Raw genomic sequence first — 55,414 nt, 5'->3', positions numbered from 1 at the left:
GGCATGTCGGCACCATAGAGGCGCCTTCCGGGCCGCCGCTAGAGGTTGTTACCGATCGGTATCCATCGGGGTTACCACCGGTTCGCGGCGGGCGCCGCGGACGGTCCGGACCGGCCTCCCGGGCGGCCTGCGGCGCGGAGCACGCGGGGGGCCGGGGGCTGACGGGGCGACAGGCCGGCGGCCGCGGAGGCGGACCGGGCGCCGCCGCGGGGGCGGGGGTGTCGGCGGGGGCCGATATCCTCTGTGACCATGCTCGACGACCGCACGACCGCAGAGACGACGTGGCCGGCCTCCTACCCCACCGGGTACGCGGTCGTCGACGTGGAGACGACCGGCCTCGCCCGCGACGACCGCATAGTCTCCGCAGCCGTCTACCGGCTCGACGCGCAGGGCGATGTGGAGGACCACTGGTACACGCTGGTCAACCCGCAGCGGGACCCGGGGCCGGTGTGGATCCACGGGCTGACCGGTGACATGCTCCGGGACGCGCCCCTCTTCGCGGACATCGCGGAGGAGTTCGCGAGCCGGCTCGACGGCCGGGTGCTCGTCGCGCACAACGCCATGTTCGACTGGCAGATGATCGCCCGCGAGTACGCGCGCGCCTCCGCGGCCGTCCCGGTCCGCCAGCGGCTGTGCACCATCGCCCTGTCGAAGGAGCTCGACCTCCCGCTGCCCAACCACAAGCTGGCCTCCCTCGCCGCGCACTTCGGGGTGGTCCAGGAGCACGCCCACCACGCCCTCGACGACGCCCGCGTCCTCGCCGAGGCGTTCCGCCCCTCGCTGCACGCGGCGGCCGCGGGAGGGGTGCGGCTGCCGCTGCTGGAGTGCCGCCCCCTGACGGAGTGGTCGGACTCCCCCGCCCCCGCGCGGATCGGCCGGCAGGCCTCGTACCGGGGCTCCTCCTGGCGGCCCGCACGCAAGCGGCCGGCCTGCCCGCACCCCAACCCGGGGCGCTTCGAGGACGGCAAGCCGCTCAAGCAGGGCATGCGGGTCGCCTTCTCGGGCGACACGTCCGTCGACCGCGAACTGCTGGAGGACCGCGCGGTGGAGGCCGGCCTGCACGTCGCGACGAGTGTGTCGCGGCTCACGAGCCTCCTCGTGACGAACGACCCCGACGCGGCGACCTCCAAGGTCGCCAAGGCGAGGGCGTACGGCACCCCCGTGGTCGACGAGGCGGCCTTCGCCCAGCTCCTGCGGGACGTGGCTGCGGCAGACGGGTGAGCCTCCGGCGACTCGCCCCGCGCCCGCTTCCGCGGCCCGCCCCGCGGACCCACCCTGTGGCGCATGGCACGTTGTGAGGTCTGCGGAAACGATTACGGCATGTCCTTCGAGGTCCATGCCCAGGGCGCGGTTCACGTCTTCGACTGCTTCGCCTGCGCCATCCACCGCATGGCGCCCATCTGCGAGCACTGCCGGGTCCAGATCATCGGGCAGGGCGTCGAGGTCGAGGGCCAGTGGTTCTGCGGGGCGCACTGCGCCCGCGCGGAGGGGAGGGTGGGCATCGTCGACCGCGTGTGACGTTCGCGGCACCGGTGCCCCGGACGGCCACCCGGCCGCCGGGGCCCCCTCCGCTGCGGGTACCGTCGGGGGCGTGTACCGCTTCGTCCTGACCCGGCAGTGGGTGTGCCTCACCCTCGTCGCCCTCGTCCTCATCCCCGTGATGGTCAAGCTCGGGTTCTGGCAGTACCACCGGCACGAGCGCCGGGTCGCGCAGAACGAGCTGATCGAGGCGAACCTGGCCGCCGAGCCGGTGCCCGTAGCCTCCGTCACCTCGCCCGGCCACCGCGTCCCGCGGGCCGACTGGTGGCGGGCCGTCACCGCCACCGGGACGTACGACACCGCGCACGAGGTCGTCGTCCGCATGCGGACCTCCAAGGACGACCGGATCGGCTTCCACGTGCTGACCCCCCTCCTGCTGGCCGACGGCCGGGCGGTGCTCGTCAACCGCGGCTGGGTGCCCGGCGGCGCGGACTCCCGCTCCCACCCGCAGGTTCCGCCGCCGCCGGCGGGCGAGGTGACCGTCACGGGCCGCCTCAAGGCCGACGAGACCAGCGGCCGCAGCGGCATCAAGGACCGCAAGGGGCTCCCGGACCGCCAGGTGATGCTCATCAACAGCGGGCAGCAGGCCGAGGCCCTGGGCCGGCCCGTGCTGGGCGGCTACCTCGAACTGACCGGCCCGCTGCCGGCCGGCGGCGCGCCGGAGGGCATCGGCGATCCCGACCACGACTCGATCGGCGCCCACATGGCGTACGCGGTGCAGTGGTGGCTGTTCGCGGCGGGGGTCCCCGTCGGCTGGGCCGTCCTGGTGCGGCGCGAGCGGCGCGACCGGGAGGCCGCCGCCCGGGCGGAGGCGGAGACCGCCGGGCGGGAGACGGCTCCGGCGGCGTAGGGTCTGCCGCATGGATCTTGGACTGAAGGACCGTGTCTACATCGTCACCGGAGCCACCCGCGGGCTCGGCCTCGCGGCGGCCCGCGAGCTGGCGGCCGACGGGGCGAAGGTGGTGCTGACGGGCCGGGACCCGGAGCGCGCCGCCGCGGCCGCGGCCGGCCTCGGAGCGAACGCGGTCGGAGTCGGCGCCGACAACGCCGATCCGCAGAGCGCCGCCCGGCTCGTCGCCGCGGCGAAGGCGCACTTCGGACGGCTCGACGGCATCCTGATCAGCGTCGGCGGCCCGGCGCCCGGCAGGACCGCGGACAACACCGACGAGCAGTGGACCGCCGCCTTCGAGACGGTGTTCCTCGGCGCCGTGCGGCTCGCGCGGACCGCCGCGGCCGAGCTCGGCGAGGGCGGCGTCATCGCGTTCGTCCTGTCCGGCTCCGTGCACGAGCCGATCCCCGGGCTGACCATCTCCAACGGGCTGCGGCCCGGCCTGGCGGGCTTCGCGAAGTCGCTGTCGGTCGAGCTCGGGCCGAAGGGCGTCCGGGTCCTCGGCCTGCTGCCCGCCCGGATCGACACCGACCGCGTCCGGGAGCTGGACGCCCTGTCGGGGGACGCGGCCGCGGCGCGCGCCGCGAACGAGGCCCGCATCCCGCTGGGGCGCTACGGCACCCCGGAGGAGTTCGGCCGGACCGCGGCGTTCATGCTCTCGCCCGCGGCCTCCTACCTGACGGGCGTCATGCTGCCGGTCGACGGCGGGTTCCGGCACGGCTTCTGACGGGCCGGCCGCGCGGCCCCCGGGCCCGTCCCGTCCGGCTGCGGCGGGCGTACCGCGTCAGGCGACCCTGCGGGCCCGGTGCGCCGGCACGCCGAAGCGGACGTCCGCCGCCAGGGAGGGCAGCCCCGACGAGGCGCGCGCCCGGCCGAGCACCGGCCCGGCCACTGCGGCCAGCACGTCCGCGGGCACGGCGTGCGGCTCCAGGTCCAGCAGGAGCCGCAGGCCGGGGGCGCCGCGGCGGCGCCGCAGGGAGACCCTGCACCGCGCGACCCCCTCCAGCGCGCCGGCCTCGGCGGCCACCGCCTCCTCCAGCGCCCGCCCGCGCAGCACCGCGAAGGCGCCGTCGCCGGTGTCGACGGCCACCGACGGCAGCCGCCGGCTCCGCAGCTGGGACAGCAGCCACCACAGCGCGAGCAGGACGCACACCGCGAGGCCCGCGTAGACCGCCCACTGCGTCCAGCCCTCGACCGGCCAGAGGCGGTTGCGCGTCGGCGCGGCCAGCAGCGGCCGGTACCGCCCGCCGAGCGGCGGCGCGGCCGCGAACACCACGGCCGCGGCGGCGAGGAGCAGCAGCCCGGCGAGGCCGAGCAGGATCCGGTTGACCGTCCCGAGCACCGGCTTCACCTCTTCCCGGCCGCGGCCCTCGCGACCCGGACCCGCGGGTGCGGCGGGTGCGCGAGGGCCAGTTCGCCGATGCCTGAAGCGAGGACCCGCTCCAGGTCGGCCCGTACGTCGTCCAGTTCGCGGAAGTGCGAGGTGGCGGCCACGGCGACGCGGCGCCGGCGGACCCGGACCTTCGCGGACCGCACGCCCGGCACCTCCATGACGCGGTCCCGGAGCACCCGGGCGGCGTCCCGGCGGCCGATCCCGGCCCGGACCGCGTCGGCGGGGGCCCCGCCGCTGTCACCGGCCGCCTCCGCCGCGGGCTTCTGCGCCGGCTCCTGCGCGGGCTCCGGCGCCGGGGGCAGCATCATCAGCACACGGCGCAGCCCGGGAGCGAGGGCCAGCAGCAGGAGCACGGCCCCGATCACGGCCAGGACACCGGCGGCCACGAGCACTTCGGGGTCGGCGGGTGCGTACCGTCCGAGGGCGTCCGCGAGGGCGCGGCGCCACTGCAGCGCGGACCGCCCGGCCTGTACGGCGGCCAGGTCGTACAGGAGCAGGCCGGCCGCGGCGAGCAGGGCGAGTGCGAGGAGCGCGGCGGGGAGCCGCCGCGCCGACCGGAACCGCCGGACCGGGCGCCGCGGGGCCGGCGAGGCGGGTGCCGTCACCGCGGCTTCCGTTGCAGGGCGGCGCCGGGCGTGCCCGGCGGGTGCAGTTGCTCGATGTCGATGTCGACCTCCGGGACGGACATGGCGGCGCACTCCTCGATGCGGCGGACGACCCGGCTTCGGACGGCGGCGCACTGGGCGCCGAGGTCGGAAGGGTAGCCGAGCTCCAGGCTGATGCGGACCCGCGCGACGTCGTGGTGGACGGTGACCGTGGCGTGCGGGGCGGCGGGCTGCCCCCGGCCCGCGATCCGCGGCTGCCCGCCGGAACCGCGGGCCAGCGCCTCGCGCGCGGCCTGGGCGGCGATCTTCGCGACGACCCGGTCGGCGATGTGGGTCGCCCCGCGCTCGGCGGGCGGGACCGGGGGCGGCGTCGGCCGCGGTGTGCTCACCGGGGCCCCCTGCCGTGGCCGCGCGGCCGGAACAGTTCGCCGGGGTCGAGGTCCCCGTCCAGGAAGCGGCCGGCGACGAAACCGACCGCGCCCAGGGCTGCGACCAGCAGAAACGCCCCGAAACCGCCGAAGTATCCGGCGAAGGCGAGGGCCATGCCGGCGAAGAGGCCGACGACAGCCATCCTCATGCGGCCTCCTTCCTACTGGATCCGGGGCTCCGGCTCGTCGTCGGGGTCGTCGGGCAGTTTGACGTCGCTGACGGCGATGTTGACCTCGACGACCTCCAGGCCCGTCATCCGCTCGACGGATGCGATGACGTTCTCCCGGACGGCGCCGGCGACGTCGCGGATGGCCACGCCGTACTCGACGACGATCTCCAGGTCGAGGGCGGTCTGCACTTCGCCGACCTCGGCCTTGACGCCCCGCGTGACGGACTGCTTGGACCCGCCGGGAACGCGTTCGCGGACGGCTCCGATAGTGCGGGACATACCGCTGCCGCTGCCCATGGCGTGGACGCCGTCGACCTCGCGGGCCGCCATTCCGGCGATCTTCTCGACCACGCCGTCGGCAATGCTCGTACGGCCGCGTTCCGCGGGAGCGCGGGCGGCGCCCCCGACTGAGGATTCACTCATCGCAGATCCCTTCGGGCGGATTGATCCCCTTTGCACCACCGTAAGCGCGGCGGCGCGAAGGCGCTCCGGGACTACGCCGGACGGCTGGATGCGTCCGGCGGCCTCAGTCGGCCTTGAGGTCGGAGCGTGATCCGCGACAGGGCCCGTGCGGCCGCGGCCGGTCCCGGCACGGGGGTGCGGGACCGGCGGGGCCGTTCGGGAGGCGAGGTCAGTCGGAGAGGCCGGCCAGGTCGCGCAGGCGGCGGGCCTGGGCGGCGCGCTCGGCGGCGCGCTGCTCGTCGTGGCTGCGGGACTGGGCCTCGCGCAGCAGGGCCTTGGTCTCGATGACGGCGTCGCGCGGCGGGGCGACGAGGGCCGTGGTGAGGTCCCTGACCGCGGCGTCGAGTTCGTCCGCGGGCACGACGAGGTTGGCGAGCCCGATCCGCTCGGCCTCCTCGGCGTGCACGAAGCGGCCCGTCGCGCAGATCTCCAGCGCGCGGGCGTAGCCGACGAGCGAGGTCAGGGGCTGTGTCCCGGCCAGGTCGGGCACGAGTCCGAGGCTGGTCTCGCGCATGGCGAACTGCACGTCGTCGGCGACGACGCGGAGGTCGCAGGCCAGCGCGAGCTGGAAGCCGGCGCCGATGGCGTGGCCCTGCACGGCGGCGATGGAGACGATGTCGTTGCGCCGCCACCAGGTGAACGCCTCCTGGTATGCGGCGATGGTGGAGTCGAGCACCTCGTCCGACCCGCGGGCGAGGTCGAGGAAGGACGGTTCGCCCTCGAAGCCCTCGGGGGTGAACGCCTGCCGGTCGAGCCCCGCGGAGAAGGACCTGCCCTCACCGCGCAGTACCACGACCCGGACGGTGCCGGGCAGCGACCGTCCGGCCTCCGTCAACGCCCGCCAGAGCGCAGGGGACTGGGCGTTCCGCTTGGCCGGATTGGTCAGTGTCACCGTGGCGACGGCGTCGTCCACGGTGAGCCGTACGCCGTCCTTGTCGAGCAGAGCCATCTGGGTGCCTCCGGTGTGCAGTCGGCCGCGGTGTCGGCCTAAGTGACTGCACAGTAACCACCCGGTCGGCCGTTCGACCGGCCGGGGGGTCACCGAAGGAACCGCGGTGCAGGCATGAAGGCGCCGCTGGTCCGGACCCCGGACCTGCGGCCGGGGTCACCGATTCAGGTCGAAGCCGCTTTCTTGCCGCGCGTCGCGCCACCGCGGCCGCGCAGCACGACTCCGGACTCGCTGAGCATCCGGTGGACGAACCCGTAGGACCGGCCGGTTTCCTCGGCCAGCGCCCGGATGCTCGCACCGGAGTCGTACTTCTTCTTCAGGTCTGCCGCGAGCTTGTCGCGCGCGGCGCCGGTCACCCGGCTGCCCTTCTTCAGAGTCTCGGCCACCCGTGCCTCCTCATGGGAAGTGCGCTCTGGACTTCTCATGATCACCCCTCCCCGGCTTCCTGGCCACCCATTCAGCAAGGTCGGTACGACGGCATTTCCCGGGGCGTGGACACCCAAGCGGAACGGAACTCCTGCTTCCGATGCATGACGTCCGTCACATCCGCCCGACGGCGCGAGGAATCTCCAGGTCAGGAGCGGCACACAGGAAAAACGAAGCCCCGGCGCGGCACCGCGTGCGGCGCGACCGGGGGCATCGTCCAGAGCACAGCGGTACGAAACCGTCTCACTCAGATGATGGAGAAAGACCTGGGCCGAATGATCGACAAGGAACTGGATCAGTCCGCGGCCGGGGGTCAGGCGAGGGCGACGAGGTCCCGGTAGTCCGGGCCCCACAGGTCCTCCACGCCGTCCGGGAGCAGGATGATCCGCTCCGGCTCCAGCGCGTCGACCGCCCCCTCGTCGTGCGTGACGAGGATGACGGCGCCCTTGTAGGTGCGCAGCGCGCCGAGGATCTCCTCACGGCTGGCCGGGTCGAGGTTGTTGGTGGGCTCGTCGAGGAGGAGCACGTTCGCCGAGGAGACGACCAGCGTCGCGAGCGCGAGGCGGGTCTTCTCACCGCCGGAGAGCACCCCGGCCGGCTTGTCCACGTCGTCGCCGGAGAACAGGAACGAGCCGAGCGTCTTGCGGACGTCGACCAGATCCAGGTCCGGCGCTGCGGAGCGCATGTTCTCCAACACCGTGCGGTCCGGGTCGAGGGTCTCGTGCTCCTGTGCGTAGTACCCGAGCTTGAGGCCGTGGCCGGGGGTGACGGCGCCGGTGTCGGGCTTCTCCGCGCCCGCCAGCAGGCGCAGCAGGGTCGTCTTGCCGGCGCCGTTGAGGCCGAGGATGACGACGCGGGAGCCCTTGTCGATGGCCAGGTCGACGTCGGTGAAGATCTCCAGCGAGCCGTATGACTTCGACAGGCCCTCGGCGGTCAGCGGGGTCTTGCCGCAGGGCGCCGGATCCGGGAAGCGCAGCTTGGCGACCTTGTCCTGGGCGCGCACGGCCTCCAGGCCGGACAGCAGGCGGTCGGCGCGCTTGGCCATGTTCTGCGCGGCGACGGTCTTGGTGGCCTTGGCGCGCATCTTGTCGGCCTGGGCGTTGAGGGCCGCGGCCTTCTTCTCGGCGTTCTGGCGCTCGCGCTTGCGGCGCTTCTCGTCGGCCTCGCGCTGCTGCTGGTAGAGCTTCCAGCCCATGTTGTAGACGTCGATGACCGAGCGGTTGGCGTCCAGGTAGAAGACCTTGTTGACGACCGTCTCGACGAGGTCGACGTCGTGGGAGATCACGATGAAGCCGCCGCGGTACGTCTTCAGGTAGTCCCGCAGCCAGATGATCGAGTCGGCGTCGAGGTGGTTGGTCGGCTCGTCGAGGAGCAGCGTGTCGGCGTCCGAGAAGAGGATCCGGGCGAGCTCGACGCGGCGGCGCTGACCGCCGGAGAGGGTGTGCAGGGGCTGCCCGAGGACGCGGTCGGGCAGGCCGAGGGCGGCCGAGATGGTCGCGGCCTCGGACTCGGCTGCGTACCCGCCCTTGGTGAGGAACTCGGTCTCCTGGCGCTCGTACTGGCGCAGGGCCTTCTCGCGGGTGGCGCCCGAGCCGGTGGCGATGCGGTCCTCGTTGGCGCGCATCTTCCTGATCAGCACGTCGAGGCCGCGGGCCGAGAGGATCCGGTCGCGGGCGAGGACGTCGAGGTCGCCGGTGCGCGGGTCCTGCGGCAGGTAGCCGACCTCGCCCGAGCGGGTGATGCTGCCCGCGGCGGGCTGCCCCTCCCCTGCGAGGCACTTGGTGAGGGTGGTCTTGCCGGCTCCGTTGCGGCCGACCAGGCCGATGCGGTCGCCCTTGGCGACGCGGAAGGAAGCGGACTCGATGAGGATGCGGGCGCCGGCGCGCAGCTCGATGCCGGTGGCGGTGATCACGGAAATACTCCAGGGCGGTGGGAACGGCGGAAGGGGGCGGGGGCGAGCTTCGACGCCGCTAATCCGCGAGGAGATTTGCCATGGAGGTCAGTCTACCGGGGGTGCGCAACCACTTTTCGGGCCGCCGGGCCCGGAGCGCGTGCCGGCGGGAACGGGGCCATACTCGTCGCAGGGGCGGCGGCCGGTGGACGCGAGGGCGGTGCTGCATGCAGTTCGACGACGACGCCAGGCTCGACACCTCCGGAGTCAAGGACCTGCGCGGGCGCCGCATCCCCGGAGGGCGGGCGACGGTCGGCGGCGGCATCGCCGGGATCCTCGCACTCGTGATCGGCCTGCTCTTCGGCGTCGGGCCCGACCAGCTCGGGCTGACCGGCGAACCCGAGCCGGGCGCTGGTGCCGCGACGGTCGGCGAGGTGCAGAGGTCCTGCCTGACCGGGCGGGACGCCAACACCCGCGAGGACTGCCGGACGGCCGCGGTCGTGCGGAGCGCGCAGGACTTCTGGGGCCAGGAGTTCGCCCGGCGCTCCGGACGCTACTCCCCCGCCTCGACGGTGCTCTTCACCGGCCGCGTGGACAGCGCGTGCGGGAGCGCCACGGCCGCGGTGGGCCCGTTCTACTGCCCGGCCGACCGGCAGGTCTACCTGGACATGGACTTCTTCGACGACCTGCGGACCAGGCTCGGCGCCACCGGCGGGCCCTTCGCGCAGGCGTACGTCGTCGCCCACGAGTACGGGCACCACGTGCAGAACCTGACGGGCACCCTCCGACGGGCCGAGGACGGCCGGCAGGGCGCGGGCAGCAACGCGGTGCGGACCGAGCTGCAGGCCGACTGCTACGCCGGGGTGTGGGCCCGCAACGCGGTCCGCACCCCCGACTCGGCCACGGGCCGGCCCCTGCTGCGCGCGGTGACCGGGCAGGACATCGCCGAGGCGCTCGACGCGGCGGCCGCGGTCGGCGACGACCGCATCCAGGCGCGCTACGAGGGCCGGGTCAACCCGGAATCCTGGACCCACGGGTCCGCCCGCGAGCGGCAGCAGTGGTTCTCCGAGGGCTACCGGACGGGCGACATGGCCCGCTGCGACACGTTCCGCTGACCCGGGGCGCCACGGCCGCCTCGGCGCGGCCCGAAGCCGCCGCCGGGGGACGGGGGCTTCGGGGCCGCTGCGCGGAGCCGGTTCCCCGGCCCGCCCGGGCGCTCACACGCCGCGCGGGCCTGACACCGCCCCGCCGGCGCTTCGGGCGCGGGGGCAGCCCGGGTCATTCGCCGCCCGTGTGGACCTGGAACGCGGCCCGGCGGACCGCCTTGGCCAGGGACGGGTCCGGGTGGGCGGCGGCCAGGGCGACGAGGACCTGCACCGTGCGGGGGTGGCCGACGGCGCGGACCTCCTCCAGGAGCCTCGGCACGGTGGTCCGCACCGCCGAGTCCAGGTGGCGGGCCAGCAGCTCCGCCTCCCCGTGGTCGGCGATGGCGGCGGCGGTGTCCACCCAGAGCCAGGTGGACTCCTCGGGGGTGAGCACGTCCTGGGCCTCGTCGGGGTCGACGCCGTCGTGCTCGGCTAGCCAGAGCAGCGCGTACGGCCGCAGGGCGGGCTCCCGGGAGGCGGCCCGGACCTCGGGTTCGGCGGGGGCGCCGACGACGCGGAGTGCCTCGAAGGCGAGGCCGCGCAGGAGGGCGTCGTCGCCGCGGGCGGCGTCCAGCAGTTCGGCGACGGCGTGGCCCACGGGCCGGGCGGCAAGCCAGGCCCGGTACTCGGCGCGGGCCGGGCCGGGGGTCAGTCCGGCGCAGCCGTGCAGCATGGCGGCGGCGGACTGCTCGATGTTGCCGGCGGGGCTCTGCGCGGCCACGCAGATCTGCTCCAGCTTGACCCAGACGGCCCAGCTGCCGAGCGGGGTCAGCGAGGCCCGGGCGGGGCCGAGGGCGACGGCGTCGACGGCGGCGAGGCCGCCCAGGGCCCAGCGCAGCAGCCGGGCGAGGGGCCCGGGGCCGGTCGCGGCGTCCCCGGCGGGGTCGGGAGCGGGGGCGGGGGCGGGCTGGGGGCCGTAGGGGACCTCGCACCGCTCGTCCCGGAGTTCCGTGACGCGCTGGCCGAGGAGGTCGAGCAGGTCGGGGACGGTGACGGGGCCGGCGGACAGCTGGAGCAGGGAGAGCAGCTGCGGCATCGCCTCGACGACTTCGGCGACGACCGAGGGTGCGATGTCGGCGGGGGCGGGGTGCACGAGCGACCAGGCGTCGAAGAGGGCGACCCAGCCGCGCAGCACGGCGGTGTCGTCGCGGTCCCAGGCGCGCAGCCGCCAGCCGGGCCGGGCGTGGCCGCCGTGGACCTCGACGAGTCCGGCGAGGCGGGCGCGGTCCCAGCCGGCCCGGATCTGCCCGTGCGTCAGCCGCAGGTCGGCGGCGGCCCGTTCGACGTCCGCGGCGGGCAGCGCGCCGGCCGGTGCGGGCCGGTTGCCGTCGCCCGCGCCGAGGTTGGCCTCGGCCCAGCGGGCGAGCCGCACCGCGTCGGCGAGGGACGCCCGCGCCCGGTGGGCGAGTTCGGCCGTGCCGGGGGTGCCCGCCGGGGGCCGGGAGGCCGGCCGGGTGCGCCGGTCGGTCACCGCCTTGCGGGCGGTCGCGACCGAGCGCGGGGAGACGAGTCGGAGTCTGGAGTCGCGAACCAACTGCTCATCAGGCTTTCGGGACGTCACGGAGGAAGTCTCGCCCGTCACCGGCCGAAAGCCCAAACGGAACCGGCTGCCATCGACAGTCGATACCGGGACAGAGCAGGCATATGCCCTGTCGTCGTGCCCGCGCGGCCCGGGTTCCGGTGCCCTTCACCTCATGGCGGTGAGTCGTTCACATCAGGGGGGTGAGGAAGCGCCGCAGGGCCTCCTCGTACCGCTCGGGGCCGGCGTTCCACATGGCGCCGTGCGGGGCGCCGGGAACCGTCTGGAGGGTGACGAGGTCGGGGCGGGCCGCGGCGAGCCGGCGCGAGGGCTCCCAGGGGGCGATCGTGTCGTCGGGGCCGTGGAAGAGGAGGACGGGGACGCGCAGGGCGCGGGGGTCCTCTCCGGGGGCCCGGTGTCCGGCGCGGAGTCCGGCCCTCCCCTCGGCGGCGCGCACGGCGAGCGGGAGCAGGGGGGCCGGGGTGTGGCGGGCGGCGGCCAGCGCGCGGAGGGTGGCGTGCCAGTCGAGGACGGGCGAGTCGAGGACGAGTCCGCTGATGCGGTCGGCGAGGGCGGAGCGCTCGGCGGTGTGGAGGGCCATGGCGGCGCCGGTGGACCAGCCGTGCAGGATGACGCGGCGGGCGCCGTAGCGCAGGGCGTAGCGGATGGCGGCGTCCACGTCGCGCCACTCGGATTCGCCGAGGTGGCCGAGGCCGTCCGGGGAGGCGGGGGCGCCGAGGTCGCCGCGGTAGGCGAGGGCGAGGACGGGCAGGCCCAGCCGGTGCAGGAGGGGCATGACGACCATGGGGTGCTCGCGTCCGGCGCCGAGGCCGTGGATGGCGATCACCCAGGTGGCGCGGGCGCCGGGGACGAACCAGGCGGGCATGCCGCCGAGCTCGCCGGGGACGTCGACGTCGGCGAATTCGAGTCCGAGCGCGCTGCCCGGGTCGCCGAGGTGGACCTGGGGGGTGAGGGCGACGCGGATGCCGGGGTCGAGGCTGCCGTGGCTGACGGCGAGGAGCCGCCGCACGACGGTGTCGGGGTCGCGGTCGGCCCGGTCGAGGACCTCGCCGACGACGGCGTGGACGCCGGGGGCGGCGAGCCCGTAGGTGCCGGGGCGCAGGGAGGCGAGCGAACGGGTGAGGGCCACCGAGCCAGGGGCGGTGGAGTGGACGGTCAGCCGGGGGCTGCCCGGCAGCGGGCGGCCGGGGGCGGGCCGCAGGGCGGCGTCGGCGGCGAGCCGGCCCGCCGCTGCCGCGGCCGCGCCGGCTCCGAGGAGGGTGGTCGCGACGGCCGCTGCCGTCACCGTGGCGGTACGCACCGCTCCAGTGTCGGACCGGGTGCGCGGACGGGCCACCGGAGGTTCCGTGAGGGGCCGGAAGCGGAACGTGATCGGGGAGGGCTCGGCGTCCGGGCGCGGCCCCGGCGACGAGGGGGCCTGCCGGGTGATGTGGATCACTTCGGGCCGGGTTTCGGAACCTGCGGAGCGACTGCGCGGGGTGTCCGGAGGGGCTCGTTAACCCCGCTTTGACGTGCATTAATCGGGATACATCCCGCTAATGAGGCAGGAACGGGCCGCTCCGGGGGCGGGCCAGTCCACCGCGCCGTCCGCGTCAGTTCATCTTCCGTTCACCCACGTTGCCTACGGTCGCCGAGCCACTGACGCCAAACAGAAGCCTGGGTAAATGGAGCACATAACGCTTCTCCTCGGGATCGTGATCATCACCGCTCTCGTGTTCGACTTCACGAACGGTTTCCACGACACAGCCAACGCGATGGCGACCACCATCTCGACCGGCGCCCTCAAGCCCAAGACGGCGGTGGCCATGTCCGCCGTGCTCAACCTCGTCGGCGCGTTCCTGTCCGTGGAGGTCGCGAAGACGATCTCCAAGGGCCTCGTCAACGAAGAGGGCATCCAGCCGGAAGTGATATACGCCGCGCTCGTCGGCGCGATCCTCTGGAACCTTCTGACCTGGCTGGTCGGACTTCCCTCCAGCTCCTCCCACGCACTGATGGGCGGTCTCATCGGTGCCGCGGTCGCCTCCGCCGGCATCGGCGCCGTCAACGGCGGCACGCTCGTCACGAAGGTCCTCCTCCCCGCGATCGCCGCGCCGATCGTCGCCGGCGTCGCCGCGATGCTGGCCGCCAAGATCACGTACAGGCTCGGCGCGAACGTCGGCGAGAAGACCTCCGCCAAGGGCTACCGGGCCGGCCAGATCGCCTCCGCGGGCCTGGTCTCCCTGGCGCACGGCACCAACGACGCGCAGAAGACGATGGGCATCATCACCCTGGCGCTCATCGCCGGCGGCGCCCTCGCGCCCGACGCCGACCCGCCGGTCTGGGTCATCGTCTCCGCCGGTGTGGCCATCGCGCTCGGCACCTACCTGGGCGGCTGGCGCATCATCCGCACCATGGGCAAGGGCCTGACCGACCTCCAGCCGCAGCAGGGCTTCGCCGCCCAGACCTCGGCCGCGGCCGTGATCCTGTCGTCCTCGAACCTCGGCTTCTCGCTGTCGACGACCCACTCGTGCTCCGGTGCGGTCATGGGCGCCGGCCTCGGCCGCAAGGGCGGCGTGGTCCGCTGGTCCACCGCCACCCGCATGTTCGTCGCGTGGGGCCTGACCCTGCCGGCCGCCGCGCTGGTCTCGGCGCTCGCCGAGCTCGCCATGCGCACCGGTGACGTCGGCATCGCCGCCGTGACGGTCTTCCTCGTCGGCTCCTGCGTGGCCATCTGGCTGGTCTCCCGCCGCCAGGTCGTCGACCACACCAACGTCAACGACCACGGCGACGAGGAGCCCGGTGTGGTCACCACCGCCATCGCGGCCGTCGCAGTGCCGCCGGCCGGTGTCGCGGCCGACGCGGACGCCGACCTGAAGGCCACCATCCCCGCCCCTGCCGCCCACGCGGCCGGCGAGACCCCCGCGGCGCCCGCCGCCGCGGTCTGACGAGCAGAGAAGGTTCAGCCAGCATGAAGATCGACTGGGCAGCCCTGGGCTCCGTCTTCGGAGTCAGCCTCTTCGCCACCGTCGCCCTCGTCGCCCTGTTCACCCTGGGCATGGTGGGCCTGTCCAAGCACGAGGCGGCCACCGACGCGGGCGGCAGCGCCGGCCTGGCCCGCACCGGCGCCTACGCCTGCTTCGCGCTCTGCACCGCCGCCGTGGCGTACGGGATCTACCTGATCGTCGCCTGATCCGCCGCGGGCCCGCCGCCCGCACGCGCACCCAGCTCCCCCCGGGCCCTGCCCGGGGGGAGTTCCCGTATGTACGTCCCCGTTCGGGCTGGTCAACGGCAAGTTGACGGGCCATTGCGGTGCGTGGTGGACTGCCGGAGCCATCACGGCGGCAGCAGAGGAAGTCCGGTGCGAATCCGGCGCGGTCCCGCCACTGTCACCGGGGAGCACGGCCGGCCGTACCGGGCCGGCGCCCCGGGAGCCAGGAACTCTCGCCGCCGGACACGTCGAACCAGGGCGCGGACCCTGAGTGAGGACATACCTGCACATGCGTGCCGATCGCGTTTTCGCGTACGGCGCGACGGCGGGCCTGATCGCCGACCGGATCCTCGGTGATCCGCGCCGCGGGCACCCCGTCGCCGCCTTCGGACGAGCCGCCGCCGCCGTGGAGCGCGCCCTGTGGCGCGACCGGCGGTCCGCCGGCGTGGCGCACGCCGCGGTGTGCGCCGGGGGCGCGGCCGTGCTCGGCGTGCTCGCCGCGCGCGCCGTACGCTCCCGTCCCGCCGCCGCCCGTATCGCCCTGACCGCGGCCGCCACCTGGGCCGTCGTCGGCGGCACCACGCTGGGCCGGGAGGCCCGCGCCATCGGCGGCGCCCTCGCCGCCGGCGACGTGGACGTCGCCCGGGAGCGGCTGCCGCACCTGTGCGGACGCGACCCGCACTCCCTCGACGGGCAGCAGATCGCGCGCGCCGTCGTCGAATCCGTCGCCGAGAACACCTCCGACGCCGTCGTCGGCGCCCTGGTGTGGGGGGCCGTCGCCGGCGTCCCCGGGCTGGCCGCCTTCCGCGCGGTGAACACGCTCGACGCGATGGTCGGCCACAAGTCGCCCCGCCATCTCAACTACGGCTGGGCCTCCGCCCGCCTCGACGACCTCGCCGGCTGGCCCGGGGCCCGGCTGACGGCCCTGGCCGCCGTCGCCGCCGGCCCCGACCGGCGCGGGGCCCTGCGCGCCTGGCGCGCCGACGCCGCCGCCCACCCGAGCCCCAACGCCGGGCCCGTGGAGGCGTCCTTCGCGGGCGCCCTCGGCGTACGGCTCGGCGGCACCCTCGCGTACGGCGGGCGGGTCGAGCACCGGGCCGTGCTGAACGGGGCGTACGGGCGGCCCGTCGAGGTCGCCGACATCGACCGCGCGGTGCGGCTCTCGCAGCGCGTGACCTGGCTGGCACTGGGGGCCTGCGCGGCACTGCGGTACGCCGTGTCGCGCCGCCCGGGGAAGGGGCGCAGATGAGCTCGGGCAGCAGGCCGGCGGGGGGTCTCCTCGTCGCGGGGACGACCTCGGACGCCGGCAAGAGCGTGGTCACGGCGGGCATCTGCCGCTGGCTGGCCCGGCAGGGCGTGAAGGTGGCGCCGTTCAAGGCGCAGAACATGTCGCTGAACTCGTTCGTCACCCGCGAGGGCGCCGAGATCGGGCGGGCGCAGGCCATGCAGGCGCAGGCGGCGGGCGTCGAGCCGACCGCGCTGATGAACCCCGTCCTGCTCAAGCCGGGCAGCGACCGCAGCAGCCAGGTCGTCCTGCTCGGCAAGCCGGTCGGCGAGATGAGCGCCCGCGGCTACCACGGCGGGCGGCAGGAGCAGCTCCTCGGCGTCGTCACCGACTGCCTCGACCGTCTGCGGGGCACGTATGACGCCGTGATCTGCGAGGGGGCCGGCAGCCCGGCCGAGATCAACCTGCGCCGGACCGACATCGTGAACATGGGCATCGCACGGGCCGCCCGCTTCCCGGTCGTCGTGGTCGGGGACATCGACCGGGGCGGCGTCTTCGCCTCGTTCTTCGGGACGACGGCGCTGCTCTCGGCGCAGGACCAGTCCCTCGTCGCCGGCTACCTCGTCAACAAGTTCCGCGGGGACGTCTCCCTGCTGGAGCCCGGGATGGAGATGCTCCGCTCCATGACCGGGCGCGCCACGTACGGCGTGCTGCCGTTCCGGCACGGACTCGGCATCGACGAGGAGGACGGCCTGCGGGTCTCGCTGCGCGGCGCGGTCCGCGAGTCGGCGATCGCGCCGCCGGTCGGCGAGGACGTGCTGCGGGTCGCCGTGTGCGCGGTGCCGCTGATGTCGAACTTCACCGACGTGGACGCGCTGGCGGCCGAGCCGGGTGTGGTCGTGCGCTTCGTGGACCGGGCCGAGGAGCTCGTCGACGCCGACCTCGTCGTCGTCCCCGGGACGCGCGGCACGGTCCGGGCCCTGGAGTGGCTGCGCGAGCGCGGCCTGGCCGCGGAACTCGCCCGGCGGGCCGCGGCCGGGAGGCCCGTACTGGGCATCTGCGGCGGCTTCCAGGCGCTCGGCGAGCACATCGAGGACGACGTCGAGTCCAGGGCCGGGTCCGTGGACGGGCTCGGCCTGCTCCCGGTCCGGGTCCGCTTCGCGCGGGAGAAGACCCTGGCCCGGCCGACCGGCTCGGCGCTGGGCGAGCCCGTCGACGGGTACGAGATCCACCATGGCGTGGCCGAGGTGCTGGGCGGGGAGCCGTTCCTCGACGGGTGCCGCGTGGGCGCCGTGTGGGGCACGCACTGGCACGGCTCCCTGGAGTCCGACGGGTTCCGGCGGGCCTTCCTGCGCGAGGTCGCGGCCGCTGCCGGGCGGCGGTTCACGCCCGCGCCCGACACCTCGTTCGCGGCGCTGCGGGAGGAGCAGCTGGACCTGCTGGGCGATCTGGTCGAGGAGCACGCGGACACCGCCGCGCTGCTCCGCCTGATCGAGTCCGGCGCCCCGGCGGGCCTCCCCTTCCTCCCTCCGGGCGCCCCGTGACCCGGCTGCCCGGCGCCGCCGCGCGCCGGCCCTTCCGATTCGCCTCCGCACCGTTCCCCGCCTTCCGAGGAGTGAGCACATGAGCACGCCCTACCCGTTCACCGCGGTGGTCGGCCAGACCGATCTGCGGCTGGCGCTGCTGCTCAACGCCGTGAGCCCCGCGGTCGGCGGTGTGCTCGTGCGCGGGGAGAAGGGCACCGCCAAGTCGACCGCGGTGCGCGCCCTGTCCGCGCTGCTGCCGCAGGTCGCCGTGGTGCCGGGCTGCCGGTTCAGCTGCGCCCCGGACGCCCCGGACCCGGCCTGCCCCGACGGCCCGCACGAGCCCGGCCCCGGTACGCAGCGCCCCGCCCGCATGGTCGAACTGCCGGTCGGCGCCACCGAGGACCGCCTGATCGGGGCGCTCGACATCGAGCGGGCCCTCGCCGACGGCGTCAAGGCCTTCGAGCCGGGCCTCCTCGCCGACGCGCACCGCGGCATCCTCTACGTCGACGAGGTCAACCTCCTCCACGACCACCTGGTCGACGTCCTGCTGGACGCCGCCGCGATGGGCAGCTGCCACATCGAGCGGGAGGGCGTGTCCGTCCGGCACGCGGCCCGCTTCATGCTCGTCGGCACGATGAACCCGGAGGAGGGCGAGCTGCGCCCGCAGCTGCTGGACCGGTTCGGGCTGACGGTGGAGGTGGCCGCCTCCCGGGATCCGCAGCAGCGCGTCGAAGTGGTGCGCCGCCGGCTGGCGTTCGAGGACGACCCGGCCGGCTTCGCGGGCCGGTGGGCCGGCGAGGAGGCGGAGGTCCGCGCCCGCGTGATCGCGGCGCGGGCGCTGCTGCCGCAGGTGCGGCTCGGCGACACGGCGCTGCTCCAGATCGCGGCGGCCTGCGCCGGCTTCGAGGTGGACGGCATGCGCGCGGACATCGTGATGGCGCGGACCGCGACGGCGCTTGCGGCGTGGGCGGGGCGGACGGCGGTCCGCAAGGAGGACGTCCGGCAGGCGGCACTGCTGGCCCTCCCCCACCGCCGGCGCCGGAACCCGTTCGACGCACCGGGGTTGGACGAGGCCAGGCTCGACGAGATCCTGGACGGCTTCCCCGACGACGAGCCGGAGCCCGACCCGCAGCCGGACCCCGAGCCGGACCCCGGCCCCGGCGACGACGGCCCCGACGGCGGCGGCCCGGACGGGGGCGGCCCCGACGGCGGCGGCGTGCCCCCGCAGGGCGGCGGTCCCGAGGCCGCTCCCGAGGAGCCGGCGGACCCCTCCGAGGGCCCGGAGGCGCCCGAGGCACCGCAGGCGCCGGACGCTCCCGCCGCCCCCTCCCCCGCTTCGGCGCCGGCGGCCGAGCAGGCCCCCGTACGGGCCGCCGAGCCGTTCCGGACGCGGATGTTCAGCGTGCCGGGGCTCGGCGAGGGCGCGGCCGGACGGCGTTCGCGCGCCCGGACCGCGCACGGCCGGACGACGGGCGCGCAGCGCCCCGCCGGGCGGCTGACGAAGCTGCACCTGGCCGCCACCCTGCAGGCCGCGGCTCCGCACCAGCGGGCGCGGGGCCGTTCCGGGCGGGGGCTGGTCGTCCGCAAGGACGACCTGCGCCAGGCGGTGCGGGAGGGGCGCGAGGGGAACCTGGTGCTGTTCGTCGTCGACGCGTCGGGCTCCATGGCCGCCCGGCAGCGGATGGGCGCGGTGAAGGGGGCCGTGCTGTCGCTGCTGCTGGACGCCTACCAGCGGCGGGACAAGGTCGGCCTGGTCACCTTCCGCGGCGCGGCCGCGGAGCTGGCGCTGCCGCCGACCTCCTCGGTGGACGCGGCCGCGGTGCGGCTGGAGCAGCTGCCGACCGGCGGCCGCACCCCGCTCGCCGCGGGCCTGCTGAAGGCGCGGGAGGTGCTGCGGGTGGAGCGGCTGCGCGACCCCAGCCGCCGCCCGCTGCTGGTGGTCGTCACCGACGGGCGGGCCACCTCGGCCGGCGCCCTCGGCGGCGACGCCCGCGAGGTCGCCGCGCGCAGCGCCCGCCTGCTGGCCGCGGACGGGGTGGCGTCGGTCGTCGTGGACTGCGAGTCGGGGCCGGTCCGTCTGGGGCTGGCCGGGGTGCTGGCCGCCGACCTGGGCGGGCCGGCCGTCACGCTGGACGGGCTGCGGGCCGACGCGCTGGCCGGGCTCGTGAAGGACGTACGCACATCGGTGGCGACCGCGTCACCGCACACCAACAGGAGGGCCGCGTAATGCCGAAGGGACAGCCGACCGTCATCCCCGACGACGGACTCACCACGCGCCAGCGCCGCAACCGCCCGCTCGTCTTCGTCCACACCGGGCCCGGCAAGGGCAAGTCGACGGCGGCGTTCGGGCTGGCGCTGCGCGCCTGGAACCAGGGCTGGCCGATCGGGGTGTTCCAGTTCGTCAAGTCGGCGAAGTGGAAGGTCGGCGAGGAGAACGCGCTGAAGGTGCTCGGCGCCTCCGGCGAGGGCGGCCCCGTCGTGTGGCACAAGATGGGCGAGGGCTGGTCCTGGGTGCAGCGCGACGCGCAGCTCGACAACGAGCAGGCCGCGAAGGAGGGCTGGGAGCAGGTCAAGCGCGACCTGGCCGCCGAGACGCACCGGCTGTACGTGCTGGACGAGTTCGCGTACCCGCTGCACTGGGGCTGGATCGACGTCGACGAGGTCATCGGGGTGCTGCGCGACCGGCCGGGCACCCAGCACGTGGTCATCACGGGCCGCAACGCGCCGGAGAAGCTGGTGGAGTTCGCCGACCTGGTCACCGAGATGACGAAGGTGAAGCACCCGATGGACGCCGGCCAGAAGGGCCAGAAGGGCATCGAGTGGTGACCTCGCACGCCGTCGCCGTCCCCCGTCTGGTGATCGCCGCCCCGTCGTCGGGGAGCGGCAAGACCACCGTCGCGACGGGGCTGATGGCGGCCTTCGCGGGGCGCGGCCTGGCCGTGTCCCCGCACAAGGCCGGCCCCGACTACATCGACCCCGGGTACCACGCCCTCGCCACGGGCCGGCCGGGGCGCAACCTCGACGCGTACATGTGCGGGCCGGAGCTGGTGGCTCCGCTGTTCGCGCACGGGGCGGCGGGCTGCGACCTGGCGGTCGTGGAGGGTGTGATGGGCCTGTACGACGGGGCCGCGGGGCGCGGTGAGCTGGCGTCGACGGCGCAGGTGGCGAAGCTGCTGCGGGCGCCGGTGGTGCTGGTGGTCGACGCGTCCTCGCAGTCCCGGTCGGTGGCGGCACTGGTGCACGGCTTCGCGTCGTTCGACCCGCAGGTGCGCCTGGGCGGGGTGATCCTGAACAAGGTGGGCTCCGACCGGCACGAGGCGATGCTGCGGGAGGCGCTGGAGGAGGCGGGCATGCCGGTGCTCGGCGTCCTGCGGCGGGCGCCGCAGGTCTCGGCGCCGTCGCGGCACCTGGGGCTCGTACCGGTGGCGGAGCGGCGGGCGGACGCGGTGGCGTCCGTCGCGGCGCTCGCGGAGCAGGTGCGGGCCGGCTGCGACCTGGAGGCGCTGCTGGCGCTGGCCCGGTCGGCGCCGCCGCTGGACTGCGCGGCGTGGTCGCCGGAGCACGCCGTGGCCTCGGCCGCCGCGCCACCGGCACCGGCTGCCGCGGCTGACGCGGGGCCCGGCGGGGGGCGGCGGCCCGTCGTCGCCGTCGCCGGCGGGGCCGCGTTCACGTTCTCGTACGCCGAGCACGCGGAGCTGCTCGCCGCGGCCGGAGCCGAGGTCGTCCCCTTCGACCCGCTGGCCGACGAGGACCTGCCCGAGGGGACGTCCGGGCTGGTCGTCGGCGGCGGCTTCCCCGAGGTGTACGCCCCGGAGCTGGCCGCGAACGAGCCGCTGCGCAAGGCGGTCGCCGGCTTCGCCGCGGCCGGCGGGCCGGTCGCCGCCGAGTGCGCGGGCCTGCTGTACCTGGCGCGGTCCCTGGACGGCCGGCCGATGTGCGGGGTCCTCGACGCCGACGCGGTGATGTCGCAGCGGCTGACGCTCGGCTACCGCGAGGCCGTCGCCGTGTCGGACAGCCCGCTCGCCGCAGCGGGGACGAGGCTGCGCGGGCACGAGTTCCACCGCACGGTGGTCGAGCCGGGCGCCGGACCCGCCCCGGCCTGGGGGTTCACACACCCCGAGCGGCGCGTCGAGGGGTTCGTCCACCGCGGCGTGCACGCCAGCTACCTGCACACCCACTGGGCGGCGGAGCCGTCGGTGGCCGTGCGTTTCACGGCCGCGGCGGCAGCACACCGGTGACGTCACTCCGCGAGGCCCACCACGAGCCAGATCCCGGCCACCCCGCCCACCGTGCACATCAGCGTGGACAGGGCGGGGTGCCGGTGGTGCGCCTCGGGCAGGATCTCGGCGGCCGCGAGGTAGAGCAGCCCCCCGGCGAAGAAGCTCAGGTACGCCCCGAGCGGTTCCTCCGGAAGGGTGAACAGCACGGTGGACGCCGCGCCCACCACGGGGGCGGCGGCGTCCGCGAGGAGCATCAGCAGCGCGCGCTTGCGGGCGTTCCCGTAGAGCCGGGTGAGGGTGTACGTGTTGAACCCGTCGGCGAAGTCGTGGGTGACCACGGCGAGGGCGACCGCGGTGCCCATGCCGCCGCCGACCTGGAAGGCGGCGCCGAGCGCCACCCCGTCGGCGAGGCTGTGGCCGACCATCGCGGCGGCCGCCGTCATCCCGACCTGGGGGGCGCGCCCGACGGCGCCGTCCCTGCCGTCCGTCCCGTTCCCGCCGTTGCGGCCGCCGGACGCGCCGTGTGCGGCCTGGCGTACCGCCAGGAGCCGTTCCACGACGTGCGCGACGAGGAATCCGGCCACGAAGAGCAGCAGCGCGAGCGGTACGCCGAACACCGGCCGGCCCGCCGCCTCCAGCGACTCCGGCAGCAGGTCCAGGCCCACGACGCCGAGCATCAGCCCGCCGGCGAGGCCCAGTACGAGGTGGCGGCGGTCGGTGACGCGCTGCGCCGTCCACCCGCCCGCCAGGGTCATCAGGAACGCGCCCAGCGCCACGATCACGGCCATGCGCCCTTGGATACCGACTGCCGGCCGCGCGTGCACGCGAGCGCGCGGGCCGCGGTCCACGCACGATTGACGACCGGGAAGGGGCAGGAGCCCGATGGGTGAGAACGCGACGCAGCTGGTGGTCGGGGTCGGCGGCCGGGCGGGGGTGTCCGTCGCGGAGGTCTGCGCCCTGGTGGAGGAGACGCTGCGCGGGGCCGGGCTGGCGGCCGGAGCGGTGAAGGCGCTGGCGACGGTGGAGACGAAGGCCTGCGAGGCCGGGATCACGGGGGCGGCGGAACGTTTCGGCGTGCCGCTGCTCAGCTACCCGGCCGAGGAGCTGGCGGGCATCGCCGTCCCGCACCCCTCGGACGCGGCCCGGCAGGCGGCCGGCACCCCCTCGGTGGCGGAGGCGGCGGCGCTGGCGACGGGCGGCGAACTCCTCGTGCCGAAGCGCCGCTCGGTGGCGGCGACCTGCGCGGTGGCGACCGCGCAGGCGCACGACCTGCGCCACCACGGGGACGCCGAGGTCCGCGACGACGGCGGATCGCTGGTGGACCTCGCGGTGAACGTACGGGCGCACATGCCGCCGGAGTGGCTGAAGCAGCGCATCGCGGCTTCGCTCGGCGGTCTCTCCGCATACCCCGACGGGCGCGCGGCCCGCGCGGCGGTGGCGGCTCGGCACGGGCTGCCGGCCGGCCGGGTGCTGTTGACGGCGGGGGCCGCGGAGGCGTTCGTCCTGCTGGCGCGGGCCCTGGACGTGCGGCGGCCGGTGGTGGTGCACCCGCAGTTCACCGAGCCGGAGGCGGCCCTGCGGGACGCCGGGCACCGGGTGGAGCGGGTGCTGCTGCGGGCGGAGGACGGCTTCCGGCTGGATCCGGCGGCGGTGCCGGAGGAGGCGGACCTGGTGGTCGTCGGCAACCCGACGAACCCGACGTCCGTACTGCACCCGGCGGCCGCGCTGGCGGCCCTGGCCCGCCCGGGCCGGATCCTCGTCGTGGACGAGGCGTTCATGGACGCGGTGCCGGGGGAGCCGGAGGCGCTGGCCGGCCGCACGGACGTGCCGGGCCTGGTGGTGCTGCGGAGCCTGACCAAGACGTGGGGCCTGGCAGGGCTGCGGATCGGGTACGTGCTGGCGGAGCCGGAGGTGGTCGCGCAGCTGGAGGCGGCGCAGCCGCTGTGGCCGGTGTCGACGCCCGCGCTCGTCGCCGCGGAGGCGTGCGTCGCCCCGGCGGCCCTCGCGGAGGCGGAGGCCGCGGCCCGGCAGATCGACGCGGACCGGGAGCACCTGCTGGCCGGGCTCGCCGAGTTCGAGGAGATCACGGTGGCGGGGACGGCCCGGGGACCGTTCGTCCTGGTCAGGGTGGCCGGGGCGGCGCAGGTCCGGATGCGGCTGCGGGCGCTGGGCTTCGCGGTCCGCCGCGGGGACACCTTCCCGGGCCTGGACGCGGACTGGCTGCGCCTGGCGGTGCGGGACCGGGCGACGACGGGGCGCCTCCTCCAGGCGCTGGACCACGCCCTCACCCTGACGGCCGCCGCGCGCTGACCCCGCGCGCCCCCGGCCGGGGCGGGAACCGGGGCGCGGCGGGGCGCGTCCTCCGCGGCGGGCCCCGGGGGGGGCACAAGCCACCCTCGGAACGCCGCTGACCTGCGCGGACGACCGGATCCGGCGGGGTCCGCGGGTGGCGTCGGCGGTCCGCCCGGGGGATGATCTGCGCAGGACGGCCATGCAGGGGGGACACAGGATGAAGGTTTCGGCGAAGGCGGGCGCGGCCGCGGTGGGGCTGGCCGCGCTGGCGGCCGCGGCGGTGTTCGCCGGCCCCGCCCTCCTCGGCGGCGGGGAGCAGCGCGGCGCCGCGGAGCAGCGGCTCGCGGGCGGGCGCCCGGAGGCGGGCGCGGCGAGCCCGTCGGCGCCGCCGGGGGCGCGTCCGTTCACGCTCGTCGCGACGGGCGACACGATCCCGTACCCGTCGATCATCGCGCAGGCCGCGAGCGATGCGGCGGGCAGCGGGGCGGGGCACGACTTCCGGAGGATACTGGCCGGGGTGAAGCCCGTGGTGGAGGCCGCCGACCTGGCGATATGCCACCACGAGATACCGTATGGCCGGCCCGGCGGCCCCTACACCGGATACCCGGCCTTCAAGGCGCCGCACGAGCTGGCCGACGCGCTGCGGGACGCCGGCTACGACAGCTGCTCGACGGCCTCGAACCACACTCTGGACGACGGCTGGGACGGTCTCGTCCGCACTCTCGACCACCTCGACCGGGCGGGCATCAAGCACGTCGGCTCGGCGCGCACCGCCGAGGAGGCGAAGGCCCCGGCGGTGCTCTCCGCGGGCGGCGCGACGGTCGCCCAGCTGGACTACACGTACGGCACGAACGGGATCCCGCTGCCGGCCGGGAAGCCGTGGGCCGTGAACCTGATCGACAAGGACCGGATCATCGCGGACGCCCGTGCGGCGCGCGCCGCGGGCGCCCACGTCGTCGTCCTCAGCATCCACTGGGGCTCCGAGTGGCAGACGGCCCCCGACAGGCAGCAGCAGGACCTGGCGCAGGCGCTGACCGCCTCCCGCGGGGCGGACGGCCTTCCGGACATCGATCTGGTCCTCGGCACGCACAACCACGTCCCGCAGCCCTACGAGAAGGTCAACGGGACGTGGGTGGTCTACGGGATGGGCGATCAGATCGCCAGCTTCTACGAGCAGGCGAAGCTCCGCGGCAACATGTCGTCCATCCCCCGCTTCACCTTCGCGCCGGCGGCCGCGCACCCGGGCCGCTGGGAGGTGGTGAAGGCCGAGTACCTGACGTCGTATGCGGACCGGGGCGCCCCGTTCCGGGTGGTGTGCACGTCCTGCACGGCCGGCGGCGGCGCCTCGGCAGGCGCCGCGAAGCGCTCCGAGTACGCCGCCGTCGACCGGCAGGTCGGCGAGGCCGTGCTGTCGCGCGGGGCCGGCGGGCAGGGGCTGGTGCGCGCGACGCGGTGACGCCCGCCGGCCGCGGCCGCGGCGTCAGGAGGCGCGGCGGCGGGTGACGACGAGTGCGGCGCCGCCGAGGCCGAGCAGGACGAGTGCGCCGCCCGCGACCCAGGGAGTGGCCGAACTGCCGCCGGTCTCGGCCAGGTTGGCGCCGCTCGCGATGACGGTGCCGGTCCCGGAAGCCCCGGTCTGCGGCTTGACGTCGGGCTTGGCGGCGCCGCCGGAGGGCTCGGGGGCGGCGGAGGAGGGCGGCGGGCCGGCCGGGGACTGGCAGCGCGCCTCGGCGAGGACGACCTCGCCCTCGACCTGGGCGACGTTGAGGTCGAGCGGGTTGACGGACACCTTCAGCCGGAGTGCGGCCGCGGCGGCGGTGGAGGAGGTCGTCTCCGTACCGGAGAGCTCCAGGCTGACCATGCCGACCTTCGGCACCTCGACCTTGGTGGGACCTTGCGCGGACAGGGTGGCCTTCTTGCCGAGTACGGTGACGGAGCCCAGCACGTTGGAGGTGGCGGACGGCTTGCGCCCGGCTTCGCACACCGCCTTGGAGGTGACCTTCTCCACCTCGATCAGCGAGAGGGCGGGGAGCCCGGGCAGGTGGACGCGGGCCCGGGCGAGGTTGGCCTCCGCCTCGGCGCGGCCGCGGCCGGCGGTGGCCCTGGAGGTGGCGGCGTCGGCCTTGAGGATGTGGACCGGCCGGCCGCCCTCGACGCCGTCCACGGTGACGGAGAGGGCCGTCTTCCGGGCGGAGGCCGGGGCGCTGACCTCGTTGAGGGTGGTCTTCAGGGGGACGTGGACGGCCTTGTTGAGCAGGCCCACGTCGAGTCCGGCGCGCAGGACGACGGCGTCGGCCCGGCCGTCGGCACCGCCGGGCGCGGCTCCCGCGCCGCCCGTGGCGTGGGCGGGCGGGGCGGCGAGGAGGGCGATCGCGCCCGTGGCGAGCAGGGCGGCCGCGGGCATGCGGAAGGTGTAGCGGTTCAAGGTGGTGGAACCCCCGGGGAGATGGGGGCCGCCGCGCAGCCAATGGGGGACATCGCGCGTCGGCGGCCTGTTACCCGGGGAATTTTTTACGCACGGAGAGTGAACGCACAGCCACCTGAGGTGAGTTCACCCCAAAGGGTGGTTTCCATCCACGTATTCGATTGCTTTCGCATCAGGCGGCACGGGAGTTCTTTTCCGCCACACACCCGTGGGCGGTTTCACCCTGTCGCGGACCCGCGCGGCCGTGTGCAACGACCGGCGGGACGTCCGCGTCACGCCGCGTCAACCCGGTGACGCGGCGGGGAGGTCCGGCCGGTCAGGCGCGGACCGTGCCGTTCACCACGACCCGCAGCGGCTGCGCCAGCGCCCGCACGTCGGCCCGCGGGTCGGTCGCGTAGACGACGAGGTCCGCGGGGGCGCCCTCGGTGAGACCGGGCCTTCCCAGCCACTCCCGCGCCGCCCAAGCCGTCGCCGACAAGGCGTCCAGCGGCGGGATCCCGGCGCGCACCAGCTCCGCCACCTCGTCCGCGACGAGCCCGTGCGGCAGGGAGCCGCCTGCGTCGGTGCCCACGTAGACGGGGATGCCCGCGTCCCAGGCGGAGCGGACCGTGTCGTACCGCCGCTCGTGCAGCCGCCGCATGTGCGCCGACCAGCGGGGGAACTTGGCGTCGCCGCCGGCCGCCAGCTTGGGGAACGTCGCGATGTTCACCAGCGTCGGGACGATCGCCACCCCGCGCTCCGCGAACAGCGGGATGGTGTCATCGGTGAGCCCGGTGGCGTGCTCGATGCAGTCGATGCCGGCCTCGACGAGGTCGCGCAGCGAGTCCTCGGCGAAGCAGTGGGCGGTGACCCGGGCGCCCAGCCGGTGCGCCTCGGCGATGGCGGCCTCGACCTCGGCGCGCGGCCAGCAGGCCGTGAGGTCGCCGGCGTCGCGGTCGATCCAGTCGCCGACCAGCTTCACCCAGCCGTCGCCGCGGCGGGCCTCGCGGCCGACGTACTCGACGAGGTCGGCCGGCTCGATCTCGTGCGCGTAGTTGCGGATGTAGCGGCGGGTCCGGGCGATGTGCCGCCCCGCCCGGATGATCTTCGGGAGGTCGTCGCGGCCGTCGATCCAGCGGGTGTCGGAGGGGGATCCGGCGTCGCGGATGAGCAGGGTGCCCGCGTCGCGGTCGGTCAGCGCCTGGCGTTCGGCGGTCCCGGCGTCGACGGGGCCGTGGGCGTCGAGCCCCACGTGGCAGTGCGCGTCGACGAGGCCGGGCAGCACCCAGCCGGACACGGCGGTGGTGTCGCGGGCGCCGGGCGGCCGCTCGTAGGAGATCCGGCCGCCTACCACCCACAGCTCGTCGCGGACGTCGTCGGGCCCGACGAGCACGCGTCCCTTCACATGCAGCACGTCATCCGTCATGACCGAACTGTACGTGCGCCCTGGATAGGCTTCCCGGGTAGTCCCCGCACGAGGAGAGAGCGCCCTGTGAACCACCCCTTCCTGGACCTGCCGCCGCTGACCGCGGAGCACTTCGCGTCGATCGAGCGGCGGGTGGCGGACCTGCTCGGCACCCGCCAGGACGTGGTGGTCACGCAAGGCGAGGCGCTGCTGCCACTGGAGGGCTGCATCCGCTCGGGCGCCCGCCCCGGCTCGGCCGCGCTGAACGTGGTGACGGGCCCGTACGGGACCACGTTCGGCAACTGGCTGCGCGACTGCGGGGCCGAGGTCGTGGACCTGGAGGTGCCGTTCGACACCGCGGTGACCGCCGAGCAGGTCGCCGCGGCGCTCGCCGCGCACCCGCGGATCGACTTCGTGTCGCTGGTGCACGCCGAGGCGGCGACCGGCAACACGAACCCGGTCGCGGAGATCGGCGAGGCGGTACGGGCCCACGGGGCGCTGTTCATGCTGGACGCGGTGGCCTCGGTTGCGGCGGAGCCGCTGCCGGCCGACGCGTGGGGCGTGGACCTGTGCGTGATCGGGGCGCAGAAGGCGATGGGCGGACCCGCCGGCGTGTCCGCGGTGTCGGTGTCGGAGCGGGCGTGGGAGCGGTTCGCGCAGAACCCCGCGGCGCCGCGCCGCTCGTACCTGTCCCTGCTGGACTGGAAGGAGCGCTGGATCGACGGCGGGCGCCGGGCGCTGCTGCACGCGCCGGCGCAGCTGGAGATGCTGGCACTGGAGGCGTGCCTGGACCGGATCGCGGCGGAGGGGCTGTCGGCCGTGCAGGCCCGCCACGCAGCGGCCGCGGCGGCGACCCGGGCGGGAGCGGAGGCCCTCGGGCTGGCCCCGTACGTGAAGCGCGCGGCGGAGGCGGCTCCGGTGGCGACGACGCTGCGCGTGGCGGACGCCTCGACGGTGGCGGCCAAGGCGCTGGCCGCGGACCCGCAGGCGCCGCTCGCGGCGGGCGGCGGTGCGCTGGCCGGGGAGATGCTGCGGGTCAACCACTACGGTGCGGCCGCTTCCCCGGCAGCGGTGCGCGCCGGCCTGACCGCGCTGGCGGCGGCGCTGTCGGCGGACCCGGCCGCGGCACTGGAGGCGGCTGACGCGGCCTGGGAGCCGGCGGCGCACTGAGCCGCGCCCGCCGCCCCGCCACTCCCCCGCCGCGGATCGGCGGTGCGGGAGGGCGGTGCAGGAGGGCGGGGCAGCGCCGGGCGGGGCGGCGGGTCGGCGCTGCGGGCGTCAGCGCTGGGGGACGGCGCACGCGCCGTCCGCGTCGCACGCGTCGGCGGCCGGGGCCGGCTCCGCGGCCTCGCGGCCCTCCCAGGCCTGCTCCAGGGCGCGGGTGAACACCTCGGCGGGCTGGCCGCCGGAGATCCCGTAGCGGCGGTCGAGGACGAAGAACGGCACCGCGTTGGCGCCCAGTTCGGCAGCCTCCCGCTCGTCGGCGCGCACCTGCGCGGCGTAGGCGGTGCCGTCCGCGAGGACGGCGCGGACCTCGGCCTCGTCCAGGCCGGCCTCGACGGCGACGGCGGCGAGGACCCCGGCGTCGAAGAGGGACCGGTCCTCGGCGAAGTTCGCGCGGAACGCCCGGTCGAGGAGCTCCTCCTGCAGGCCGCGCGCGGCGGCCAGGTGCAGCAGCCGGTGGATGTCGAAGGTGTTGCCGTGGTCGCGGCCCTCGGTGCGGTACTCCAGGCCCTCGGCGCGGGCGGTGGCCGCGACGTGCTCCTCCATGCCGCGGGCCTCTTCGAGGGTGCGGCCGTACTTCTTCGCGAGCATCTCGACGACCGGGGCGGTGCTGCCCTCGGGGCTGTTCGGGTCGAGCTCGAAGGAGCGGAAGACGACCTCGACTTGGTCCCGGTGCGCGAACGCGGCCAGCCCCTTGGTGAAGCGGGCCTTGCCTATGTAGCACCAGGGGCAGGCCACATCCGACCAGATCTCGACGCGCATGTTCCTTCTTCTTCTTTCCGGTTGCGGAAGGGCGGGCGGACGCCGCGGCCGGCGGGGCCGCGGCGGTTTCACCTTCAACAACCTGCCGGAACATCTCATTCCCCGGACGGTCCGGGGGCGGGGGACGCGTCGGCGGCCTATTTCTTCAGCCAGGCCTGCATCATCTTCTGGGCGACGGGTGCCGCCAGGCGGCCGCCGCCGATCTCGGACCGGTCGGTGTCGGAGTTCTCGATCACCACGGCCACGGCGATCTGCTTGCCCTTCGCCTTGCCGTACGAGGTGAACCAGGCGAGCGGCGGCAAATTGTTCTTCACGCCGCGCTGGGCGGTGCCCGTCTTGCCGCCGACCTCGGCGCCCGACACCTGCGCGGGCTTGCCGCCGCCCTCGGTCGCGACGGTCTTCATGACGTCGCGCAGCATCGAGGCGGTCTTGGCGTTCATGGCCTGCTGGGTCTTGGGGTTCTTGAAGCTCTCCAGCACGCTGCCGCCCGCGTCGGTCACCTCGGAGACCGAGTGCGGAGCGACGAGCTTGCCGTCGTTCTCGATCGCCGCCGTCACCATCGCCATCTGGAGCGGGGTCGCCTGGACGTCGAACTGGCCGATGCCGGTCTGCGCGACCTGGTCGACGGACATCTTCGCGGAGGGGTACTTGCTCGGCACGCGGGTGGTGACGGGGATCTCCGTGTTCGTGTTGAAGCCGAGCTTCTCGGCCATCGCCCGCATCTTGTCCTGGCCCAGCTTGGAGGCGAGCTCGGCGAAGACGTTGTTGCAGGACAGCCGCATCGCGACACGCGCCGAGACGCCGTTGCAGGCGGCGGAGCCGGCCTCGCTGGGAAGCAGCGTCCTGGTCCCGGGGATCGTGTACGGGTCGGGGATGCCGGTCGGGGCGTCGACGTCGGTGACGAGCCCGTTCTCGATGGCCGCGGCCAGGGTGACCAGCTTGAAGGTGGAGCCGGGCGCCTGCGGCTTGCGCAGCGCGACGTTCTCCATGGCCTTGCCGTTGTCGGCGGACAGCTCCTCCCACGCCTCCTTGTCGTTGGCGCCGGCGATGCGGCCGGGGTCGAAGGACGGATTGTTCACCATGGCGAGGATCTCGCCGGTCTTCGGGTCGATCGCGACGGCGGATCCCTGCTTGCCCTGGAGCGCGTCCCAGGCCGCCTTCTGGACGTCCTTGTCGATCGTGGTGACGACGTTGCCCGGCGAGGCCCGCTTGTTGAGCAGCAGGTCCATGACGGTCTTCAGGCGGTCGTCCGAGCCGTTGAGGACCTTCTTGTAGACGCCTTCGAGCATGGTGGTGCCGAAGGCCTGCGAACTGAATCCGGTGATCGGGGCGTAGAGGGGCCCGTCCGCGTACGTCCGCTTGTAGGCGAAGTCCTTCCCGCCGGTCTTGACGGAGCCGGTGATCGCCTCTCCGCCCACGATGATGTTCCCCAGCGGGTTCTCGTACTGCCCGAGGAGGTTCCGGCGGTTGTGCTCGTTGTCTGCGAGGGCCTGGCCTTGGTAGGCCTGCACCCAGGTGACCCGGACCAACAGGGCCAGCACCAGGAGCAGACAGAAGACCGACGCACGCCTGATCGTCTTGTTCATCTCCCGAAAGGACGCTCGACGGCCCGCGTACGTTCCTCCCCGGCCCGAGTGTGGCCCGTTTCTCAGGCCCTTCTCATCACGAACCCCCCTTCGTAGGCGGCGATGACCGCCTGGGTGCGGTCGCGCGAACCCGTCTTGGCGAGGACGGCCGCCACGTGCGTCTTGACGGTCTGGGGGCCGACGCCGAGGCGGGCGCCGATCTCGGCGTTCGACAGCCCGGTGGCCATCAGCCGCAGCACACCGGCCTCCCGGTCCGTGAGCCGTGCCGCCCAGGCCGCCGTCCCGCCCGCTGCTGCGGCGGCGTGGCTCGCGGCGAGCGAGCGGACCGCCTCGGGGAAGAGCAGCGAGTCCCCGCGGGCGACCAGCCGCACCGCGCCGACCAGTTCGTCGGGGTCGGCCCGCTTCAGCAGGAACCCGGCGGCGCCGGCCCGCAGCGCGTCGTACACGTGGGCGTCGTTCTCGAAGGTGGTCACGACGAGGATCCTGGGCGGTTCGGCCGCACCGGCCAGGATCCGCTCGGTGGCCCGTATTCCGTCGATGCCGGGCATCCGGACGTCCATCAGCACCACGTCCGGCGCGAGGGTGCGGACGGCGGTCACCGCCTCGGCGCCGTCGCCGGCCTCCCCGACGACCTCCAGGTCGGGTTCGGCGTCGAGGATGGCCCGCAGGGCGGTGCGGACCATGCGCTCGTCGTCGGCGAGGACCAGGCGCAGCGGGGGCCGGTTCATCGGCAGCCCCCGCCGAGCGGGAGGACGGCCCGCAGCCGCCACAGGCCGTCGTGCCGCCCGGCCTCGACACTGCCGCCGAGGAGCCGGGCCCGCTCGGCGGCCCCGTGCAGGCCGCGGCCGCCGGTGGTGCGCGGGGAGGGGCCGGCTGGGGCCCCTGGCGGATTGGTCATGGTGATCTCCAGTTCTCGGTGTGCGGTGGTGCCGGGGCCGCCGTCCGGGCCCTTCCGGACGGCGATCCGCAGCTCGACGGGCCCGGCCCCGTGCCGCAGGGCGTTGCCGAGTCCCTCCTGCACGATCCGGTAGGCCTCCCGGGACGCGATCGGGGAGAGCTGCGACCAGTCCCCGGCGGGCCCCGGCTCCTGCCGGACGGTGACGGCCACGCCGGCGGCGCGGGTGCGGGCCAGCAGCCCGTCCAGGTCGGAGGCGAGGGTGGGGGCGGGCGCGGCGGCTGTCCGGCCGGCGGGGTCGCCGTCACGCAGCAGGCCGAGCACCCCGTCCAGCTCGCCCACGGTCCGCCGGGCGGTGTCCTCGATGGCGGCGAGGGCCTCCCGGACGAACTCGGGGTCGCGGCCGAGGACCCGGCGGGCTGCGGCCGCCTGGAGGGTGACCGCGCTCAGGGCGTGTCCGACGGCGTCGTGCAGTTCGCGGGCGAGCCGGTTGCGCACGGCGAGGTCGGCGGCCCGTTCCTCGGCCGCTGCCAGCCGGTCGGCCGCCGTCGGCCCGAGCAGCACGGGCGCCGCCCGGGCCAGGAGCGCCCCCGCCGCCGCGGCGGCCGCGACCAGCCCGGCCAGCATCCCGGCACCCATGAGCGGCGCGAGCCAGGAGGCGGTGTCGTCGGGGAAGTAGACCAGCGACAGCGGGGCCTCCCGCAGCGACCGCACCAACGGCACCGCGATCAGCACCACCGCCATCGGCGGCACCGCCAGGCTCATCCCCGCCACGGCCGCCCCGGCGCCCAGGTGCAGCGACCACCAGGCGGCAGTCCTCCCGCGGGCCGCCCAGGACCGGGCCGGCCCCTCTGCCAGCAGTTCCCCCGGAACCCCGCACAGCATCCGCACCGCACCCGCCGACATCGGCCGGACCGGCCCGAACACGCCGGTCACCGCGGCGAGCGGCAAGGACAGGCCGTAGGCGGCGAACGTCAGCGGCACGGACTCCAGGGTGTTCACCCCGCCGGCCGCCACCCCGACGGCCACCTGCGCCACCAGGAAGTACGGCATCAGCAGCGCCCCGCCGAGCACCAGATGCACCCACCGCATCCGCGCCCGCACCCCCCATACCGCAGCCCGCATGCTGCCGCTCCCCCGATCCCCTCACCCGTCGCCGCCCCCGAACCCGCACGGGAGCCGGCGCCCGCGCCGTACCGCACGTTCAGGCCAGTGTGCGCCGCCGGGTCGCGAACCCGGTCAGGACGCTGGCCGCGAGGCATCCGGTGACCACCTGGCCAGCGTAGGCCAGCAAGATCACGGAGGGTGTTCCTCCGCCCTCTCCGATCCCGGGAGCGAAGGGCACGGCAAGGAGGTACAGGCCCCAGCAGAGCGTCGCGGCCGATCCGATCCACCCCGCCACCAGCGGCCACACCGGCCGCCGCCCCCCTCCCCGGGCCAGCAGCACCGCGCACCAGCCGGCGAGCAGCGCGCACACCGCGTGCACCGCCGACACCACCCCCGTCTCCACCGAATGCAGGGCCGCCCGCTCGGCGCCCAGCCACGCGGCGCCCCCGAAGGCCCAGTACGCGTACAGCGCACCCAGCGCCGTGCCGAGCGCGGCCGCGGCTCCCGCCGCCACCCCCGTGGGCGGCGGGAGCCGCATACCGCTCGCGCCCTGCCGGAGGCGGCCCCAGCGCCTGCGCGCATAGGGAACGAACAGGCCTGCGAGGGCGAGCCCTTGGACGGTGAAGCCGCCGTAGACGACGAGGTACACCCAGCCGTGGAGGAAGGACTCCCCGGCGGCCCTCGCCGCGGGATCGGCGCCCAGGCCGACGGCTCTGAGGGCGAGTTGGGCGGGGAAGCCGGCGAGTATCGGCGTGAGCAGCCCGGTCGCGGTGAAGGCGGGGACGAGGAGCAGCGGCGCCGGCACCCGCCGGCCCCACGGCCGGGTCAGCAGCAGCGCCAGCACGATCACGGCCGCGTCCATGGCCATGGTCACGGCATTGGCCACGGTGAAGAACACCGACGGTGCGAGCAGCACGCTGCCCTCCGGTATGCCGATGTCGCTCCCGGCCAGCCAGGCCGTCTTCAGGGCCAGGTACGGCATTGTCGCGGCCACGGCCGCCGCCCGCAGCAGCCGCGCCCCCGCACCGGTGGCGTCGGGCGCGCGGGCCTCCGCCGTCACGGCGGCCGCACCGCCCGCTGCCTTGCCTGCCGTCTTCCCTGCGGTCCTCGCGGCCCTCGCCGCAGCCGTCCCCCTCCCGCCGGGTGTCCCGGTGGTCGTCTCGGTCCTGTCGGTCCTGTCGGTCCTGTCGGTCCTGTCGGTCCTGTCGGTCGTGTCGGCAGGACCCGTCCGGTGCATTGCTCGCCTGGTCATGGCCCTACGTTCCCCCGCCCCCGGCCCCGGCCGCCTCCCCCGCCGAGGGGATCTGCCTCCCCCGCCCGGGGGAGGAACCCCCGGGCCCTGCGCAGGAGCCGCCGCCGGGCGGTCACATCCGGCGCGTCACCACCGACAGCCGGTCCCGGGCGGCGAACAGGGCCGCCTTGATCAGCTCTTCGCGCTCCTCCGTCAGCCGGGCCACCGGCACCGAGCAGCTCACCGCGTCCCGGGCGGGCGTCCGGTACGGCACCGCCACCCCGAAGCAGCGCAGCCCCAGCGTGTTCTCCTCCCGGTCCTCCGCATACCCCTTCTCCCGCACCACCGCGAGCTCCTCGATGAGCCGCTCCCGGTCGGTCACGGTGTGCTCGGTGACCGCCTCCAGCCTCCGCGGCAGCAGCGCCCGCACCTCCTCGTCGGAGTGGCCGGCGAGCAGCGCCTTGCCGAGTGCCGTCGAGTGGACGGGCAGCCTCCGCCCGACGCGCGTGAACGGCCGCAGATGGTGCCGGGACTGGCGGGTCGCCAGGTAGACGACGCTCGTGCCGTCCATCCGGGCCAGGTGGATGGTCTCGGTCGTGTCCTCCGAGAGCCGGTCGAGGGTGGGCCGGGCCGCGGCCACCACCTCGTCGCCGTCGATGTACGAACTGCCGACGAGCAGGGCCCGTACGCCGATGCCGTACCGGGTGCCCGTCGCGTCCGTCTCGACCCAGCCCAGGTTCACCAGCGTGCGCAGCAGCATGTACAGGCTGGACTTGGGCAGTCCGAGGTCGTGCTGGATGTCGGCAAGGCTGTGCAGGCCGGGCCGGGCCGCGAAGTGCTCCAGCAGGACGACCGTGCGGACGGCGGACTTGACCGCCGCGGGCGCCCCGGCCGGCTCGCCGCCGGGCCCCGCTTCGTCCCCGCCGCCCGGCGCGGCCTCCCGTACCGCTGCCCCGCCCGTGCCGGAGGCCGTGCCCCCGCTCGCGCCTGCGCCGGTGTCTGCGCCAGTGGCCATGCGCCTCGTGCCCCTCTTCGCCTGATGTCACGGTCTCTTGTCACGCCGTGGACGCGGAAATAGAGTCCGGAACGGATGGAGATCATTCACCCACCGGGACGGCGTTCAGAATACTGAACGGACCCGATGGGGCCGGCGCGGATCCAGGAGGCAGTACGGCATGGCAGCAGGGACACCAGTCTGGAGTGTGGACCCCCGCACCGGGAAGCAGCGGGAACAGGTCACCCTGGAGGCCGCCCCGGCGGACGTGGACGCCGCCGTGCGCGCCGCGCACGCGGCCCGCGGCGCGCTCGCCGACCGCGCCGCACGCACCGCCTTCCTCCGCGCCGCCGCCGACCTGCTCGACGCGGAGGATGCCCAGGTCGTGGAGACCGCCGACGCCGAGACGGCGCTCGGCCCGGCCCGCCTCACCGGCGAACTCGCGCGGACCACCGGCCAGCTGCGGGCCTTCGCCGACGCCGTGGACGAGGGCTCCTACCTCGACATCCGCATCGACCGGGCCGACGCCTCCCTCACCCCGCCGCGCCCCGAACTGCGCCGCTACAAGGTGCCTCTGGGCGTGGTCGCCGTCTACGCCGCCTCCAACTTCCCCCTCGCCTTCTCCGTCCCCGGCGGGGACACCGCGAGCGCCCTGGCCGCCGGCTGCCCGGTGGTCGTCAAGGCCCACCCCGACCACCCGGCCGCCTCCGAGCTGTGCGCCTCGCTCCTGCGCCGCGCGGCCGCGGCGGCCGGACTGCCGGAGGCGGTCGTGTCGGTGGTCCACGGCTTCGACGCGGGCCTGGAGCTGATCCGGCACCCGCTGGTCGCCGCGGCCGGATTCACCGGGTCGGTGCGCGGCGGGCGCGCCCTGTTCGACGCGGCCGCCGCCCGGCCGGTGCCGATCCCCTTCCACGGCGAACTCGGCTCCCTGAACCCCGTCGTGGTCACCCCGGACGCGGCCGCCGAGCGGGCCGAGGAGATCGGCGCGGGCCTCGCCGCCTCGGTGACGCTCGGGAACGGCCAGTTCTGCGTCAAGCCGGGCCTGGTCCTCGTACCGGAGGGGGCGGCCGGGGACCGGCTGGCCGGGGCGCTCGCCAAGGCGCTCGGCGAGACCGGTCCGGGCGTCCTCCTCGACCACCGGATGCGGGACGCCTTCGCCGCAGGGGTCGCCGAGCGGGCGGCGCTGCCGGGCGTCACCGCGCCCGTCGCGGCGGGCGCCGCCGGGGAGCACGCCGTCGGCGCCGGCTGCCTGGCCGTGCCCGCCCGCGCCCTGCTGGCCGGCGGCCCGTACGACCTGCTGCTGGAGGAGTGCTTCGGCCCCGTCACGGTCCTCGTCCGGTACGCCGGCCAGGACGAGGCGGGCGCCGTGCTGGACCGCCTGGCCGGGAACCTGAGCGCGACGCTCCACGTCTCTTCGGCGGAGGCGGAGGGGGCGCCGGGCCCGGCGGCCGCGCTGGTGGCCCGCGTGACGGAGCTGGCCGGGCGGATCGTCGTCAACGGCTGGCCGACGGGCGTCGCGGTGGCCCCGGCCCAGCACCACGGCGGCCCGTACCCGGCGGCGACCTCGCACTCCACGTCGGTCGGGGTGACGGCGATCGAACGCTGGCTGCGGCCCGTCGCCTACCAGTCCGTGCCGGAAGGGCTGCTTCCGCCGGAGCTGCGGGAGGCGAACCCGCTGGGGCTGCCGCGCCGCGTCACCGGGACGGCCTGATCAAATGCGGTTGCCTGCCCCGGCCGGGCCGGGGCAGGCTGCGCGCATGCCGAGACCACAGGGATTCACGTACGAGCAACGGGGCGACGGCACCGTCGCCATCACCCACCGCGGCCGGTCCGCGGGCACCCTGCGCGGGCCGCGCGCGGAGAAGTTCCTCGCCGAGGTGGAGTCAGGCGACGCGCAGCTCGTGATGGCCCGCTGGACGGGCGCGTACAGGTTCGGGAACGAGCGCACCGCCCGCAACCACCCGCGCAACCGGCGCTGACGCCGCCCGGCACCGCCGTACGGGCGGCCCCCGCCGCCCGTACGGAGCAGCGGAGGGCGGCGGGGGAACGGCACGGCACCCCCGGTCGTTCTCCGGGCATGACCGCTATGACCCCTGGTTCCAACCTGCCGCTCGAAGCCGTCCGCGTGACGGTCGAGGTGGCCGCCCCGGTGCGGCTCGACGTCTCGGGGCTCCTCCTCGCGGCCGACGGCAAGGTCCGCTCCGACGCCGACTTCGTCTTCTACAACCAGCCGTCCGGTCCGGGCGTCTCGCACCGCTCCGGCGGCGGGGCGGGGCCCGACTCCGTCACCGTGGACACGGCTGCGCTGCCCCCGGACATCGAGCGCGTCGTCGTCACGGCCAGTCCGGACGCGGCCGGGCAGACGTTCCAGGGCATCGAGCCGACCGCGACCGTGCGGCAGGCGGACACGGGCGCGGTGATCGCGACGTTCACGCCGCCGCAGCTCGGGACGGAGACGGCGCTCGTGGTGGTGGAGGTCTACCGCCGCGGCGGCGCGTGGAAGGTGCGCGCGGTCGGCCAGGGGTACGCCGACGGGCTCGCCGGGATCGCCACCGACTTCGGTGTCTCGGTGGAGGAGGAGCCCGCCGCACCCGCCGACCGGCCGGCCGCCCCCGCCCCCCTGCCGCCCGCGCCGGTGAGCCCGCCCGTCACGGTCCCGCCGCCGGCGCCCGCCCCGGCCGGACCGGTGCCCGCCGCGCCGCCCGCGGCCCCCTCGCCCGCCCCTGCCGCCGCCGGCACCGGGAAGATCAACCTGGACAAGGGCCGCGTCAGCCTCCAGAAGAACCAGACCGTCTCCCTCGTCAAGCACGGCAAGCCGCTGCTCTCCCAGGTGAGGATGGGCCTCGGCTGGGAGCCCGCCTTCCGCGGCCGCGACATCGACCTGGACGCCTCCGTCATCGCGTACGGCCCGCAGCGCAACCACATCGACAGCTGCTACTTCGGCCGGCTGTCGATCCTGGGCGGCGCCGTCAAGCACTCCGGCGACAACCTCACCGGCGAGGGCGCGGGCGACGACGAGGTGATCACCGTAGACCTCGGCCGGCTGCCCGCGGAGGCGACCGGCCTGGTCTTCACCGTCAACTCCTTCTCCGGCCAGAAGTTCACCGAGGTCGCGAAGGCCTACTGCCGCCTCATCGACGCCGCCACCGGCGAGGAGCTCGTCCGCTTCGACCTCACCGGCGCCGAACCGCAGACGGGCGTGATGATGGCGAAGCTGATCCGGCAGTTCTCGGGCGAATGGGAGATGACGGCCATGGGCGACTTTGTGAAGTCCCGCACAGTGCGCGGCATGGTCAAGCCCGGCGCGGACGCACTCTGAGCAGGTGGGCGGGCACGCGGAGCCACCGCGGGCGGTGAGGGCCGCCGGCGAGGTGATGGATCGCACCCGAAAAGCGGGGGTGACTGTCCGTGCCCGCCCGTAGCCTTGGAAGCATGGACAGCACACTCCGGCCCGCGGGTCCCGCCCGCCCGTCCGCCGCAGAGGCGAACGAGGCGATCCGGTACCTCGTCGAGTCCAGGGTGGACGGGGAGTGGCCCTCCGAGGCCTACGAGTTCCTGCTGGAGCAGTGGGCCAACGCCGTCCGCGCCGAGGACGTCGAGGTCGCCGCCGCCCAGTGAAGGGGCGGCGGCGCAGCCGTCGGCAGTGCGCTCAGTGCGCGCGCCGCCACGGGCCCGTGATGGCGAGCATGATGCCGGGGTCCTGGAGGCAGGCGAACAGCGTGCGCCCGTCCGGGGAGAAGCAGACACCCGTGAACTCGGAGTACTCCGGCTGCTCGGCCGTCCCGATGTTCAGCTCGTTGCGCGCCAGCGGATAGGTGCGCCCGGATTCGGTGGCGCCGAAGAGGTGCTGGACCCCCTCGCCGTCCTCGGCGATGACCAGGCCGCCGTACGGGGACACAGTGATGTTGTCCGGCCCGTCGGCCGCGCCGCCGCCGGACGGGTCGGCGTTCACCCCGAACAGCACTTCCAGGGTGACCGTGCGCCGCTTCGGGTCGTAGAACCACACCTGGCCGTCATGGGCCGCGCCGGGGCTCTCCGAGCGGGCGAACGAGGACACGAAGTAGGCGCCGCCGTCCCCCCACCACATGCCCTCCAGCTTGCGGCCGCGCGTCACCGCGCCCTCGCCGAACTGCTTGCGGACCGACCGGGTCCGCGCGTCGCGGTCCGGGACCTCCACCCAGTCGACGCCGTAGACGGTGCCGGTCCGCGTGGCGCGCGTCAGGTCGTCGACGAAACGGCCCCGGTTGTCGAAGCACTTGGCGGCGGCGAGCACCCCGGCGTCCGGGGCGAGGGTGCGCAGGCGGCCGCGGCCGTGCCGGAAACCGGCGGGCGGCGTCCAGCGGTAGAGGAGGCCGCTGGGGCCGGAGGCGTCCTCGGTGAGGTAGGCGTGGCCGCGGCGCGGGTCGATGACGACCGCCTCGTGGGCGTAGCGGCCGAAGGCCCTGACCGGCTGCGGGTCGCGGTTGGCGCGCCGGTCGTGCGGGTCCACCTCGAAGACGTAGCCGTGGTCCTTCGTCATGCCGTTCCGGCCGGCCAGGTCCTCGGTCTCCTCACAGGTCAGCCAGGTCCCCCAGGGGGTTGCGCCGCCCGCGCAGTTGGTCGACGTACCGGCGATGCCGACCCATTCGGCGGTCTCCCCGCCCTGCCGGACCTCGACGACCGTGCAGCCGCCGGCCGCTGCCGGGTCGTAGACGAGGCCCTCGGCGAGCGGGACGGGGCGGACCCAGTCGGTCCGCCTGCCCCTCAGCTCGTGGTTGTTGACGAGGAGCGTGACCCCGCGGGCGCCGGCGAAGGCGGCGGTCCCGTCGTGGTGCGAGGGCGTGGGCTCGCCGGACTCCAGGGTGGTGACGCCGCTGTGGGTGAGGATCCGGTAGCGGAATCCCTCGGGCAGGGCCAGCACGCCTGCCGGGTCGGGCAGGAGCGGGCCGTAGCCGGGCCCGCAGGGCCGGCCCTGCGCGTCACGCTGCGTGCTGTCGTCGGCCGCCAGCGCCCCCGGGGCGGTGGCGAGCGCACCGACCGCCCCGGTGAGCGCGACGCCCGCGCCGGCGAGGGCGGTGCGGGCGGTGAAGTCTCTACGGCTGAGCGGCATGTGGTCTCCAGGAAGGGTGGGGGCATGCGCTGCGCGTACGGCGGCGGCAGTCCGGGTTGCGCCGGTGGCAGGCACCGCCGCCCGTACGGGAACGGCCGCTGGTGTACCCGCGTCGCGGCGGCGCCCCCTCCCGCACCGCCGCAATGGCCGACATGCACCGCGGAACGGCGAGTTCCGCCCCAGGTGCCGCCGCCCGCGGCCCACCCGGCGCCGCCGGGTGCCGCACCGCGGCGAGGCCCCGGCACGCCGGGCCCGGGGCCGTCTCCGCAGCGCCGCCGCGGCCGCTGCTCCGCGGCGGGCGGGCCCGGAAGGGGTCAGCGGGGGCGGGAGCGGGTCTTGTACGCCGCCTTGCGGGCCTGCTTCGCCGCCTGCTTGTCCGGGTGCAGGCGGCCCATCGCCTCCAGCACCTCGGCCGTCGCCGGGTGCTCGACACGCCACGCCTGCTCGAAGAAGCCGGCATGGTGGGCCGTCAGCGACTCCATCAGCAGCGGCAGCTCCTCCGCCTCGCCCTCCCCGCCGCCGGCACCGCCGAGTTGCGCGGCGATCGTGTCGACCGCCAGCCAGTACACCAGCGCCCCGTCCGGTGCGGGTACGTCGGACGCCCCCGTCTCGGCCAGCCAGACCCGGGCCAGTCCGCCGAGTTCCGGGTCGTCCAGCACCGCCCGGACCGCCGGTTCGGCCTGCGGGCCGGCCACCGCGAGGGCCTGCTGGCAGCGCAGCCGGCGCAGGGGGCCGCCCGGGTCGGCGCCGCGGGCCGCGTCGAGCAGTTCGGCGGCGGCCGCGGGGAGGTCCCGGGCGTCGAGCCACTGCCGGATCTCCGCCTCGGCGGCTGCTTCGGGGTAGTCGCAGACGGCGTCGAGCAGCGCGTCGGCGCCCTTGCCGGCCAGTTCGCCGACGGCGGGGGCGGCGATGCCGGCCTCCATGAGGCGGGCGCGGATGCCGTACAGGCCGAGGGCGGTGAGGCGGACCGTGCCGTACCGGGAGACGTCCTCCGGGTCCAGGCCCGTACGGGCGCCGGGTGCCCCGGCCGCGGGGCCGGCGGCGGGGTCCTCGTCGTCCGGGGAGAGCAGCACCGCCTCGTCGACGGGCCGGAACTCGACGAGCCCGATCGGCTCCAGCTGCCGGAACTGCCCGTCAAGCCGCATCAGTGCGTCGGCGACCCGCTCCAGGACGGCGGGGCCCGGCCCGTTGATCCCGCCCGGGGCGGCCACGGAGGCGGCGAGGACCGGCAGCGGGACCGTGCCGCCGGCCGTGCTGCGGCCGCCTGCTGTGAGGAGGTAGAGGTCGGCGAGGACGGCGTCGAGGAGGTCCGCCTCGCGCTGCGGGTTCCAGTCGAGCCGGTCGAAGTCGATGGCGCCGTCTGCGTCCAGGGCGTCGACGAGGCCGTCGAGGTCCGGGACGGCCGCATCCGCCAGGACGGCGTCGCAGGCGGCGAGCCACAGGCGAAGCACGTCGGCGGGGGCGCCGCCGATCACCAGGGCGAGGTCCTCGCCGGCCGCGGCCGTCGCGTACGGCGTCGCACCGGCCGTCGCGGCATGTCCCGCTCCGGTGGCGCCGGCGGCCTCCGCTGCCCCGTGTTCCGTTCCGCCCGATTCCGCCGCTCCGGCGCCGTCCGGCTGCCCCGTCAGTTCGACGAGGCCGATGTCCAGGGCGACCCGCCATGCACGGCTCGCATGCGCCCCCGCGCCCGGATCCTGCGGGTCGAGGCCGAGCGCGGCCGCGGCCTCCGGGAGGCGGGCGGGCGGGAGTTCGCCGGCGTCGTCGACGCGCGTGCCGGCGCCCGCCCAGCGGGCCAGCCGCACCGCTGCGGCGAAGAGCGGGGCGGCGAGGGCGTCGCGGGCGAGTTCCGCCTCGGACGGCAGCCGGACCGGCGGCAGCGTTTCGTGCGGCTGTGCGGGCATGGGGCGGTCTCCTCGCCGAGGTTGTGCGGCCGCGCCTCCGCGGCCCTCCGGCGCCCCACAGTAGACGCATTTCGGACGTGTCCGGCGCCGCTTGTTTGGTTCATCTCACAGTCGCCTTCCAGTTGCCCTGGAGGTCTTGACAACGTCACTGGCCACGAAGGAAATTGACGCGCGTAGACAATCCGGGGACCCTTCGGGAGCCCTGCGGACCCGCGGCCGGGGGCCGTCGACCACCGCAGGCTTCCCGCCAGTTCACAGGCACCACGCACCACGTACGGCCACCGCGTACGCCCCCTCCGCTCCACTCCTCCACACACCGGAGTTCCTTGACCATGCGCTCCTCGCATTCCCGTTCCGCCGCCGTCGCGGCCGTCGTCGCCAGCGCCCTGGCCACCGGCCTGCTGGCGGGCACCGCCGACGCCGCAGAAGGCACCGCGTCCGCCGAGGCGGTACGCATCCACGACATCCAGGGCACCACCCGGATCTCCCCCCTGAACGGCAAGCAGGTCGCCGACGTCGCGGGCATCGTGACCGGCGTGCGCGCATACGGCTCGCGCGGCTTCTGGATGCAGGACCCCGACGCCGACGACGACGACGCCACCAGCGAGGGCGTCTTCGTCTTCACCGGCTCCGCCCCGACGGTCGCCGTGGGCGACGCGGTCAAGGTCTCGGGCCTGGTCGGCGAGTACGTCCCCGGCGGCACCAACTCGGGCAACCAGTCGATCACCCAGATATCGAAGCCGACGGTGACCGTGGTCTCCTCGGGCAACGCCCTCCCCGAGGCCGTCGCCGTCAACGAGTACACCGTCCCCGCCGCGTACGCGCCCGCGGGCGACCCGGCCGCCGGCGGCAGCATCAACGGCCTCACCCTGGAGCCCTCGCGCTACGCCCTCGACCACTACGAGGCGCTGGAGGGCATGAACGTCTCCATCCGCAACTCCCGCGTCGTCGGCGCCAGCTCGGCGCAGTACGGCGAGCTGTGGGTCACCGTCAAGGGCTGGGAGAACAACAACAGGCGCGGCGGCACCGTCTACGGCTCCTACGAGTCGCAGAACACGGGCCGGCTGAAGGTGCAGCAGCTCGCTCCCCTCGCGCAGCAGCCGTTCCCGGTGGCCAACGTCGGCGACAAGCTGACCGGCACCACCGAGGGCCCGATGGACTACAACCAGTTCGGCGGCTACACGCTCGTCGCGCGCACCCTCGGCACCGTCGCCAAGGGCACCCTCGCCCCCGAGAAGACCAAGCCGCAGGCGCAGGGCGAGCTCGCGGTCGCCACGTACAACGTCGAGAACCTCGACCCCGGCGACCCGCAGGAGAAGTTCGACGCGCTCGCGAAGGCGGTCGTGGAGAACCTCGCCTCCCCCGACATCCTGGCCCTGGAGGAGATCCAGGACGACAACGGCGCCAAGAACGACGGCACCGTCTCCGCCGAGCAGACCCTCGCCAAGTTCACGGCGGCCATCGCCGCGGCGGGCGGCCCGTCCTACCAGTGGCGCACCGTCAACCCGGAGAACAACAAGGACGGCGGCCAGCCCGGCGGCAACATCCGCCAGGTGTTCCTCTTCAACCCCGACCGCGTGTCCTTCACCGACCGCGCCGCCGGCGACGCCGCCACCGCGACGGGCGTGACCAAGGTCAAGGGCCGCGCGGCCCTCACGCACTCCCCCGGCCGCATCGACCCGGCGAACCCGGCGTGGCAGGACAGCCGCAAGCCGCTCGCGGGCGAGTTCGTCTTCCGCGGCCGGACGGTCTTCGTGATCGCCAACCACTTCGGCTCGAAGGGCGGCGACGAGGGCCTGACCTCCCACCACCAGCCGCCGGTGCGCTCCTCCGAGGCGCAGCGCCTGCAGCAGGCCCAGTCGGTGAACGCCTTCGTCAAGCAGCTGCTGGCCGCCGACAAGAACGCCCGCGTCCTGGCCCTCGGCGACATCAACGACTTCGAGTTCTCGGAGACGACGAAGGCGCTGGAGGACGGCGGCGCGCTGTACGCCGCGGTCAAGTCGCTGCCGAAGCGGGAGCGGTACTCGTACGTCTTCCAGGGCAACGCCCAGGTGCTGGACCAGATCCTGGTCAGCCCGGCGATCAAGTCGTACACGTACGACAGCGTGCACATCAACGCGGAGTTCGCGGTGCAGAACAGCGACCACGACCCGCAGGTCCTGCGCTTCCGCCCGTGACGGCGGGCAGGTGACCCGGGGCCCGGCCGCCTCCTCCGTCCCCCGTACGGGGGCCGGCGCGGTCGGGCCCGCGGCGTTCGGCGGAAGGGGACCGGCGGCCTCAGGGGCGAGATGGGGAGTTTGCGCCCTGGAGTGACGCTCGACACATCATGACCCGTTCGACCCGGGTTGTGGTGTTGAGTATCCCCACGCTCGATCCTGTCCCCCGTCCTTCAGGAGGACCGCGTGTTCCCCTCCGTCTCCCTCGCCCAGGAGGTCGGCCTCGCCGTCCTCTTCGCGGCCGCACTCGCGTGCGTGGCCGGATTCGGCCGCATCCTGTGGGGCGCCCGGCTGCACCATCCCGAGCCCGCCGCCACCGCCGCCGAGGGCCTGGCCGCCCTTCCCGCCCAGCGGGTCGCGGCGGGGCACCCGATGGAGACGGTGGAACTGACCGAGGCGGAGGAGGAGGCCTTCGCGGGCCTCGTCCGCACCATCGCCCTGCGCTGACCCGGCCGCGGCGCCTGCACCTGCGCCCGCGCCGACGCCCGCGCCGGCCCCGGACACGCCTGCGGGCGCTCCCCCGCTCGGGGTGGGAGCGCCCGCAGGCCGGTTGCGGCAGTGCCTCAGTTGTGGCTGTGCAGGACCTCGTTCAGGCCGCCCCAGACCGCGTTGTTCGGCCGGGCCTCCACGGTGCCGGTGACCGAGTTGCGGCGGAAGAGGATGTTGCTGGCGCCGGACAGCTCCAGCGCCTTGACGATCTGGCCGTCCGGCAGCGTCACGCGGGTGCCCGCGGTGACGTACAGCCCGGCCTCGACGATGCACTCGTCGCCCAGCGCGATGCCGACGCCCGCCTCGGCGCCGATCAGGCAGCGCTCGCCGATCGAGATGATCTGCTTGCCTCCGCCGGAGAGGGTGCCCATGGTGGACGCGCCGCCGCCGATGTCGGAGCCGTCGCCGATGACGACGCCCGCGGAGATGCGGCCCTCGACCATGGACGTGCCGAGCGTGCCGGCGTTGAAGTTGACGAAGCCCTCGTGCATGACGGTGGTGCCCTCGGCGAGGTGCGCGCCCAGGCGGACCCGGTCCGCGTCGGCGATGCGCACGCCCTTGGGGGCCACGTAGTCCGTCATCCGCGGGAACTTGTCAATCGAGGTGACCTGGAGGTGCAGGCCCGCGCCGCGCGCGTTCAGGCGCACCGTCTCCACCTGGTCGACGGCGACGGGGCCGAGCGAGGTCCAGGCGACGTTGGCGAGGAGGCCGAAGACGCCGTCGAGGTTCTGCCCGTGCGGCTTGACCAGGCGGTGGCTGAGGAGGTGCAGGCGCAGGTAGGCGTCGTGCGCGTCGAGCGGCTTGTCCTCCAGGGAGGCGATCACGGTGCGGACGGCTACGACCTCGACCCCGCGGACCTCGTCCTTGCGGATCGCCTGGGACGCGGCGGTGCCCAGCAGCTTCACGGCCTGCTCGGCGGTGAGGCGCTCGGTGCCGGCCGGGCCGGGCTCGTCGGCGAGCGCGGGGGCGGGGAACCAGGTGTCGAGAACGGTGCCGTCGGCGGCGAGGGTGGCAAGTCCGGCGGCGACGGCGCCGGTGGTACGCGTGGCAGTCATGTCGGAAACCTAACCGGCGACGGCCTGCGGGGGCGAACCGGTCTCATGTGCCGGGCGCCCGTTGCGCCCCGCCGGCCCGCGCGCCCTGCGCCGCCCGGCGTACAGGACGGCTGCGCCCGCGCCCCCGGCGAGCGCCGCGCACACCGGCCACAGCAGCCCGGGCGCCGCCGCGTACAGGGCCCCGCCGAGCGGCGGGCCGAGGACGGTGCCGCTGACGGAGACGCCCGCGTAGAGGCTCTGGAACCGCCCGGCCGCGTGCTCGGGCGCCCGGTCGGCGACATAGGCGGTGGCGGTGGTCTTGTAGAGGATCTCCCCGAGGCTGAGCAGGAGGATCATCAGGACGGCGGTGGCCACCCCCGCGCCGGGCAGCAGCGCGGCGTACCCGGCGCCGACGAGCACCAGCCCCGCCCCGATGACGGGCAGCGGCGGCCGGTCGCGCAGCAGCGCGGCGGCCGGCAGCTCCAGCAGCAGGACCACCGCGCCGTTCAGGGCGATGACAAAGCCGAAGTCGGCGGCGTCGAGGCCGTGGTCGGCGAGGAAGACGGGGAAGGTGCCGTACTGCTGGCGGTAGACGAGGTCGGTGACGAGGACCCCGCCGAGCACCACCAGCACCGCGGGCCGCTCCCGTAGCTCCCGCCACAGGCTGCGCCCGGGCCGGCCGCCGCCGGCACCCGAGGCCGCTGCCCGGGAGGCGCCGCGCGCGGGGACGACACGGGCGGTCCACACGGCGAAGAGGAGGGTTCCGAGGCCGTCGGCGACGAAGAGCCAGTCATACGAGAGCCCGGTCGCGACCAGCGCGCCCAGCGGCGGACCGATGACGAACCCGCCGTTGGAGGCGGAGCGCACGACGGCGAAGGCCTGGCGGCGGGCCCCCTCGGGGACGGTCACGGCGACCAGCGCCGCGCTCGCCGCACGGACGACGCCCGCGGCGTACTGGGCGAGCGGCAGCGCGGCGCACAGCAGCGGCCCCGGCAGCAGCGGGAACGACGCCAGGGCCATACCGGCCGCGGTGGACGCGGCGAGCAGCACCCGGCGGTGGCCGAACCGGTCGCCGTACCAGCCGCCGGTCAGGTTCCCCGCGACCAGGCCGAGCCCGCCGAGGCCGGTGACGAGGCCCGCCTGCGCGGCGCCGAGGCCGCGGGGGCCTGTCAGGTACAGGAACACGAAGACGAAGGTGAAGCTGACGACGGCGTGGGCGAACACGCCGGCCGCCAGCAGCCACACCGCTCTGGGCACGTCCTTGAAAGCCTTCGTCACGCCCGCCCCGCCCCCCGCCGCCCCCGCTCTCCACGGAGGTGAGTTCCTTTTGGGAACGGACTATGTCAGCATGACAGCCTTGGGTCAACGGACGAAGGAGTTCCCATGGCCCAGCGCACACACCTCGGTGACGCCGACTGCGCGATCGCCCAGGCCCTCGACGTCGTGGGCGACTGGTGGACGCTGCTGATCGTGCGTGACGCGGCCCGCGGCCTGCACCGGTTCGAGGAGATCCAGCGCGAGCTGGGCGTCTCCCGCAAGGTCCTGGCCGAGCGCCTCAGGCTGCTGGTCGAGGCCGGGGTGCTGACGCGCGAGCCGTACCAGGAGCGCCCGGTGCGGCACGAGTACCGGCTGACCCCGCGCGGGCGGGGGCTGCTGCCGGTCCTGGTGGCCCTCCAGGACTGGGGAGACACCTGGGTCCTGGGAGACGGAGAGATGACCGCCACAACGGACGAGGCCTCGCGCGAGGCGGCCCGGGTCAACGCGCTGAAGGGCACGCGGCTGCCCGCGATGCTCCTGCCGGATCGTTTCGGCGAGCTGCGCGACCCGGTGGACGGCACCCTGCCGTTCACAGTGCTGTACTGCTTCCCGGGAGCCTACGCGCGCGCCGACGCCTACCCGCCCGGCTGGGCCGGGATCCCGGGGGCCAAGGGGTGCACCCTGGAGTCGTGCACGTACCGCGACCAGCTCGCGGAGTTCACGGCGGCCGGTGCCGCCGTGCACGGTGTCTCCACCCAGCGGCCCGACGAGCAGCGGGAGTTCGCGGAGGCGGAGAGGCTGCGCTTCCCCCTCCTGTCGGACGCCGGCCTGACGCTGACGACGGCGCTGCGGCTGCCGACGTTCCGGGCGGGGCAGATCCGGATCAAGCGGCTGACGCTGGTCGTGGACCGGGAGCGGACCGTCCGCGAGGTGTTCTACCCGGTCACCGACATCGAGGCGAGCGTCGGCGCGGCCCTCGCGGCGGTCCGGGCGGCGGCCTGACCGGGCCGGCCAGGACGCACGCACCCGCGCGCACGACCCGCTCGCGCACGCCCTGCCCGCACACGACAGAAAGGACCCCCGGCACAGGTCCTGTGCCAGGGGTCCTTCCCGTGTCGCACCGGTCGGCTCAGACGTTGAAGCCGAGCGCGCGCAGCTGCTCGCGGCCGTCGTCCGTGATCTTGTCCGGGCCCCACGGCGGCATCCACACCCAGTTGATGCGCAGCTCGTTGACGATGCCCTCGGTCGCCGACTTCGCCTGGTCCTCGATGACGTCGGTCAGCGGACAGGCCGCGGACGTCAGCGTCATGTCGAGAGTGGCGATGTTCGCGTCGTCGATGTGGATGCCGTAGATCAGGCCCAGGTTGACGACGTCGATACCCAGCTCGGGGTCGACCACGTCGTAGAGGGCCTCGCGGACCTCCTCCTCGGTGGCCGGCTTGATCGACGCCTCGGGGGTCGCGTTCTCGGTCATGCCGTCTTCCTCTCCGCGTCGCCCAGCACCTGGGCCGTCGCGTCCTTCCACGCCATCCAGCTCAGCAGGGCGCACTTCACCCGTGCGGGGTACTTCGAGACGCCGGCGAACGCGACCGCGTCCTCCAGCACCTCCTCCATGGCCTCGTCGGGCTCGATCTTGCCCTTGGACTGCATCAGCTCCAGGAAGGTCTCCTGGATCCGCTGCGCCTCGGACAGCTTCTTCCCCACGAGCAGCTCGTTCAGCACGGACGCGCTGGCCTGGCTGATGGAGCAGCCCTGGCCCTCGTAGGAGACGTCGGCGAGCGTCTCCCCGTCGTACTTCACGCGCAGCGTGATCTCGTCGCCGCACGTCGGGTTGACGTGGTGCACCTCGGCGTCGCCCTCGCGCAGGCCGCGCCCGTGCGGGTGCTTGTAGTGGTCCAGGATCAGCTCCTGGTACATCGAATCCAGCTTCACTGCGGCTCCGTCTTCGTCACCCTCGTCTTCCCCGGTCAGCCGAAGAAGTTGCGTACGTGCTCCAGCCCGTCGACCAGTGCGTCGACGTCGGCCGGAGAGGAGTACAGGTAGAAAGACGCCCGCGTGGTCGCAGGAATTCCGTACCGCAGGCAGACCGGGCGCGCGCAGTGGTGGCCCACGCGGACGGCGATGCCCTGCTCGTCGAGCACCTGGCCCACGTCGTGCGGGTGGATGTCGCCGAGCGTGAAGGAGATCGCGGCTCCGCGGTCCTCGGCCGTCGTCGGGCCGATGATGCGCAGGTCGGGGACCTCCAGCAGGCGCCGGACGGCGTACTCGGTGATCGCGTGCTCATGCGCGGCGATCTTGTCCATGCCGATCGAGGTGAGGTAGTCCACGGCCGCGCCGAGGCCGACGGCCTGCGCGATCGGGGGCGTACCCGCCTCGAACTTGTGGGGCGCCGGGGCGTACGTCGAGGAGTGCATCGAGACGGTCTCGATCATCTCGCCGCCGCCGAGGAACGGGGGGAGGTCCTCCAGGAGCTCCTGGCGGCCCCACAGGACGCCGATGCCGGTCGGGCCGCACATCTTGTGGCCGGTGAAGGCCACGAAGTCGGCGCCGAGGGCCTGGACGTCCAGGGGCATGTGCGGGGCGGCCTGGGAGGCGTCGACCAGCACGAGCGCGCCGACCTCCTGGGCCCGCCGGACGATCGCCTCGACCGGGTTGACCGTGCCCAGGATGTTGGAGACCAGCGTGAAGGAGACGATCTTCGTCTTCTCCGTGATGACCTCTTCGATGTTGGACAGGTCGAGCCGGCCGTCGTCGGTGAGGCCGAACCACTTCAGCTTCGCGCCGGTGCGCTGCGAGAGCAGCTGCCACGGGACGATGTTGGAGTGGTGCTCCATCTCCGTGATGGCGATCTCGGTGTCGCGGTCCACCCGGTAGGGCTCGTCGGCCCAGCCGAGCATGTTCGCGACCAGGTTGAGCGACTCGGAGGCGTTCTTCGTGAAGATCACCTCGTCGCGGCTCGGCGCGTTGACGAAGGCTGCGACCTTGTCGCGGGCGCCTTCGTACAGTGCCGTGGCCTCCTCGGCGAGCACGTGCACGCCCCGGTGGACGTTGGCGTTGTGCCGTTCGTAGTAGGCGTTCAGCGCGTCGAGGACCTGGCGCGGCTTCTGCGAGGTTGCCGCGTTGTCCAGGTAGACGACCTTCTTCCCGTCGTGGACCACACGATCCAGCAGGGGGAAGTCCTTGCGGATCGCCTCGATGTCGAGGAGGCCGGGCAGCTGTGTCACGCCGTTGCGCCACCCTTCACGTACTTGTCGTAGCCCTCGGCCTCGAGCTGGTCGGCCAGCTCGGCGCCGCCGGACTCGGCGATGCGCCCGTTGGCGAAGACGTGCACGAAGTCGGGCTTGATGTAGCGCAGGATACGCGTGTAGTGGGTGATCAGCAGGGTGCCGACCTCGCCGGACTCGCGGACGCGGTTGACGCCCTCGGAGACGATGCGCAGGGCGTCGACGTCCAGGCCGGAGTCCGTCTCGTCGAGGATCGCGATCTTCGGCTTCAGGAGCTCCAGCTGGAGGATCTCGTGGCGCTTCTTCTCACCGCCGGAGAAGCCCTCGTTCACGTTGCGCTCGGCGAAGGCGGGGTCCATCTGCAGACGGGCCATGGCCTCCTTGACCTCCTTCACCCAGGTGCGCAGCTTGGGCGCCTCGCCGCGGACGGCGGTGGCGGAGGTGCGCAGGAAGTTGGAGACCGAGACGCCGGGGACCTCGACCGGGTACTGCATGGCGAGGAAGACGCCGGCGCGGGCGCGCTCGTCGACGGACATCTCCAGGACGTCCTCGCCGTCGAGGGTCACCGTGCCACCGGTGATGGTGTACTTCGGGTGGCCGGCGAGGGAGTACGCCAGGGTGGACTTGCCCGAGCCGTTGGGGCCCATGATGGCGTGCGTCTCACCCTGCTTGACGGTGAGGTCGACACCCTTGAGGATCTCGCGGGCGCCGTTCTCCGCCTCGACGGAGACGTGCAGGTCGTGGATTTCAAGCGTTGCCATGGGTGCCTCAGGACTCCTGGGTGAGGGAGACGAGCACGTCGTCCCCTTCGATCTTTACGGGGTATACGGGAACGGGGCGCGTCGCGGGCAGCCCGGACGGCTTGCCGGTGCGCAGGTCGAACGCCGACCCGTGCAGCCAGCACTCGATCATGCAGTCCTCGACCTCGCCCTCCGAGAGGGAGACGTTCGCGTGCGAGCAGATGTCGTTGATCGCGTACACCGATCCCTCGGTGGCGACGATGGACACCGGCGTGCCGTCGAGCTCCACCCGCTTGGGGGTGTTCTCCTCCAGCTCGCTGAGCGCACAGGCCTTGACGTACGTCATCAGACGGACGCCTCGAGCTCTGCCTCGATCTTGGCGATCAGGCGCTCCTCGATGTCGTCGACACCGATCTGCTGGACGAGTTCCGCGAAGAAGCCGCGGACCACGAGGCGGCGGGCCTCGTCGGCCGGGATGCCGCGGGCCTGGAGGTAGAAGAGCTGCTCGTCGTCGAAGCGGCCGGTCGCGGAGGCGTGGCCGGCGCCGACGATCTCGCCGGTCTCGATCTCCAGGTTGGGGACGGAGTCGACCCGCGCGCCGTCCGTGAGGACGAGGTTGCGGTTCATCTCGTAGGTGTCGGTGCCCTCGGCGCTCTTCTCGATGAGGACGTCGCCGATCCAGACCGCGTGGGCGTCCTGGCCCTGCAGGGCGCCCTTGTAGACCACGTGGGACTTGCAGTGCGGGGCGTCGTGCGTGACGAGGAGGCGGTGCTCCTGGTGCTGGCCGGCGTCGGTGAAGTAGACGCCGAGCAGCTCGGCCTCGCCGCCGGGGCCGGCGTAGCGCACGCGCGGGTGGATGCGGACGAGGTCGCCGCCGAAGGTCACGACGACGGACTTGAAGGTCGCGTCGCGGCCGAGCAGCGCGTTGTGCTGCGAGGTGTGGACGGCGGTGTCGTCCCAGTCCTGGACGGACACGAACGTCACCTTGGCGCCGTCGCCGACGAGGATGTCGACGTTGGCGGCGCGGACGCCGTCACCGGTGTGGTCGATGACGATGATCGCCTCGGCGAACGGCTTGATGTCGAAGACGGTGTGGCCGAAGGTCGTGCCGCCCTCGCCGTGCAGGGCGACGCGGATCGGCTCGGTGAGCACGGTCTCCTTGGGCACGGTGACGACCGTGGCCTTGGCGAAGGAGGAGAAGGCCTGGGCGGCGACCCGGTCCACCGGGGTGCCGGCCTTGCCGATGCGCTCGTCGCCGCGCTCGACCGTCTCGACGGTGACGCCCTCCGGCGCGTCGATCTGCGCCTTGATGGCGCCGTCCGCGGCGGCGGTGCCGTCGTGCAGGCCGCGCAGCCGGCCCAGCGGGGTGAAGCGCCACTCCTCCTCCCGGCCGTGCGGGATGGGGAAGTCCGCCACGTCGAAGGACGGCGGCGCGCTCATCCTGGTGGCGACGGTGGACTCCGCGGCCACCGCGATCGAGCCGGCGGTGGTGGAGCCCACCGGGATGTTCTGAGCCTCAGCCATGGCTGTCGTGTTGCTCACTCTCTTGAAAGAACACTGCCTACGTCAAAGATTGCGCCGGAGGTCCGCCGCGCGGCCGGGGTCAGCCGACCGAGCCCTCCATCTGGAGCTCGATCAGCCGGTTCAGCTCCAGCGCGTACTCCATCGGCAGCTCCTTGGCGATGGGCTCGACGAAGCCGCGCACGATCATGGCCATGGCCTCGAACTCGGTCATGCCGCGCTGCATCAGGTAGAAGAGCTGGTCGTCGGAGACCTTGGAGACGGTCGCCTCGTGGCCCATGGTCACGTCGTCCTCGCGGACGTCCACGTACGGGTACGTGTCCGAGCGGGAGACCGTGTCGACCAGCAGGGCGTCGCAGAGGACGTTGCTCTTGGAGCCGGCGGCGCCCTCGCCGATCTCGACCAGGCCGCGGTAGGAGGTGCGGCCGCCGCCGCGCGCCACCGACTTGGAGACGATGTTCGAGGAGGTGTTCGGCGCCATGTGGACCATCTTGGAGCCGGCGTCCTGGTGCTGGCCCTCGCCCGCGAAGGCGATGGACAGGGTCTCGCCCTTGGCGTGCTCGCCCATGAGGTAGACGGCCGGGTACTTCATCGTGACCTTGGAGCCGATGTTGCCGTCGATCCACTCCATGGTCGCGCCCTCGTAGGCCACGGCGCGCTTGGTGACCAGGTTGTAGACGTTGTTCGACCAGTTCTGGATCGTGGTGTAGCGGCAGCGGCCGCCCTTCTTCACGATGATCTCGACGACGGCGCTGTGCAGCGAGTCGGAGGAGTAGATGGGGGCGGTGCAGCCCTCGACGTAGTGGACGTAGGCGTCCTCGTCCACGATGATCAGCGTCCGCTCGAACTGGCCCATGTTCTCCGTGTTGATACGGAAGTAGGCCTGGAGCGGGATGTCCACGTGGACGCCCTTGGGCACGTAGATGAAGGAGCCGCCGGACCAGACCGCGGTGTTCAGCGACGCGAACTTGTTGTCGCCGACCGGGATGACGGTGCCGAAGTACTCCTGGAAGAGCTCCGGGTGCTCCTTCAGGGCGGTGTCGGTGTCGAGGAAGATGACGCCCTGGGCCTCCAGGTCCTCGCGGATCTGGTGGTAGACGACCTCGGACTCGTACTGGGCGGCGACACCGGCGACGAGGCGCTGCTTCTCCGCCTCCGGGATGCCGAGCTTGTCGTACGTGTTCTTGATGTCCTCCGGCAGGTCCTCCCAGGACTCGGCCTGCTTCTCGGTGGACCGCACGAAGTACTTGATGTTGTCGAAGTCGATGCCCGACAGGTCGGAGCCCCAGGTCGGCATGGGCTTCTTGTCGAAGAGCTTGAGGCCCTTGAGGCGGAGCTTCAGCATCCACTCGGGCTCGTTCTTCTTCGCCGAGATGTCCCGGACGACGTCTTCGGACAGGCCGCGCTTCGCCGCCTGGCCGGCCGCGTCGGAGTCGGCCCAGCCGTACTCGTAGTTGCCCAGACCCTCGAGCTCAGGGTGAGCAGTCTCCGTGGTCATGCGGGGTTCCTCCCGGCCGTGCTTGCAGATGCTGATGAGTTGGACTGTGCTGTGCCCGCGCCACGCGGGATGAACGTCGTGCACACCCCGTCGCCGTGGGCGATGGTGGCGAGGCGCTGCACGTGGGTCCCGAGCAGGCGGGAGAAGACCTCGGTCTCCGCCTCGCAGAGCTGCGGGAACTGCCCGGCTACGTGGGCCACCGGGCAGTGGTGCTGGCAGAGCTGTTCTCCGCTGTGCGGACCGGGAGCGCTCTTCGCCGTGGCAGCGTACCCGTCCGCGGTCAGCGCCCTGGCGAGGGCCTCGGTGCGGTCCCCGGGGGCAGCGGCCTCGACGGACGCACGGTAGGCCTCGGCCTGCGCCTCCATGCGGGCCCGCGCGAAGGCGGCCACGGCGGCCTCGCCCTGTTCGCCGCCGCCGGCGGACTGCGCGATCCAGCGCAGGGCGTCCGCGGCGAGCGAGTCGTACGACTGGTCGAAGGCGTCGCGGCCGCAGTCGGTGAGGGCGAAGACCTTGGCGGGCCGGCCCCGGGTGCGCGCGCCGTAGACCCGCTGTTCGCGGGCTTCGACGACGCCGTCGGTGACCAGGGTGTCCAGGTGGCGGCGGACTGCGGCCTGGGTGAGGCCGAGGCGCGCCGCGAGGTCGGCGACGGTGGACGGGCCGTGGTCCAGGATGGAGCGCGCGACCCGGTTGCGGGTGGACCGCTCCCCGGTAGCGAGCTCCCCCTGGGGGGCCTCGGTCAGCCGTTCGCTGTATTTCACAACGCCATTGTTGCGTAATTAGCCGAGCAGCGACAAGCCGTGACGGACGCCACGCCCCGTGTCCTCCGTCACTAAGGGTTACCTAAGGTGTCCACGCAGAGTGATCCGGACGGCCGTCCTCCCCTCTCCCACCAGCACTGATGCGCGATTGCGCCGGGCGCCCCGCACGCGCCGCCGGCGCCCCGCCCCGGC

At 74.5% G+C, this 55,414-nt stretch carries 54 protein-coding genes and 1 riboswitch (1 of these 55 running past the window's edge); of the genes, 22 read left to right on the top strand and 32 right to left on the bottom strand.

The genetic code is table 11. The features are described 5' to 3' along the window. Positions 1 to 5 carry the 5' end (the start) of a sterol desaturase family protein gene (locus MUK52_RS24220; protein ID WP_114057020.1) on the bottom strand. Its footprint begins 889 nt before the window's first position, so only the first 5 of its 894 coding nucleotides appear in the window; the start codon lies at positions 3 to 5; its stop codon lies beyond the left edge, outside the window. Positions 6 to 249: 244 nt separating this feature from the next. Between MUK52_RS24220 and MUK52_RS24215 the strand changes: the two genes are divergently transcribed. From MUK52_RS24215 to MUK52_RS24200, 4 genes are all read left to right on the top strand, one after another. Further along, complete coding sequence (locus tag MUK52_RS24215) at positions 250 to 1,221, top strand: DEDDh family exonuclease (protein WP_114058844.1); 972 nt, start codon at positions 250 to 252, stop codon at positions 1,219 to 1,221. Between the two features lie 63 nt (positions 1,222 to 1,284). Then, complete coding sequence (locus tag MUK52_RS24210) at positions 1,285 to 1,518, top strand: metallothionein (protein WP_114057021.1); 234 nt, start codon at positions 1,285 to 1,287, stop codon at positions 1,516 to 1,518. 73 nt (positions 1,519 to 1,591) lie between these two features. After that, positions 1,592 to 2,389, top strand: coding sequence for an SURF1 family cytochrome oxidase biogenesis protein (locus tag MUK52_RS24205; protein WP_284579981.1), 798 nt, complete (start codon positions 1,592 to 1,594; stop codon positions 2,387 to 2,389). A gap of 10 nt (positions 2,390 to 2,399) precedes the next feature. Beyond that, positions 2,400 to 3,155 (top strand): SDR family oxidoreductase, encoded by a 756-nt coding sequence (locus tag MUK52_RS24200; RefSeq protein ID WP_114057023.1) that lies wholly within the window; start codon positions 2,400 to 2,402, stop codon positions 3,153 to 3,155. A 57-nt stretch (positions 3,156 to 3,212) separates the two neighbouring features. Here the strand turns inward: MUK52_RS24200 and amaP are convergent, their stop codons facing one another. The 8 genes from amaP to MUK52_RS24160 form a co-directional block, all read right to left on the bottom strand. Then, entirely contained in the window at positions 3,213 to 3,770 is a 558-nt protein-coding gene (gene amaP, locus MUK52_RS24195) for an alkaline shock response membrane anchor protein AmaP (protein WP_342777126.1), read from the bottom strand. A 5-nt stretch (positions 3,771 to 3,775) separates the two neighbouring features. Beyond that, positions 3,776 to 4,426, bottom strand: a complete 651-nt coding sequence (locus MUK52_RS24190) for a DUF6286 domain-containing protein (RefSeq protein ID WP_114057025.1) — start codon at positions 4,424 to 4,426, stop codon at positions 3,776 to 3,778. Continuing rightward, positions 4,423 to 4,815, bottom strand: a complete 393-nt coding sequence (locus MUK52_RS24185; RefSeq protein WP_114057026.1) for an Asp23/Gls24 family envelope stress response protein — start codon at positions 4,813 to 4,815, stop codon at positions 4,423 to 4,425. The genes MUK52_RS24190 and MUK52_RS24185 overlap by 4 nt, the downstream gene beginning before the upstream one ends. Beyond that, positions 4,812 to 5,003 carry a hypothetical protein gene (locus tag MUK52_RS24180; RefSeq protein ID WP_114057027.1) on the bottom strand — a complete coding sequence of 64 codons (192 nt, stop codon included), beginning with the start codon at positions 5,001 to 5,003 and terminating at the stop codon, positions 4,812 to 4,814. Before MUK52_RS24180 ends, MUK52_RS24185 begins: the two co-directional genes overlap by 4 nt. Positions 5,004 to 5,015: 12 nt before the next feature. Further along, on the bottom strand, positions 5,016 to 5,447 hold the full coding sequence (locus MUK52_RS24175) for an Asp23/Gls24 family envelope stress response protein (protein WP_114057028.1): 432 nt from the start codon (positions 5,445 to 5,447) through the stop codon (positions 5,016 to 5,018). A gap of 208 nt (positions 5,448 to 5,655) precedes the next feature. Further along, positions 5,656 to 6,435, bottom strand: a complete 780-nt coding sequence (locus tag MUK52_RS24170; RefSeq protein WP_114057029.1) for an enoyl-CoA hydratase/isomerase family protein — start codon at positions 6,433 to 6,435, stop codon at positions 5,656 to 5,658. Positions 6,436 to 6,599: 164 nt separating this feature from the next. After that, positions 6,600 to 6,821 carry a helix-turn-helix domain-containing protein gene (locus MUK52_RS24165; protein WP_284579975.1) on the bottom strand — a complete coding sequence of 74 codons (222 nt, stop codon included), beginning with the start codon at positions 6,819 to 6,821 and terminating at the stop codon, positions 6,600 to 6,602. A 353-nt stretch (positions 6,822 to 7,174) separates the two neighbouring features. Then, positions 7,175 to 8,773, bottom strand: a complete 1,599-nt coding sequence (locus tag MUK52_RS24160; RefSeq protein WP_114057030.1) for an ABC-F family ATP-binding cassette domain-containing protein — start codon at positions 8,771 to 8,773, stop codon at positions 7,175 to 7,177. Between the two features lie 206 nt (positions 8,774 to 8,979). On the opposite strand from MUK52_RS24160, the gene ypfJ reads away from it, so the two are divergent. Beyond that, on the top strand, positions 8,980 to 9,867 hold the full coding sequence (gene ypfJ / locus MUK52_RS24155; RefSeq protein ID WP_114057031.1) for a KPN_02809 family neutral zinc metallopeptidase: 888 nt from the start codon (positions 8,980 to 8,982) through the stop codon (positions 9,865 to 9,867). Positions 9,868 to 10,030: 163 nt separating this feature from the next. Here the strand turns inward: ypfJ and MUK52_RS24150 are convergent, their stop codons facing one another. Both MUK52_RS24150 and MUK52_RS24145 read right to left on the bottom strand, forming a co-directional pair. Next, on the bottom strand, positions 10,031 to 11,458 hold the full coding sequence (locus MUK52_RS24150) for a hypothetical protein (protein ID WP_428985451.1): 1,428 nt from the start codon (positions 11,456 to 11,458) through the stop codon (positions 10,031 to 10,033). Positions 11,459 to 11,606: 148 nt separating this feature from the next. Further along, entirely contained in the window at positions 11,607 to 12,737 is a 1,131-nt protein-coding gene (locus MUK52_RS24145; protein WP_284579972.1) for an alpha/beta hydrolase, read from the bottom strand. A 364-nt stretch (positions 12,738 to 13,101) separates the two neighbouring features. Between MUK52_RS24145 and MUK52_RS24140 the strand changes: the two genes are divergently transcribed. From MUK52_RS24140 to MUK52_RS24110, 7 genes are all read left to right on the top strand, one after another. Continuing rightward, positions 13,102 to 14,361: an inorganic phosphate transporter gene (locus tag MUK52_RS24140; protein WP_114057032.1), complete on the top strand. Its 1,260-nt coding sequence runs from the start codon at positions 13,102 to 13,104 to the stop codon at positions 14,359 to 14,361. Positions 14,362 to 14,384: 23 nt separating this feature from the next. After that, positions 14,385 to 14,606 (top strand): hypothetical protein, encoded by a 222-nt coding sequence (locus tag MUK52_RS24135; RefSeq protein WP_114057033.1) that lies wholly within the window; start codon positions 14,385 to 14,387, stop codon positions 14,604 to 14,606. 158 nt (positions 14,607 to 14,764) lie between these two features. Next, positions 14,765 to 14,856, top strand: a riboswitch (cobalamin riboswitch). Positions 14,857 to 14,913: 57 nt separating this feature from the next. Continuing rightward, positions 14,914 to 15,873: a cobalamin biosynthesis protein gene (locus MUK52_RS24130; protein ID WP_114057034.1), complete on the top strand. Its 960-nt coding sequence runs from the start codon at positions 14,914 to 14,916 to the stop codon at positions 15,871 to 15,873. Beyond that, positions 15,870 to 17,393 carry a cobyric acid synthase gene (locus tag MUK52_RS24125; RefSeq protein WP_284579967.1) on the top strand — a complete coding sequence of 508 codons (1,524 nt, stop codon included), beginning with the start codon at positions 15,870 to 15,872 and terminating at the stop codon, positions 17,391 to 17,393. Before MUK52_RS24130 ends, MUK52_RS24125 begins: the two co-directional genes overlap by 4 nt. Before the next feature lie 79 nt (positions 17,394 to 17,472). After that, a complete protein-coding gene (locus MUK52_RS24120) occupies positions 17,473 to 19,602 on the top strand; it encodes a putative cobaltochelatase (RefSeq protein ID WP_114057036.1) in 2,130 nt (709 codons plus the stop codon). Further along, a complete protein-coding gene (cobO, locus tag MUK52_RS24115) occupies positions 19,602 to 20,201 on the top strand; it encodes a cob(I)yrinic acid a,c-diamide adenosyltransferase (RefSeq protein WP_114057037.1) in 600 nt (199 codons plus the stop codon). Before MUK52_RS24120 ends, cobO begins: the two co-directional genes overlap by 1 nt. Continuing rightward, complete coding sequence (locus tag MUK52_RS24110; RefSeq protein WP_284579963.1) at positions 20,195 to 21,613, top strand: cobyrinic acid a,c-diamide synthase CobB; 1,419 nt, start codon at positions 20,195 to 20,197, stop codon at positions 21,611 to 21,613. The genes cobO and MUK52_RS24110 overlap by 7 nt, the downstream gene beginning before the upstream one ends. 2 nt (positions 21,614 to 21,615) lie before the next feature. On the opposite strand, the gene MUK52_RS24105 is transcribed toward MUK52_RS24110, so the two are convergent. Next, positions 21,616 to 22,383, bottom strand: a complete 768-nt coding sequence (locus tag MUK52_RS24105; RefSeq protein ID WP_114057039.1) for a ZIP family metal transporter — start codon at positions 22,381 to 22,383, stop codon at positions 21,616 to 21,618. A 94-nt stretch (positions 22,384 to 22,477) separates the two neighbouring features. On the opposite strand from MUK52_RS24105, the gene cobC reads away from it, so the two are divergent. Then, positions 22,478 to 23,905, top strand: a complete 1,428-nt coding sequence (gene cobC, locus MUK52_RS24100) for an Rv2231c family histidinol phosphate aminotransferase CobC (RefSeq protein ID WP_114057040.1) — start codon at positions 22,478 to 22,480, stop codon at positions 23,903 to 23,905. Between the two features lie 199 nt (positions 23,906 to 24,104). Then, positions 24,105 to 25,343: a CapA family protein gene (locus tag MUK52_RS24095; protein ID WP_284579960.1), complete on the top strand. Its 1,239-nt coding sequence runs from the start codon at positions 24,105 to 24,107 to the stop codon at positions 25,341 to 25,343. A gap of 24 nt (positions 25,344 to 25,367) precedes the next feature. Here the strand turns inward: MUK52_RS24095 and MUK52_RS24090 are convergent, their stop codons facing one another. Then, positions 25,368 to 26,312, bottom strand: coding sequence for an SCO1860 family LAETG-anchored protein (locus MUK52_RS24090; RefSeq protein ID WP_114057042.1), 945 nt, complete (start codon positions 26,310 to 26,312; stop codon positions 25,368 to 25,370). A 316-nt stretch (positions 26,313 to 26,628) separates the two neighbouring features. Next, positions 26,629 to 27,717: an amidohydrolase family protein gene (locus MUK52_RS24085; RefSeq protein WP_284579955.1), complete on the bottom strand. Its 1,089-nt coding sequence runs from the start codon at positions 27,715 to 27,717 to the stop codon at positions 26,629 to 26,631. Between the two features lie 66 nt (positions 27,718 to 27,783). On the opposite strand from MUK52_RS24085, the gene MUK52_RS24080 reads away from it, so the two are divergent. Continuing rightward, entirely contained in the window at positions 27,784 to 28,866 is a 1,083-nt protein-coding gene (locus MUK52_RS24080) for an aminotransferase class V-fold PLP-dependent enzyme (protein WP_114057044.1), read from the top strand. Between the two features lie 108 nt (positions 28,867 to 28,974). Here the strand turns inward: MUK52_RS24080 and MUK52_RS24075 are convergent, their stop codons facing one another. The 6 genes from MUK52_RS24075 to MUK52_RS24050 form a co-directional block, all read right to left on the bottom strand. Further along, positions 28,975 to 29,682, bottom strand: a complete 708-nt coding sequence (locus MUK52_RS24075) for a DsbA family oxidoreductase (RefSeq protein WP_246042654.1) — start codon at positions 29,680 to 29,682, stop codon at positions 28,975 to 28,977. 137 nt (positions 29,683 to 29,819) lie between these two features. Beyond that, the gene (locus MUK52_RS24070; RefSeq protein WP_114057046.1) at positions 29,820 to 31,268 is read right to left on the bottom strand and encodes a peptidoglycan D,D-transpeptidase FtsI family protein; all 1,449 of its coding nucleotides are present in this window, start codon (positions 31,266 to 31,268) and stop codon (positions 29,820 to 29,822) included. Between the two features lie 62 nt (positions 31,269 to 31,330). Beyond that, positions 31,331 to 31,996 carry a response regulator transcription factor gene (locus MUK52_RS24065; protein WP_114057047.1) on the bottom strand — a complete coding sequence of 222 codons (666 nt, stop codon included), beginning with the start codon at positions 31,994 to 31,996 and terminating at the stop codon, positions 31,331 to 31,333. Next, on the bottom strand, positions 31,993 to 33,288 hold the full coding sequence (locus tag MUK52_RS24060; RefSeq protein WP_114057048.1) for a sensor histidine kinase: 1,296 nt from the start codon (positions 33,286 to 33,288) through the stop codon (positions 31,993 to 31,995). The genes MUK52_RS24065 and MUK52_RS24060 overlap by 4 nt, the downstream gene beginning before the upstream one ends. A gap of 79 nt (positions 33,289 to 33,367) precedes the next feature. Next, the gene (locus MUK52_RS24055; RefSeq protein WP_284579946.1) at positions 33,368 to 34,522 is read right to left on the bottom strand and encodes a hypothetical protein; all 1,155 of its coding nucleotides are present in this window, start codon (positions 34,520 to 34,522) and stop codon (positions 33,368 to 33,370) included. Between the two features lie 112 nt (positions 34,523 to 34,634). Beyond that, positions 34,635 to 35,516: an IclR family transcriptional regulator gene (locus MUK52_RS24050; RefSeq protein ID WP_284579944.1), complete on the bottom strand. Its 882-nt coding sequence runs from the start codon at positions 35,514 to 35,516 to the stop codon at positions 34,635 to 34,637. A gap of 160 nt (positions 35,517 to 35,676) precedes the next feature. Here MUK52_RS24050 and MUK52_RS24045 point away from each other — a divergent pair, with 160 nt between their 5' ends. The 4 genes from MUK52_RS24045 (at position 35,677) to MUK52_RS24030 (ending at position 39,113) form a co-directional block, all read left to right on the top strand. Next, positions 35,677 to 37,206 (top strand): aldehyde dehydrogenase (NADP(+)), encoded by a 1,530-nt coding sequence (locus MUK52_RS24045; protein WP_284579942.1) that lies wholly within the window; start codon positions 35,677 to 35,679, stop codon positions 37,204 to 37,206. A 46-nt stretch (positions 37,207 to 37,252) separates the two neighbouring features. Continuing rightward, the gene (locus tag MUK52_RS24040) at positions 37,253 to 37,474 is read left to right on the top strand and encodes a hypothetical protein (protein WP_114057051.1); all 222 of its coding nucleotides are present in this window, start codon (positions 37,253 to 37,255) and stop codon (positions 37,472 to 37,474) included. A gap of 107 nt (positions 37,475 to 37,581) precedes the next feature. Continuing rightward, positions 37,582 to 38,814, top strand: a complete 1,233-nt coding sequence (locus MUK52_RS24035) for a TerD family protein (RefSeq protein ID WP_114057052.1) — start codon at positions 37,582 to 37,584, stop codon at positions 38,812 to 38,814. A 113-nt stretch (positions 38,815 to 38,927) separates the two neighbouring features. Continuing rightward, complete coding sequence (locus MUK52_RS24030) at positions 38,928 to 39,113, top strand: hypothetical protein (protein ID WP_114057053.1); 186 nt, start codon at positions 38,928 to 38,930, stop codon at positions 39,111 to 39,113. Positions 39,114 to 39,144: 31 nt separating this feature from the next. Here the strand turns inward: MUK52_RS24030 and MUK52_RS24025 are convergent, their stop codons facing one another. Together MUK52_RS24025 and MUK52_RS24020 are read right to left on the bottom strand one after the other, a co-directional pair. After that, positions 39,145 to 40,584 (bottom strand): alkaline phosphatase PhoX, encoded by a 1,440-nt coding sequence (locus MUK52_RS24025; RefSeq protein WP_114057054.1) that lies wholly within the window; start codon positions 40,582 to 40,584, stop codon positions 39,145 to 39,147. 314 nt (positions 40,585 to 40,898) lie between these two features. Beyond that, positions 40,899 to 42,485 (bottom strand): hypothetical protein, encoded by a 1,587-nt coding sequence (locus MUK52_RS24020; RefSeq protein ID WP_284579938.1) that lies wholly within the window; start codon positions 42,483 to 42,485, stop codon positions 40,899 to 40,901. Positions 42,486 to 42,817: 332 nt separating this feature from the next. On the opposite strand from MUK52_RS24020, the gene MUK52_RS24015 reads away from it, so the two are divergent. Beyond that, a complete protein-coding gene (locus MUK52_RS24015) occupies positions 42,818 to 44,662 on the top strand; it encodes a DUF8508 domain-containing protein (RefSeq protein ID WP_114057056.1) in 1,845 nt (614 codons plus the stop codon). 225 nt (positions 44,663 to 44,887) lie between these two features. Continuing rightward, positions 44,888 to 45,148 carry a hypothetical protein gene (locus MUK52_RS24010; RefSeq protein ID WP_114057057.1) on the top strand — a complete coding sequence of 87 codons (261 nt, stop codon included), beginning with the start codon at positions 44,888 to 44,890 and terminating at the stop codon, positions 45,146 to 45,148. 116 nt (positions 45,149 to 45,264) lie between these two features. Here the strand turns inward: MUK52_RS24010 and dapD are convergent, their stop codons facing one another. Both dapD and MUK52_RS24000 read right to left on the bottom strand, forming a co-directional pair. Continuing rightward, the gene (dapD, locus tag MUK52_RS24005; protein ID WP_114057058.1) at positions 45,265 to 46,245 is read right to left on the bottom strand and encodes a 2,3,4,5-tetrahydropyridine-2,6-dicarboxylate N-succinyltransferase; all 981 of its coding nucleotides are present in this window, start codon (positions 46,243 to 46,245) and stop codon (positions 45,265 to 45,267) included. Positions 46,246 to 46,254: 9 nt separating this feature from the next. Continuing rightward, positions 46,255 to 47,502: an MFS transporter gene (locus MUK52_RS24000; protein WP_284579933.1), complete on the bottom strand. Its 1,248-nt coding sequence runs from the start codon at positions 47,500 to 47,502 to the stop codon at positions 46,255 to 46,257. Positions 47,503 to 47,607: 105 nt separating this feature from the next. Between MUK52_RS24000 and MUK52_RS23995 the strand changes: the two genes are divergently transcribed. Continuing rightward, the gene (locus MUK52_RS23995) at positions 47,608 to 48,483 is read left to right on the top strand and encodes a winged helix-turn-helix transcriptional regulator (protein WP_114057059.1); all 876 of its coding nucleotides are present in this window, start codon (positions 47,608 to 47,610) and stop codon (positions 48,481 to 48,483) included. A gap of 127 nt (positions 48,484 to 48,610) precedes the next feature. Here MUK52_RS23995 and MUK52_RS23990 read toward each other — a convergent pair whose 3' ends face one another. The 8 genes from MUK52_RS23990 to MUK52_RS23955 form a co-directional block, all read right to left on the bottom strand. Further along, positions 48,611 to 48,955, bottom strand: a complete 345-nt coding sequence (locus tag MUK52_RS23990) for a metal-sulfur cluster assembly factor (protein WP_007263433.1) — start codon at positions 48,953 to 48,955, stop codon at positions 48,611 to 48,613. Continuing rightward, complete coding sequence (sufU, locus tag MUK52_RS23985) at positions 48,952 to 49,413, bottom strand: Fe-S cluster assembly sulfur transfer protein SufU (protein ID WP_114057060.1); 462 nt, start codon at positions 49,411 to 49,413, stop codon at positions 48,952 to 48,954. Before sufU ends, MUK52_RS23990 begins: the two co-directional genes overlap by 4 nt. A gap of 35 nt (positions 49,414 to 49,448) precedes the next feature. Further along, a complete protein-coding gene (locus tag MUK52_RS23980) occupies positions 49,449 to 50,705 on the bottom strand; it encodes a cysteine desulfurase (protein WP_114057061.1) in 1,257 nt (418 codons plus the stop codon). Continuing rightward, the gene (gene sufC, locus MUK52_RS23975; RefSeq protein WP_114057062.1) at positions 50,702 to 51,466 is read right to left on the bottom strand and encodes a Fe-S cluster assembly ATPase SufC; all 765 of its coding nucleotides are present in this window, start codon (positions 51,464 to 51,466) and stop codon (positions 50,702 to 50,704) included. Before sufC ends, MUK52_RS23980 begins: the two co-directional genes overlap by 4 nt. 7 nt (positions 51,467 to 51,473) lie before the next feature. Then, entirely contained in the window at positions 51,474 to 51,791 is a 318-nt protein-coding gene (locus MUK52_RS23970; RefSeq protein WP_114057063.1) for a bifunctional 3-phenylpropionate/cinnamic acid dioxygenase ferredoxin subunit, read from the bottom strand. Continuing rightward, positions 51,791 to 52,969, bottom strand: coding sequence for a Fe-S cluster assembly protein SufD (sufD, locus tag MUK52_RS23965; RefSeq protein ID WP_114057064.1), 1,179 nt, complete (start codon positions 52,967 to 52,969; stop codon positions 51,791 to 51,793). Before sufD ends, MUK52_RS23970 begins: the two co-directional genes overlap by 1 nt. A gap of 79 nt (positions 52,970 to 53,048) precedes the next feature. Beyond that, a complete protein-coding gene (sufB, locus tag MUK52_RS23960) occupies positions 53,049 to 54,464 on the bottom strand; it encodes a Fe-S cluster assembly protein SufB (protein WP_114057065.1) in 1,416 nt (471 codons plus the stop codon). After that, positions 54,461 to 55,222: a helix-turn-helix transcriptional regulator gene (locus tag MUK52_RS23955; RefSeq protein ID WP_114057066.1), complete on the bottom strand. Its 762-nt coding sequence runs from the start codon at positions 55,220 to 55,222 to the stop codon at positions 54,461 to 54,463. The genes sufB and MUK52_RS23955 overlap by 4 nt, the downstream gene beginning before the upstream one ends. Positions 55,223 to 55,414: the final 192 nt, after the last annotated feature.

It is taken from the genome of Streptomyces sp. 2P-4, from assembly GCF_030167965.1.
GTDB lineage: Bacteria > Actinomycetota > Actinomycetes > Streptomycetales > Streptomycetaceae > Streptomyces > Streptomyces globosus_A.
This window is presented reverse-complemented; position numbering and strand designations above follow the sequence as displayed.

Coding starts and splice junctions, on each gene's coding strand:
- MUK52_RS24120 (WP_114057036.1), top strand. CDS start 17,473: ATGAGCACGCCCTACCCGTTCACCGCGGTGGTCGGCCAGACCGATCTG.
- MUK52_RS24175 (WP_114057028.1), bottom strand. CDS start 5,447: ATGAGTGAATCCTCAGTCGGGGGCGCCGCCCGCGCTCCCGCGGAACGC.
- MUK52_RS24215 (WP_114058844.1), top strand. CDS start 250: ATGCTCGACGACCGCACGACCGCAGAGACGACGTGGCCGGCCTCCTAC.
- MUK52_RS24200 (WP_114057023.1), top strand. CDS start 2,400: ATGGATCTTGGACTGAAGGACCGTGTCTACATCGTCACCGGAGCCACC.
- MUK52_RS24210 (WP_114057021.1), top strand. CDS start 1,285: ATGGCACGTTGTGAGGTCTGCGGAAACGATTACGGCATGTCCTTCGAG.
- MUK52_RS24095 (WP_284579960.1), top strand. CDS start 24,105: ATGAAGGTTTCGGCGAAGGCGGGCGCGGCCGCGGTGGGGCTGGCCGCG.
- MUK52_RS24125 (WP_284579967.1), top strand. CDS start 15,870: ATGAGCTCGGGCAGCAGGCCGGCGGGGGGTCTCCTCGTCGCGGGGACG.
- MUK52_RS24060 (WP_114057048.1), bottom strand. CDS start 33,288: ATGCGGGCTGCGGTATGGGGGGTGCGGGCGCGGATGCGGTGGGTGCAT.
- sufB (WP_114057065.1), bottom strand. CDS start 54,464: ATGACCACGGAGACTGCTCACCCTGAGCTCGAGGGTCTGGGCAACTAC.
- MUK52_RS24140 (WP_114057032.1), top strand. CDS start 13,102: ATGGAGCACATAACGCTTCTCCTCGGGATCGTGATCATCACCGCTCTC.
- MUK52_RS24070 (WP_114057046.1), bottom strand. CDS start 31,268: ATGAACAAGACGATCAGGCGTGCGTCGGTCTTCTGTCTGCTCCTGGTG.
- MUK52_RS24025 (WP_114057054.1), bottom strand. CDS start 40,584: ATGCCGCTCAGCCGTAGAGACTTCACCGCCCGCACCGCCCTCGCCGGC.
- MUK52_RS23970 (WP_114057063.1), bottom strand. CDS start 51,791: ATGACGTACGTCAAGGCCTGTGCGCTCAGCGAGCTGGAGGAGAACACC.
- MUK52_RS24030 (WP_114057053.1), top strand. CDS start 38,928: ATGGACAGCACACTCCGGCCCGCGGGTCCCGCCCGCCCGTCCGCCGCA.
- MUK52_RS24020 (WP_284579938.1), bottom strand. CDS start 42,485: ATGCCCGCACAGCCGCACGAAACGCTGCCGCCGGTCCGGCTGCCGTCC.
- MUK52_RS24085 (WP_284579955.1), bottom strand. CDS start 27,717: ATGACGGATGACGTGCTGCATGTGAAGGGACGCGTGCTCGTCGGGCCC.
- MUK52_RS24050 (WP_284579944.1), bottom strand. CDS start 35,516: ATGGCCACTGGCGCAGACACCGGCGCAGGCGCGAGCGGGGGCACGGCC.
- ypfJ (WP_114057031.1), top strand. CDS start 8,980: ATGCAGTTCGACGACGACGCCAGGCTCGACACCTCCGGAGTCAAGGAC.
- MUK52_RS24035 (WP_114057052.1), top strand. CDS start 37,582: ATGACCCCTGGTTCCAACCTGCCGCTCGAAGCCGTCCGCGTGACGGTC.
- MUK52_RS24170 (WP_114057029.1), bottom strand. CDS start 6,435: ATGGCTCTGCTCGACAAGGACGGCGTACGGCTCACCGTGGACGACGCC.
- MUK52_RS24065 (WP_114057047.1), bottom strand. CDS start 31,996: ATGAACCGGCCCCCGCTGCGCCTGGTCCTCGCCGACGACGAGCGCATG.
- MUK52_RS24105 (WP_114057039.1), bottom strand. CDS start 22,383: ATGGCCGTGATCGTGGCGCTGGGCGCGTTCCTGATGACCCTGGCGGGC.
- MUK52_RS24075 (WP_246042654.1), bottom strand. CDS start 29,682: ATGCGCGTCGAGATCTGGTCGGATGTGGCCTGCCCCTGGTGCTACATA.
- MUK52_RS24045 (WP_284579942.1), top strand. CDS start 35,677: ATGGCAGCAGGGACACCAGTCTGGAGTGTGGACCCCCGCACCGGGAAG.
- MUK52_RS24135 (WP_114057033.1), top strand. CDS start 14,385: ATGAAGATCGACTGGGCAGCCCTGGGCTCCGTCTTCGGAGTCAGCCTC.
- cobC (WP_114057040.1), top strand. CDS start 22,478: ATGGGTGAGAACGCGACGCAGCTGGTGGTCGGGGTCGGCGGCCGGGCG.
- MUK52_RS24055 (WP_284579946.1), bottom strand. CDS start 34,522: ATGACCAGGCGAGCAATGCACCGGACGGGTCCTGCCGACACGACCGAC.
- MUK52_RS24015 (WP_114057056.1), top strand. CDS start 42,818: ATGCGCTCCTCGCATTCCCGTTCCGCCGCCGTCGCGGCCGTCGTCGCC.
- MUK52_RS24130 (WP_114057034.1), top strand. CDS start 14,914: ATGCGTGCCGATCGCGTTTTCGCGTACGGCGCGACGGCGGGCCTGATC.
- cobO (WP_114057037.1), top strand. CDS start 19,602: ATGCCGAAGGGACAGCCGACCGTCATCCCCGACGACGGACTCACCACG.
- MUK52_RS24040 (WP_114057051.1), top strand. CDS start 37,253: ATGCCGAGACCACAGGGATTCACGTACGAGCAACGGGGCGACGGCACC.
- MUK52_RS24180 (WP_114057027.1), bottom strand. CDS start 5,003: ATGAGGATGGCTGTCGTCGGCCTCTTCGCCGGCATGGCCCTCGCCTTC.
- MUK52_RS23990 (WP_007263433.1), bottom strand. CDS start 48,955: ATGACCGAGAACGCGACCCCCGAGGCGTCGATCAAGCCGGCCACCGAG.
- MUK52_RS23995 (WP_114057059.1), top strand. CDS start 47,608: ATGGCCCAGCGCACACACCTCGGTGACGCCGACTGCGCGATCGCCCAG.
- dapD (WP_114057058.1), bottom strand. CDS start 46,245: ATGACTGCCACGCGTACCACCGGCGCCGTCGCCGCCGGACTTGCCACC.
- sufD (WP_114057064.1), bottom strand. CDS start 52,969: ATGGCTGAGGCTCAGAACATCCCGGTGGGCTCCACCACCGCCGGCTCG.
- sufC (WP_114057062.1), bottom strand. CDS start 51,466: ATGGCAACGCTTGAAATCCACGACCTGCACGTCTCCGTCGAGGCGGAG.